Source organism: Butyrivibrio sp. VCB2001 (assembly GCF_000423965.1).
Taxonomy (GTDB): domain Bacteria; phylum Bacillota; class Clostridia; order Lachnospirales; family Lachnospiraceae; genus Butyrivibrio.
Map to the genome: position 1 here is coordinate 346,028 of NZ_AUIZ01000002.1, position 57,671 is coordinate 403,698.

Here is a 57,671-nt window from a genome sequence, read left to right on the forward strand (position 1 = left end):
TCGATCTGTCCATTCTCCTGCTCGAAAGAAATCTCTGCAGGGAATACTCTTGTAAGGGTTCCCTTAGGTCCCTTTACAGTCACCTTATTATTTTCTGCAACTTCTACTGTTACACCAGCAGGAACTGCGATTGGCATTTTTCCAATTCGTGACATGCCCGTACCTCCAATTTACCAAATGAATGCAAGAACTTCGCCGCCAACCTGGAGCTCTCTTGCCTTTTTATCAGTTACAACGCCCTGGTTTGTAGAAATGATTGCAATACCAAGACCACCTAATACTCTGGGAAGCTCATCCTTGCCTGCGTATACACGAAGACCAGGCTTTGAGATTCTCTTAAGACCTGTGATAACCTTATCGTTTCTGTCAGCACCGTACTTAAGAGTGATGTGAAGATTCTTGAAAGCGCCATCTTCAACAACATCAAGCTTCTTAATATAACCCTCCTCAAGAAGAATGTTTGCAATTGCAAGCTTCATCTTTGAAGAAGGAACATCAACTGTGTCATGCTTTGCAGTATTTGCGTTACGAATTCTTGTAAGCATATCTGCAATAGGATCGTTCATTGCCATTTTAAATTTGCCTCCTTAATTATTTTTGCTTCGCCTTACTACTCCCCGAATTGAGCAGAGACACGAAGCCGCAATGCGCGCTTATGTGTTTCTCATTTCTTAGAGTAATACTTTTATAAAATGTGATCCCCATCCAAGATCACAAGGAAGTTCTGCTCTCGGGCTGCGCCCTCGCCAGAACAAACTAGTACACTAGGCTCGAAAAGACCTCGCCAAGTGATTAGTTTTACCAAGATGCTTTTCTTACACCAGGAATCTCGCCCTTATATGCAAGCTCACGGAAGCAAATTCTGCAGATTCCGTACTTTCTAAGATAAGCATGAGGACGACCGCAGATCTTACAACGGTTATAAGCACGTGTAGAGAACTTTGGTTTCATCTGCTGTTTCAACTTCATGGATAATTTAGCCATTGTGTCTTATTTCCTCCTTAATTACTTTGCAAAAGGCATATTGAACAGTGTAAGAAGCTCTCTAGCCTCTTCGTCTGTCTTAGCAGTTGTTGTGAAAATGATATCCATACCTCTTGTCTTATCAATCTTGTCATACTCGATCTCAGGGAAGATGAGCTGCTCCTTGATACCAAGAGCATAGTTACCTCTTCCGTCGAAAGAGTTAGGATTGATTCCTCTGAAGTCACGTACACGAGGAAGTGCAAGGTTTACGAGACGATCAAGGAAATCGTACATCTTATCACCACGAAGAGTTACCTTGCATCCGATAGGCATACCCTCTCTTAACTTGAAGTTAGCGATTGACTTCTTAGCCTTTGTGATAACAGGCTTCTGACCGGAAATAATGGTCATATCATTTGCAGCGTTCTCAAGAAGCTTAGCATTCTCCTTTGCTTCTCCAACACCCATATTGATAACGATCTTGTCGAGCTTTGGAACTTCCATTACATTCTTGTAACCGAACTTCTTTGTCATAGCATCAACGATCTCATTCTTGTATAAATCCTTATATCTACTCAACGTAATTTACCTCCTTTCCTTATCAGTCGATGATGTCGCCGGTCTTCTTAGCAACACGATTCTTCTTTACAACCTTACCATTCTCGTCCTTCTCAACCTTGAATCCGATCTTGGTAGGCTGTCCCTTATGAAGATAAACAACGTTTGAGATATCAAGAGCAGCTTCTCTTTCTACCACTCCGCCATTAGGATTCTTTGCTGAAGGCTTCTCGTGTATTGTAGCCTTGTTAAGGCCCTCAACGACTACCCTTCCGTTCTTAGCATCAACAGAAAGAACCTTGCCTTCCTTGCCGAGCTCTTTTCCAGCGATTACTCTTACAGTATCGCCCTTCTTGATCTTACTTGTTGACATCTAGGCGCCTCCTTATAATACTTCAGGAGCAAGAGAAAGAATCTTCATGAACTTCTTCTCACGAAGCTCTCTAGCTACTGGTCCAAAAATACGTGTTCCCTTAGGCGTACCATCTTCATTGATAACAACAGCAGCGTTCTCATCAAATCTGATGTAGGAACCGTCCTTACGACGTGTCTCTTTAACAGTACGAACGACAACAGCCTTTACAACATCACCCTTCTTTACAACTCCGCCGGGTGTTGCTTCTTTAACAGAAGCTACGATTGTGTCGCCGATTCTCGCATATCTTCTTGTAGATCCACCCATAACACGGATTGTAAGAAGCTCTTTAGCACCTGTGTTATCAGCGACTCTAAGTCTACTTTCCTGCTGAATCATGATATTTCTCCTTTTTTCGAATTACTTTGCACGTTCAATAATGGATACAAGTCTCCATCTCTTATCCTTGGAGATTGGCTTTGTCTCCATGACCTTAACTGTGTCACCGATACGGCACTCGTTGTTCTCGTCATGAGCCTTAAGCTTATAGGTTCTCTTTACGATCTTCTTGTAAAGAGGGTGCTTAACATGGTCCTCAATGGAAACTGTGATGGTCTTGTCCATCTTATCGCTTGTTACTTTACCAACACGCGTTTTTCTTAAATTTCTTTCCACGATCAATTTCTCCTTTTAGATTTAGGCTAACACCGGCTTAGTTAGCAGCCTTAGCATTCTGTGTGATTACAGTCTGGATTCTTGCAATATTTCTTCTTACTTCTTTAATTCTTGCTGTATTATCCAGCTGGTTTGTAGCGTTCTGGAATTTCAGATTGAAAAGTTCCTTCTTAGCTGTTACAAGCTCTGTCTGGAGCTCTTCTGATGACTTAGCCAGAAGCTCTTCTACATACTTATTTGTCTTCATTTAGATACACCGCCTTCCAAATCAGCCTTTGAAACGATCTTGCATTTGCAAGGAAGCTTGTGTGTCGCAAGACGAAGAGCTTCTCTCGCATCGGCCTCGGCAACTCCACCGATTTCGAACATTACACGACCAGGCTTAACAACAGCTACCCATCTATCAGTTGCACCCTTACCGGAACCCATACGTGTTCCAAGAGGCTTTAAAGTGATTGGCTTGTCAGGGAAAATCTTGATCCATACCTGACCACCACGCTTGATGAAACGTGTCATAGCTACACGGGCTGCCTCGATCTGGTTTGAATTGATCCAGCAAGGCTCAAGCGCAACAATTCCGTACTCACCATAAGTGATTGTGTTACCACGAGTGATTTTATGAGCCATTGAACCGCGGAACTGCTTGCGGTGCTTAACTCTCTTTGGCATTAACATTATTTATCGCTCCCTTCCTTATCTGAATTCTCAACTGCCTTTGACTTAAGTACTTCACCCTTGTAGATCCATACCTTAACACCAACTTTTCCGTAAGTTGTGTCAGCCTCAGCAAAACCATAGTCGATATCTGCTCTGAGTGTCTGAAGAGGAATTGTTCCCTCGCTGTAGAACTCTGAACGAGCGATATCTGCGCCACCAAGACGTCCTGAGCAGCAAGCCTTGATACCAAGGGCATCTGTCTTCATTGTTCTGCTCATGCAAGACTTCATAGCTCTTCTGAAAGATACACGGTTCTCAAGCTGCTGTGCAATGTTCTCTGCAACAAGCTGTGCATCCTTATCAGGCTTCTTGATCTCTTTGATGTCAACAAGAACTTTCTTGTCTGTGAGCTTTGAAAGCTCCTTCTTTGTTACTTCGATCTCAGCACCGCCCTTACCGATTACAACACCGGGCTTAGCTGTGTATACGATAACCTTTACTCTGTCTGATGCTCTCTCGATCTCAATCTTAGAAACACCGGCAGCATATAACTTCTTCTTCAGAAATTTTCTGATATTGTAATCTTCAACCAGATTGTTAGCGAAATCTGATGACTCAGCATACCACTTTGAATCCCAGTCAGCGATAACACCAACTCTGAGGCCATGAGGATTAACTTTCTGTCCCATTACTTGGTTCTCCTTTCAATTATCTCTCGTCCAATACAACAGTCAGATGACTCATTCTCTTGTTGATTCTGTAAGCTCTGCCCTGTGCTCTAGGCTGAATTCTCTTCATGATAGGGCCGTTGCTTGCTGTACACTCAGCAACATAGAGATTAGCTCTGTTCATACCCTTGTTGTTCTCAGCGTTTGCTACAGCGCTGTTAAGGAGCTTGTAGATAACGCTTGATGCATATCTTGGATTGTATGCAAGGATTGCAAGTGCAGTCTCAACATCCTTTCCTCTGATAGCGTCCATTACGAAGCATGCCTTCTGAACTGGTATTCTTGCGTAAGATAACTTAGCAAAAGGTCTTGTCTCTCTATTGTCACGATTTCTTGCTCTTTTAATTTGTGATCTATGCTTAATTTCCTTTTCCACGTTAGTAGACCTCCTTTCATTGAATAACTAATTAGTTTATGCTGCTCTTTCTCTCAACGGGAGAATTTCCAGCATGTCCTTTGAAGGTTCTGGTAGGAACGAACTCACCGAGCTTGTGTCCAACCATATCTTCAGTAACATATACAGGAATATGCTTTCTTCCGTCATGAACAGCGATAGTGTGTCCAACAAAAGACGGGAAAATTGTAGAACGACGTGACCAAGTCTTGATAATCTGCTTCTGGCCCTCTGCGTTCATAGCATCTATCTTCTTAAGCAGGCTTGCGTCTGCAAAAGGTCCCTTTTTAAGTGATCTAGACATTTTATTCCTCCTTATTTGATGGCTTTACCGTTTCTTCTTCTTACGATGAGCTTGTTGGAAGCCTTCTTAGCCTTACGTGTCTTATAACCAAGAGCTGGCTTACCCCAAGGTGTGCTAGGACCAGAACGTCCGATAGGAGCTCTTCCTTCTCCACCACCGTGTGGATGGTCGTTAGGGTTCATAACAGAACCACGAACTGTAGGACGGATGCCCATGTGACGAATACGTCCGGCTTTACCATAGTTGATAAGGTTGTGATCACCATTTCCTACAACACCGATTGTTGCTCTGCACTCGATAGGAACCATTCTCATCTCGCCTGAAGGAAGACGAAGTGTTGCGTACTTACCTTCTTTAGCCATGAGCTGTGCAGCGTTTCCTGCTGAACGAACCATCTGGCCGCCCTTTCCAGGATAAAGCTCGATGTTGTGTACGTTTTCACCGACAGGAATCTGTGAAAGTGGGAGGCAGTTACCAACACGGATCTCTGCGTTAGCACCGTTCATAACTGTCATGCCATCTGTTAATCCGTTAGGTGCAAGGATATAAGCCTTTGTGCCATCCTCGTACTGGATAAGTGCGATATTTGCTGATCTGTTAGGATCATACTCAATTCCGATAACCTTTGCAGGCATATCGTCCTTGTTTCTCTTGAAATCAACGATTCTGTACTTAACTCTGCCGCCGCATCCACGATGTCTTACTGTGATCTTACCCTGATTGTTACGACCAGCTTTGCTGTTCTTTGAAACAATGAGTGACTTCTCAGGAGTGCTCTTTGTGATCTCTGAAAAATCAGATCCAGTCATGTTTCTTCTGGATGGGGTATATGGGCCGTATTTCTTAATTCCCATGATTATTTCTCCTTTTGTTTTTATCACGTGCCCGGCGCTTAGCGCTGAATCCCGGACTCAAATTGGATTCGCACGTATATTCATTAGTTCTTAAATTAGAGTCCCTGGAAGATCTCGATGTCCTTGCTGTCCTCTGTGAGCTGAACGATTGCTTTCTTAGTCTTAGCTGTGAAACCAATTGTCATGCCACGTCTCTTCATCTTGCCGTCAGCGTTGAGGGTGTTAACCTTCTTAACCTTTGTTCCCTCGAACATCTTCTCTACAGCTTCCTTGATCTGTGTCTTGTTAGCTTCAGGATTAACAAGGAAAGTGTACTTCTTATCTGCCATTGCGTTCATACTCTTCTCTGTAAGAACAGGCTTAAGGATTACGTCATAATACTGTAATGCTGCCATTAGCAATACACCTCCTCTATCTTTGCTACTGCATCCTTTGTAAGGACGAGTGTTCTAGCGTTTACGATATCATAAACATTAAGTGTGTTTGTAAGTGTTGTGTTTGCCTCTGCAAGGTTTCTTGCTGAAAGTACTACGTTCTGATCGTTGTCAGCAAGTACTACAAGTGCCTTACGTGTAGCCTTGAGGTTGTTCATAACCTCTGCAAACTTCTTAGTCTTGATCTCATCGAACTTAAGCTCGTCAACTACGATAAGGTTGTTGTTCTGAGCCTTGTCTGTAAGTGCAGACTTAAGTGCAGCTCTCTTCTCCTTCTTGTTCATCTTGAAAGAGTAATCTCTTGGTACAGGAGCGAATACAACTCCGCCGCCCTTCCACTGAGGAGCTCTGATAGATCCCTGTCTTGCGTGACCTGTTCCCTTCTGTCTCCAAGGCTTTCTTCCGCCTCCGGAAACTTCAGAACGTGTCTTTGCTTTCTGTGTACCCTGGCGCTTGTCAGCGAGCTGCTGAAGAACTGCCATGTGTACGAGATGTTCATTTACTTCAACTCCGAAGATAGCATCGTTTAAATCGATCTTGCCAACTTCTTTGCCTTCCATATTGTAAACAGATACATTAGCCATCTGTATGGTCCTCCTTTCGCGCTTAATTAATTTTCAGCCTTTACGGTTTCCTTGATAGCAACAAGTCCCTTCTTAGGTCCAGGAATAGCGCCCTTTACAAGAATAAGATTCTTGTCTGCATCTACTCTTACAACCTCAAGATTCTGAACTGTTACCTTTACGCTGCCCATGTGACCAGGCATTCCCTTGCCCTTAAATACGCGGCTGGGATCTGAACTGGAACCATTAGAACCCTGATGACGGTGGAACTTGGAACCGTGTGCCATAGGTCCTCTGTGCTGACCGTTCTTCTTAATAGCACCCTGGAATCCTTTTCCCTTTGAAACAGCTGTTGCATCAATCTTGTCGCCTTCTGCGAAGATATCAGCCTTGATCTCAGCACCAAGTGCATAATCAGCAGCATTCTCGAACTTGAACTCTCTTACATATCTCTTGCAAGAAACTCCAGCCTTCTTGAAATGTCCCTGCTCAGCCTTTGTTGCTCCGTGACGGTGGTAGATTGTCTTGCTTCCGTTCTTGTCCTTGTTAACAACCTTTTCTTTCTTGTCAACAAATCCAACCTGAACAGCGCTGTAACCATCGTTCTCAACTGTCTTGATCTGTGTTACTACGCATGGTCCTGCCTGAAGAACAGTTACAGGAACCAGTGAACCATCTTCTTTGAAGATCTGGGTCATTCCGACCTTAGTAGCTAAAATAGCCTTCTTCATGTTTTTTACCTCCTTATTACGTCTACAGCGGATGCTTACTTCATTCGCAATGTCGCTTTAATTGTCTGCAACGATTGACAATTCTCCAGTTTTTCACGGCATCATGCGTCTCGCATCATACTAGTAGAGGTGAATTGATTGTTTCTATTATCAAAGATGAATTATTTCATCTTGATGTTGATGTTTACACCTGCAGGCATCTCGAGTCTCTGAAGAGCCTCAACTGTCTTTGATGTAGGTGTGATGATATCGATAAGTCTCTTGTGAGTTCTCTGCTCGAACTGCTCTCTGGAATCCTTATACTTGTGAACCGCTCTGAGGATTGTAACAACTTCCTTCTTAGTAGGAAGAGGCACTGGTCCACTAACCTGAGATCCGTTCTTCTTGACTGTCTCGATGATCTTCTTGGCTGATGCATCAACAAGCTGATGATCATAAGCCTTAAGAGTAATTCTCATTACCTGATTTGCCATAAAAAAAGTCGCCTCCTTTTCGCACTTTTTGATCTAAGTACGACAAGCGGTGACTGTACACTCTCCCGTGTGTGTCCTGACCCTTATCACAAAGTAAGGCCTTGGAACTATCTACACGTCGTTTCTGCCTTTGGGTTAGTAGGCAGACTTACAATTGTCTGTACAGTGACTTGTCGTCAGTTTGTTTGGCCATTATTCCGGCCTCTAGACATTCGCTCCACGGAAAACCTGCTCAACTGGATAAGCAGCAACCTCACGCTTCATAGCTATCATGTCACAGCGTTTGTTAGTATAAAACATTTTTTGTGCATATGCAACAAGTTTTTGAAAATTAATCACTTTTAATATAAAATCAGCCTTTTATAGCGGTTTTTCTTGATGTATTTTAACCTATTACCCTATCCGTATAGCCTCTGACCATATATAGATGTATTATGTTTCGTGCATTTGTCACAAAAATCGATTTAGTATATCATATTTAATAAAGAAAAGAACTATTCTATGGAGAAAAAATATGTGGATAGCAGACAATTGGAAAGACTATGAAGTCATAGATACCTCAACAGGTGAGAAGCTTGAGCGCTGGGGTGATTATTTTCTGGTTCGTCCCGACCCCCAGGTAATCTGGAACACGGACAAAAGACATATCGGCTGGAAGAAACCCAACGGCCATTATCACCGCAGCAACAAGGGCGGCGGTGAATGGGAGTTTCATAATCTCCCCGAGGAGTGGTCAATAACCTACAGAGATCTTACCTTTAATTTAAAGCCCTTCAGCTTCAAGCACACAGGTCTTTTCCCTGAACAGGCTGCCAACTGGGATTGGTTCTCTTCATTAATAAAGAAGGCAGATCGTCCAATCAAGGTTCTCAACCTCTTTGCTTACACTGGAGGAGCCACAGTATCAGCTGCCAAGGCCGGCGCCAGTGTTACACACGTCGATGCCTCCAAGGGTATGGTTGCCTGGGCAAAAGAGAACGCGGCTTCATCAGGTTTAGCAGAAGCACCCATCAGATATCTGGTGGACGATTGTACTAAGTTTGTTGAAAGAGAAATAAGAAGAGGCAACAAGTACGATGCCATCATCATGGATCCTCCTTCCTATGGAAGAGGACCAAAGGGTGAGATATGGAAGATTGAGAGCAGCGTATTCCCGTTTATTAAACTCTCATCACAGCTGCTTTCCGACAATCCGCTCTTCTTCCTTATTAATTCATATACAACAGGACTTCAGCCGGCAGTTCTTTCCTATATGCTTCACACTGTCCTTGATCCAATCCATAAGGGCGAAGTTGAGGCAGAGGAAATCGGCCTTCCTGTAAAGAGCAATGGTCTTATCCTCCCCTGCGGAGCCAGCGGAAGATGGACAGCAAGATAAACTGATCCAATACAAAAAGGATGCGTGAACTTCTCACGCATCCTTCTTTATTATATAGAATAAACTCTATACTACTTCGACTCATCGATCTTATCTCTGATCTGCTGCATTCGCATATCGATCTGATTGATCAGGTCTGCACTGAACTTAAGATCCTCGGTTATAACCTCGGCGTTCTCAATGTCTTTTTTATACTTCATCTCATGCTCAAGGCTTGCCCAGAAGTCCATTGCTATTGTTCTGAACTGAACCTCTACCTTCATGTATTCCTTCTCTTCCGTAAGATAGATAGGAACTTCAATGATAAGGTGAAGGCTTCTGTATCCTGTATCCTTGGGAGTCTCAATATAATCCTTGCGCTGCAGGATCCTGATATCATCCTGTCTCTCAAGGCAGTCGGCAAGCATATAGATGTCATCTACAAAGGAACAGATAACTCTGATTCCCGCTATATCCGACAGGTACTTATTGATATTCTCAATGTTGAAATCAGCGCCCTTGTTCTCCAGCTTGTAAAAGATACTGACCGGAGTCTTGAGTCTCATCTTGATGGACTCAAAGGGGTTTCTTTTGTTTCTCAGGGAGAGCTCTTTGTTGAGTATTCCAAGTCTTGTCCTTACTTCTGTAAGAGCACAATCGTACTTCATCATAAGGATCTTGAAATCATCTGTCAGATCTCTTTTCCTGAGGAGTTTCTCTATATCGATCTGTGTGACTTCGTCGTCTAAAGGATCTGCGCTTCCGGGTATCGGCTTATAATTTAAGTCTCCGCTATTCTGGTGATCTACCGTCACTTCTTCCACTTCCTTTCTGGCATTTCACTAATATGAATTATACAATAATCCGCCCTGTTATATGTGAACGAACTATTAAGAATTCAAGAAAAAACCGCATGACTAAAAGCCACGCGGAATTTTCTCCTCATAAAAAACCACAATATTTCTATTGTTTACTTGGCCTCTGCCAGTCTGTCCGGCAGATCAGCCAAGGATACAACGCTGTATTCAAGCTCTGTCCTTGGACCGGCTATGAGCTTAAACTTGTTAAGCAACCTTCTGTATACAGTCTTACAACTCTCCTTGTTGGTTCCAACCAGAAGAAGTAAGTACTGTGATGCCGAGTACTTGCAGAAGGTATCGCCCTGTCTAAGGGTAAGTGCTATAGCTTCCTGTAAAAGCTTAGCCCTTGTCTCAAGCTTGGCTGCGTTGGTAATCCTCTTGCCTTCGTAGTCTACTATATTAAGAAGCATCATATAAACTGACTGTCCGCTTCTCTCCATGTTGCGACTAAGAATATGATAAGCATCGATAAAGCTCGGGAACGAGCAATCGTAAGCTCCGTCATCATCACCGGCAACAGCACCGCGGTGCTCCAAAATTCCATCCCTGATCTGAAGGATCTTGCCGGGTGTATTGGTAATCTGACGGCTCATCTTGTCATAACACTCAAGAAGGTCATTACTTGGAGTAACTCCCAGCTCGTCAGTATAATACCTTACAGTCTCATCATATACAGCGTAGGCTTCCTTGAAAGCATCCATTCCGATAAGTGCATTGATCTCACCGATCTGCCACTCATCATCGGGATAAAGCTCAGCAGCTTTCTTGTAAATGCGATGCATGGTTTCAAAATCTTTTTTCTTCTCATAGTATGAACCCAGAGCAACAACTGCCTCTGCATACATCTTCTGATACTGAACACTCTTGATTATGAGCCATTCCTGCGTCGCAAGCTCCGGAAGCACTTCTGACTTGTATTCATCAAAAGCTGCTCTGTATAAAGAGATCATCTCAGCTTCATCTTCTGCTGCTCTTGCTGCTTCGATGTTATGTACAAATCTAAGAACATCGGAATCAATCTCAATTGCATCATCAGCAAAGAAGATGCCGTCTTTGTTAACCACATAATCGTGATCCGGAAGACCAGACTTCTTGATCTGCTTGTGAAGCTGATAAATGAGGTTATTGAAGCTGTTGCTAAGGTTCGATTGCTCTTCCCTGTCATAAAGGATGCTGGTCAGCTGTTCCTTCTGAATGCCGGCATCTCCGCTAAGCCACACGATCTCCAATAACTGAACATACTTCGCTGTCTTGTTCTTGCCGATTGATATGTTCTTACCCTCATAATTAATCGCAAGCCCACCAAACATATTTACTTGTAATATACTCTTATCCCCTCGTTCCATAAAGGATTCCCCTATTTACTAACTGCTACGTTGGTATTACCCACATAATTGCAGACACTTAAGGTTTCACTAGTACCGTTTCTATTCTCTGTTCTAAAGTTTGACCACTTACAACACCAACACTCTTTCATAGGAACCAGCGCCCCGTCATCCGGTTCAAAGTGTTCACAGCAATAGTTTTCCTTTACGACCAAAAGACCGTTCTCATCATATATTTTCTTTTCCATGAAAATGCCCCCTTGGCTTCATAAATGAAATTCCTTTTTTTCATTCTAAGCATATCATGAAAATAAATTTCAAATCATAAACTTGTCGAGAATTGTACTTTTTTTGTCGTCAAATGATATTTTAACATAAAAGAGATCACCCGATGGGTGATCCTTTTCTAAAAATTGTATTAATTGAGAGATCTTTTTTGTTTAAAAGAACTATATCCGCCAGCTTACCGGGCTCCAAACTTCCGTATTTATCATATATTCCGATGCGCTTTGCAGGATTAACTGTAGCTGCTGCCACGGCCACTTCAAGCGGAAGTCCCATATCAAGCACCACAGTCCTTAAGCAGTCCATAAGATCTGTTCCCGAGCCGGCAATGGCTCCTCCGTCCTTAAGCCTTACTTCTCTCCCCTTCTTGATAGCAGGAAGTCCGCCGAGATCGTACTCTCCGTCAGGCATTCCGGTGGATCTCATGCTGTCACTTATAAGGATCATTCTCTCAGGTCCCATCATTTCAAAGGTTGCCCTCACAGCTGCCGGATGAATATGAATGCCGTCGCAGATAAGCTCTGCCGTAACATGCTTTGAATCAAACACCGCACCTACAACTCCGGGCTCTCTGTGGCTCATTCCCGTCATGGCGTTGTAGAGATGAACCGCATGGCTCGCACCGGCTCCGAAGGCCTTCATGGCTGTCTCATAATCTGAAGCTGTGTGCGCAAGAGACACGATCACCTTGTCCCCTACTGCTTCAATGTATTTCTCAAAGTCAGGATTTTCTTCCGGCGCAAGTCCTATTATTTTCAAAAGACCTTTCGACGCCTCGTAAAACTCATCCACGATGGCAGGATCGCACTTCTTTATAAACTCTGCGTTCTGCGCACCCTTTTTAACAGGACTTATAAAAGGTCCTTCCATGTTAAAGCCCACGAGATCTGATAACTTATCGTTTCCCTTTGAAGCAAACTCTGCTCCCAAAGAGAGCACGTGCTTTAAGTCTTCGACAGGGAGTGTCAACGTGGCCGGACATATAGCTGTAACGCCGCGTGATACCTCATACTCAGCAATCTTCTCGAAAGCCTCTGCGTTACCGTCGCATACATCCTCTCCCATTGCTCCGTGGAAATGGATGTCTATAAGCCCGGGAATGGCTACGCACCCAGTGGCATCAATTACTTCCTCGCCATCAGTAGGGCCATTCGCAATAAGTCCGTCTTTTACATAGAGGTCTTTTTCATGAAATTTCTTATCTTCCCCGAATACGCTTGCACCTGTAATCTTCATTCTTTGCTTCTCACCTCAAAAATCTGTTTCTGTATTCATTGGCGCTCATTCCGGTGTATTTCTTGAACACCCTTGAGAAATGAGCTGTATCGGCAAAGCCCACTCTGTCGGAAATATCGGCTATATGAAGCGATGAATCCTCCATGAGCTCTTTTGCATTCTCGATCCTGATCTCGTTGAGAACATCGGAAAAGCTCTTGCCGGTACTGTTAAGGAGTTTGCTTAAGTGCCAGTGGCTGACGTAAACCTTCTCGGCAACATCTGTCAGGGTGAGCTTTTCTTTGTAGTGCTGCTCAATGTAGCTGATGGCCTGCTTGACGATAAAGTTGTTGGCTGTTGTATTGTCATCTTCGATAGGCTCCTGCTCCGAGGCAGAAGCACTGGCAAGTCTCTCCGAGAGGCTCTCCATTGCTTCATCAAGCTCTTTCATCTTGGAGGGTTTAACCAGATATCTGAATACGCCAAGGTTAAGGGCTTCTCTTGCGTAATCAAAGTCCCGATAACCCGTAAGGATTATTACCTGGAGATTCTTGTGCTCAGAGCGCAGGGCTGCCAGCATGGTAAGTCCGTCCATGCCGGGCATTCTTATATCAGTAAAAAGAATATCCGGCTGGCACTTTTCAACCATGGCAAGCCCCTCTTTTCCTGAAGAGGCAGTACCTGCTACGACACAGTTGTATTTCTCCCAGTCAACTATTTTCTTAAGGCCCTCTGCGATAACGGGCTCATCATCTACAATAAGTACTTTATACATACTCAACCCTTTACGGCACCTGCTGTCATCCCTTTAATTATATACTTTTGCAGGAAGATATACACTACAATAACGGGAATGATAACCAGCGTAACAGCTGACGCCATCAGTCCGTAGTTGGTTCCCTCTTTGGAGGTCAGCTCATTAAGAAGTCTTGTGATGGCCTGCATCTCAGGTCTTCTGAGGAAGAACATCTGAGTAAACAGATCATTGTAACTCCAGAGGAATGAGAAAATTGCTACGGTCACAAATGACGGCTTGCCAAGAGGAACCACGATCCTGAAGAATATCTGAGGAATAGAGCAGCCTTCAAGGTGCGCTGCTTCCTCAAGTTCCAGCGGCAGAGACTGTACATATCCCATGAGTACTATTATAGCAAAGCTCATGTTACCTGCAATCTGTGGCAGTATAACGGATACCATGTTAAGTATCCAGCTTGAAGTATTGGTTATGTGCCAGCTTGATTCCATGGTGTAAACAGGAATGATGGTGGAGAATACCGGGAACATCATCGCTGCAATTACCAGGGTATGCATAAGCTTTTTTAACTTGAAATCAAATCTTACAAGAGCAAAAGATGCAAGACCTGCAAGGATCATAACTCCTACGGTAACACAGCCCGAGATGAATATACTGTTCATATAGGCGTGTCCGATATCAAGTCTGTCAAAAGCTCTTTTGTAGTTAGCAAGTGTAAACAGGTCTCCTACCGGCAGAGCAAAGCTCTTTGCAAGGATCTTGTCCTTGGCCTTGAAGGAGTTTTCCAGAACCCAGAACAGTGGATATATGGTTGTTAGAGCCCACGCGCTAAGAAGGATATAAAGACATGCGAGCCCGACTTTATTTCTTTTCATATCAGAAGTCCTCGCTTTCTTTAAATACCAGCCTTGTCAGTCTCGAGAGCACTACTCCCAGCACAACGATAAGAACCGCAAGGGTTGCACCATAGTCAACGTTCTTGGCTTCCATGGTCTGATAGTACATGTAGGTACCGGTAAGGAAGGTCTCCTTAAGTGGCATTCCCTTGGGGAACATTGTCCATGGAAGATCGAATACCTTAAGGGCTCCTGTAACTCCCAGGGTAAGACATGTACACAGAACATTTCTAAGAAGCGGAAGCGATATATACCACACTCTCTGAAATCTTGTAGCGCCGTCAATGGCTGCCGACTCATAGAGTTCCTGAGAGATGTTGTTAAGTCCGGTCTGAAGTATTACAAAATAAAAGCCCACATACTGCCAGACAACAGGGATCATCATGGTCATGATGGCCAGCTTCTCGCCCTTCCAGTCTATAAGCTCAGTCCGTCCAAAGAGCTCGAGGAACTGGTTGAGCATACCTTTGTCATAGAGAAAGATAAGGTTAAAGAGAAGTCCCAGTGCGGTAGCGGAAATAACGATGGGGAAGAAGTAAACAGTTCTGAAGAACTGAGTTCCTCTCTCGATATTATCAACAAGAATAGCCAGTAAAAGAGCTATTCCCACCTGTCCCACAATTGTGGCGATGATCATGATAAATGTATTTTTCAGCGAAGTTCTGACAACAGGATCTGTCACCAGCTTCACATAATTTTCATACCACGGTGTATTCCATTTTGTTCCGAAAGTTCCGAGATTCTTGATGCCGCGAAAGCTGCCGTATATGTTTACAAAAAACGGATAGTAAAGATAGATGATCATGAACAGAAACGCAGGCGCAAGAAATAGAAAGACATACTTTTTGCTCTTGTATATGTTAGACATAAGTAACCCCTCTTATAGTTTCGACCGGCGAATACTTATTGTATTGCCGGCCGAAACAGGATTCAAAGGAAATAAAGTTCTAAATTACTCTAATGTGTCTTTGTAGACATCAATACCTTCCTGAACTGCATCTGCTGCAGAAACGTTGCCTACTACGATGTCAGGCATTCCATCGAATGTTGATACTCTGCAGTCGCCGTTGAACAGATCCTGTACAGCGCCTGTAAGAGATGTAACACCACTCATCATAGCCATAGCCTTAACCTGAAGTGCATTGAACTGTGTCTCGTCAACAGCGGGAGCATTCTTAAGAGCTGAAGCTGTGTGCTGTGCGAACTGAGGAACTACCTCATCACTTGTCATGTGCTCAACAAAGCTGACTGCTGCTGCCTTCTTGTCGGGATCTTCCCAAGCCTTGGTTGTGATGTAGTAACCCATTGAAAGTCCGCCGATCATATCTGTGGTCTTTCTGTTGCCCTTTCCGGGGAAGTAAGTTACATCAAAGTGGCTGAGCTTGTCAGCGTCGATTGTGCTTGGATCCTCAGGATCTGACTGACATGAACCAACAATACCGCCAACCTTCCATGAACCGTCGAGAAGGAATGCTGCCTTGCCGTCTGTGAACATAGCGAAAGTCTCATCATCTGTTGCTGAAAGAGTGTTATCAGGGAAGAATCCTTTCTCATAAAGGTCCTTGATATCCTCAAGTCCTGCTACCCACTGAGCGCCTGTTGCATCATCTGCTGCGCCGGGGATATCAAGATGGTTGTCAGGTGTCTGCTGATTGAAGATTGCAAACTCCCACCAGTAATGAGGAATGTTTCCAAGAGCTGCTGCGATAGGAGCATATCCTGCATCCTTGATCTTCTGGCAGTCCTCAAGGAACTGATCCCATGTATAGTCTGCGCCGGGCATTGCTACGCCTGCAGCGTCAAGAACTTCTGTGTTTACGAACATTGCTTCCCAGTATCCGTTTACAGGAACTGCGTACTTTTTGCCATCTGCAGGAGATGCTGCGATGAGGTCGTCGTTCATGTTTGATGCATACTCAGGGAACTCTGCTCTGATATCATCGATTGAAACAACCTTGCCTGCATTGACGAAATCATTTGCATCTGCTCCGTTGAAGAAGAACAGAACGTCAGGCTCTGAACCTGTCTCAAAGTCTGTGATGATCCTTGTCTTGAAGGTCTCATCTGAAGTTGCTGAAGTATCACTTACTGTGTTTCCTGTAGCTGCTTCCCAGTCTGCAACAGCATTCTTGTAATTCTGTGCATTGGAATCCTCACCTGCGAAGGTAGTAGTTACAGTGATCTCAACCGGGCCTGAAGCCTCAGTAGTCTCAGCCGGAGCCTCTGCTGCGGGTGCTTCTGCTGCAGGTGCCTCTGTCTGTGCAGGAGCCTCTGCTGCCGGTGCCTCGGGTGCTGTGCTTCCGCAGCCGACCATACCAATAGTCATAACTGCTGTCATGAGCACTGCTGTCAGATTTTTAAGTTTCATACTTTCTCTCCCTTCTGCGCATACCCTTATGCGCATGTGTTACGTTTTTTCTGATTATAGGATAGCAGTGCTATAGCTTTATTCGGATTGCTGAAATTGTCAATTTTTGACAAAAATAGTGCTGATAGTGTTTCCGTTTCCGTCTGTTTCAATAGATAGCCTACTTTCAGAGCCGTATAGCATCTTAAGTCTCCTGTGTACGTTGCGGATACCGATCCTGGTGGAGCGCTCCTCAAGGGGCTTGATATCCATATCGTCAGTCAAAAGCTCTTTTATCTTGGCAACGTCATCATCGCTTGGAACACCCGGGTTTATTATGCGGATCTTCATATCCACCTTCTCACCCTCACAGGTGCCTTCTATCTCCATCCTGACTCTCCTTACACCGTCCTCCGAGTAGCTGTACTCAACTGCATTTTCAATGACAGGCTGAATGATGAGCCTTGGAACCTTCACCTGTAAAAGAGCTTTATCAATGTGCTCTTCGTAGATGAACCTATCCTGGTACCTGCACTTAATTATGTATATATAGGCGTTGACATACTCAAGCTCCTCGGACAGCGCGATCAGTGACTGCCTGTTTCTGTCCATGGTTGCACTCATCATTACAGAGAGCGCTTCGATCATGCTGGATACCTTCTCCTGTCCGTTCATCCTTGCTTCCCAGTTGATGATCTCCAGCGTGTTATTAAGGAAGTGCGGATTTATCTGTGACTGAAGGGCGTGGATGTTGGCATCTCTAAGAGCGATCTCCTCAACGAAGATCTTGTTGAACTGCTCTCCCAGCTTGATGCTCATCTTGTTGAAGTTCTTTGTAAGGTCTGCAATCTCGCCGCTCTGGCCCTTTGGCTGAGCCACCACTTCTCCGTACTCGCCCTCGGCGATCTTCTTGGAAGCCTCGGTGAGGGTGATGATCGGTCTGTTGATCCTTCTGTTAAAGAAGTAGAACAGCAAGAGGATCAGAGGAACCAGGAATACTATCAGTATCATGAAGGTTATGTTGATAGGTCTTTTCTCCAGTCCCACAGCAGTTCCGTCGTAGGATACAGAAAAGGTAAACTCGCCGTCTACGCTCTTTCTGGTACAGGTTACGACGTCAGAGGATGCGCTGTAGTTACCTTCGCTGTAGAGCTTATCGTCTTTAAAAGAGATCTCCATTCCACGATACTCCCAGACGCTCTTTAAGCTCTCGAATACCTCCTGGGGATTGATCTCCATAACAAGGACAGCATATCTCTTAAACCCTCTTCCGATAAGGTTTCTGATCATATATACGTGTCCGTTCATTGCAAAAAACTCTGTCCTGGTATCAAGCTCTTCTGATATGGAAAGAGCTTTTTCCTGCACCTCATCCTTAAAGAACCTGAACCTGGATACGCTTCCTCTTCCCGTAGTATTACCCGTGTAGTAAAGAGTTCCGGGCTCATCGGTAAACATCAGGACCGTTATGTCAAAGCTGGGATCATACTTATAATGCGCAGACAAAAAAGTGGTGACCTGGTTATAGAGTTTTCCCGAATCTCCGCTCTCCTGATACTCTGCCCAGTAGTCACCTATATAGGAAAGATATGATGCATCCTTGGATGAATCAATGCAGTCCAAAAGGCGGAGGATACTGATATCCGCCGCCTTTTCCATAGATGTTGTTATAAGTCTCTGGCTCTGCCTGTCGATTCTTCCGGAAACCACAACAAGAAAAGCCACAACAATGGCAGTAAGAGGCACAAACCATCCCAGTGCCAGCATTCTAAGCATCTGCCATTTAAGAGAATTCTTTCTTTTCATCAGTCACTAAGCCCCAACAGATTTTTGTAAGCGTCACTTGTCTTTTGCGCAAGTGCCTTATCCGGCATCTCGCAGAAAATTCTAAGGAGCGGTTCTGTGCCTGAGAATCTTACACAGACCCATCCCCCATTCTTAAAGTATACCTTACAGCCATCAAGATAGGAAGTCCTCTCCACCTCGCACTCGAAGGTAGGAACCACCTTGTCCTCCATGAGGAGCTTTTGGTACTCAGGCTTTTTCTCGGCCCTGAAGGAGAAGTTCTCCTCAAGCATATAGAAGCGCCCGAACTCTTCCTGGATATCATCGTACATCTCAGATATCTTCTTGCCTGTAACTGCCAGCATCTCAACAAGAAGCGCAGCTGCATATACGCCGTCTTTTCCGTTGATATGTCCTCTTACGGTAAGTCCGCCTGAGGACTCGCCTCCTATGAGGGCATCGGTCTCGGTGATCTTGGCCGAGATGTGCTTAAAACCTACAGGAACTTCATAGCTCTTTTCCCCGAACTTCTCTGCTATCCTGTCGAGCATGTGAGTCGTGCAGAGGTTCCTGACAACCGGTCCGCTCTCGTGTCTGTACTTCACCAGATAGTAATACAGAAGAACCAGGATATCATTGGGAGAAAGATATCTTCCCTTGTCGTCAACAACACCGATCCTGTCGGCATCTCCGTCTGTTGCAATTCCTATGTCACACCTGTTGTCGATAACGCAGGTCTTAAGAGGGCTCATGGCTGCCTCGTTTGGCGCTGGGAGCTTGCCTCCAAAGAGTGTATCGTGACGGCCGTGAATGGTCTCCATCTCGCATCTTGCTGTAAGGAGTATGGTCTTGATCGCTGTCTCACTTACGCCGTACATAGGGTCAAGGGCAACTCTGAGGGATGCCTTCTTGACTGCTTCCACATCAATCCTGTCAAGGATGTTGTCAATGTATTCGTTGATAGGGTAGAACTCTTCAATAAGGCCTGCTGCCTTGGCATCCTCATATTCCATGGAAGGAACAGGGAGAGTCACCTTATCAATATACTCCTCAACCTGCCTTGTCTGCTCCTCATCTGCATCTCTTCCGCCTGCGGTAAAGAGCTTGATGCCGTTGTAAATAGCCGGATTGTGGCTGGCTGTTATCATCATTCCATAGGGAAGATCGTGCTTCATAACATAGAACATAACAAGAGGTGTCGGGCTTGACTTATTGATAAGGCTGGCTTTGATGCCTGCTGCTGCGAACACAACTCCTGCCCACTGCATAGCCTCTTTGGATAAAAACCTTCTGTCGTACCCAAGTACGATTCCTTTATCCGCCACGTTCTCGTCTTTCATCTTGGCTGCCATGGCACTTGCCAGGATCTGAACATTCTCCTTGGTAAAGCCGTCACCTATTACAGCTCTCCATCCGCCTGTTCCGAATTTGATCATCTCTCTTCCCCCTTTAGTCCCATTACTATATCCACTGCGTGCTCTTCACCGCTGCCAAATACAGGGATCTTTGAAGCCTCTCTGCCATCGATGTAGATCTTCTTAACACCTTTTTCTACGTGATCTGAATTGATGACACTGATGTTGTATGTTGCGCCTCTGAAGACTCTGGAAACCTCAAAGCCGTCCCAGCTCTTCGGTATGCACGGGTCAACGACAAGCTCATCAAATCCCGGTCTTATACCAAGCATATAGTGTGTCATTGCAAAGTATGCCCATCCGCCGCTGCCTGTCATAAACGGGTGATGCGCCCTTCCGTAGGTTGTGTGGTCCTTGCCTGAGATGAACTGGCAGTAGGAATATGGCTCTGCCCATCTCTTCTCTATGCTGTCGTTCTGATAATACGGACACAGGCTCTTGTAGTATTCAAAAGCTCTCTCGCCGTTACCCATTCTGCACTCAGCTGACCATACCCATGGATTTGGATGGGAAAAGATACTTCCGTTCTCCTTAAGTCCCGGATAAACCCTGGTGACAAATCCCACCTCATCGTCAGGCTCTGTGTAAACCGGTGCATTGAGCATGATTCCGTAAGGTGTTGCCAGTTTATAGTGGATTGAGTCGAGAGCTCTTTTTGCCTTATCATCATCTGCTGCACCGGAGAGTACTGCCCAGGCATTGGACTCAAGATGGATCTGTCCCTCCTTGTTATCCTTGGTTCCGATCTTTCTTCCGGACTTCGTAAAGCCGCGCAGGTACCAGTCGCCATCCCAGAGGGTGTCGTTGAGGCTCTTTTTAAGATCTGCGATCTTCTCTGAAAGCTCTTTTGCAAAAGCCAGGTCTCCTGTATATGTAGCCGTCTCCTCAAGGCAGATTAGTGCCCTAAAGAGAAGGAATGAAACCAGCGCACTCTCTCCGCCGCCGAGGTTAAGACAGTCGTTCCAGTCAGCGCGAAGTCCCTTACAGATTCCATTATCGCCAACTTCCTTAAGGGAGAAAAGAACTATCTTCTTCATGTGCTCGTATACGCTGCCCGTTCCGCCGTCGGCGTATCCGTACTCTTTACTGAGGAACTCAAAATCTCCCGTCTCCTTGACGTACTCAACTATTGAAGGAACCAGCCAGAGTGCGTCGTCAGAGCATGCATCCGCAAGTCCGTGGACCTTGGATGCACCCTCTGGCTCGGGTATAACGGTGGGAGACTTGAAGGGTTTTTTCTTCTTTTCTTTTTCTTCTTCAGGCAGGAACCAGCGGGGCTCAAAGAGATGGATTCCGTATCCGCTGCTTGTAAGAGCGCGAAGAAGCTCAATTATTCTCTTCTTGCAACCCTCGGGGTTTGAAGCGATGACTGTCATGGCATCCTGAGCCGTATCACGATAGCCAAGACCTGTTCTTCCGCCCACCTCGATGAAGGAAGCAAACCTTGAGAACATTACATTTATCTCTGCCTGATAAAGGGTCCAGGTGTTGATCATTACGTCCACACCCTTCTCAGGACTCTTAACCGCAAAGCGTCTCTGCTTGTTCTGCCAGAAATTCTTAAGGCCTTCATAAGCTGCGTCGAGTTTCTCCGGGGTATTGTACTTTTCCTTTATGGCGCCGGCCTCTTCATATCCGCCCTCTCCGAGGAAATAGATCAGCCTTACCGATTCACCTGGCTTTATCCTCAAGTTCTTTTGAAGAGAAGCACAATGGTTGCCTCCCTTCTCAAATGAACCGGTAAGACTCCCCCTCTCGACCGCTTTTGGGTTGGTCTCTGTGTTATAGATTCCGATGAACTCATCCCTTAGGCACTCAAAGCCGTCGGGCTCAAAGTTTGAAGTAAAGTACTGATATCCCTCCTCCTCATAAAAGAGGTCATAGAGGATGGTTCCTTCCTTGTACTCGCTGCCTGCGCAGTAAAGGCTCATCTGGAAATTCTGATTATCTATGGGAACATGATGATACGAAAATTCTGCATAAGAAAAGACAGAGAGATCTCTTTCCTTATCGCTCTGATTAGTGATCACAACGTCCCAGATAAGGGTATTGTCTCCTATGGGAATGCTGAGCTTCTCGCTTGCCTTAAGCCCCTTGTACTCGCACTCGTAGGTAGTTACGCTCATGCCGTGACGGGTAGTGTACCTTGCCTGATCAAGTGGTTTGCCGACCGGCTGCCAGGAGATGCTGAAGTAATCGCCGTCCTCATTATCTCTTATGTAGATGTAGTCGCCGGGCCTGTCCATGGGAATCGCATTACCACGAAACCTTGTGATCCTGTGGTACTCAGGCGACTTGTAAAAGAGATATCCGCCGGCCGTGTGATTTACAACAGCGCACATATCCTCCACTCCCAGGTAGTTAGTCCAGGATGTGGGAAGGTCAACTCTTTCAATGACGTACTCATTGTTTGCTTCATCAAAGTGTCCGTATCTCATAATTTCCTCCCTTTCTACTTCTGACTATAGTTTAGAAAATCCAGACAAAAATTAAATGCCCCATTTTGGCTTGTTTTTTGTTCAATGCCAAAATTGGACATGGGGGAGTCAGTGGGGACGGTTCTCTTTGACTCGTTTTGCAAAGCAAAATGAGTCAAAGAGAACCGTCCCCACTGACTCCCCATGTCTTGCCAATCTATGTTATACTGAAAAGACAACCTAAGGTTTGTTTTTACATTTACAAGGCAGGTAATTTATGAATAAAGAAGAACTCAAATTGGAACAAGAGCACTTAACCAATACATATAACAAGCTCCTGGATATGAGAAAAGACTTAGAAGACAAAATCGTGTCTTTGGATGAGAAGGCTATGGAGGAAAAGAACGATATCCGCGACAACCTCCGTTTCGACTACGCAGATGACGAGACAGCCTTTGAGACTCTGGGCGAGATTGAGGTCTGGAACAGATATATCGACTCCTACAATGTAGAGGTCAATTCTCTGGGAAAACGTCTTCGTACCATAACCAAGCTTCTGGAGTCACCATATTTTGCAAAGGTCACTCTTCAGTTTGACCCTTCTGAAGAGCCCGAGAGCTACTATATCGGCCGAGCTTCCATCTCAGAGAATCGCTATCAGCAGATGATAATAGACTGGAGATCTCCGATTGCGGAAGTTTACTACAATCAAGAAAACGGTCACACCCACTACACCGTGGATGACAGGGAGATTCCTGTAGATCTTAAGCTCCGCAGACAGTTTGACCTTACCAAGAATAAGCTGAATGCATATTTTGATACTCAGGTTGCAATTGAAGACCCGATGCTTCTTGCATCTCTTTCAGAGACTAGATCTGATAAGATGCAGGCTATAACAGCTACTATTCAGAAGGAGCAGAACACCATCATCAGATATCCGGATGTTCCTGTTCTCCTGGTTGACGGCATCGCAGGAAGTGGCAAGACTTCCGTACTTCTCCAGCGTATTGCATATCTCTTTTACCAAAAGAGAAATACCCTGCGCCCGGATCAGGTATGCCTCATGACACTCAATCCCGTGTTCAGGGATTATATCGACAACGTACTTCCGGACCTTGGCGAGAGCAATCCCGTAACCGTAACCTGGCAGGAATTCCTGACAAGGCTCCATGTGCCTTGTGGAGACACCTCGCAGGATTACACCGATACAGACAGCCTTCAGAAGATAAAGGATGGGCTGCTTAGCCTTGTGCCTGAGGAAGATGATTTCTTTGACGTTAAGCAGAAGGAAAAGCTCGTTCTGTCAAAGAGCGATATTCTCTCAGTTGTAAAGCGCTTTAACCAGTTCCCCATGGGAGTCCGTCTTATTCAGATTGCATCTGATGAGCTTGAGCAGAGAGCCAAGAACTCTCTTCGCAACATGGATAATGATAGCGGTGAAGAGTCAGAGAGCGCTCCGGGATCCGAGAAGGCCGAGGACAATCTTATTGAGAACGACTTCGGCGGAGCACTTAGCAACATCAGGCATTGCAGCTGGGTAAATGTCAAGCACGTAGCCCAGAGGATTCTTAAGAGAGATGGCATAACTGCTGCCGAGTGGCTTTACACCAAGATTCTCCTGACCGGCATCTGCGATAAGAATATGCGCTATGTCATGGTTGATGAGATTCAGGACTACACCATGGCTCAGCTTCAGGTTCTTTTCAAATATTATCCGAATGCACGCTTCATGCTGCTGGGAGATGAGTTCCAGTCAATCCGCAGAGGGACACTGACCTTTGACGCTATTGAAGGATTTGCGAAGAACGAGAATAAGTCTTTTGCCCTGCTGCCTCTTATGACCAGCTACAGATGCTCGCCCGAGATCACGGACAAGTTTGCAGCAATTCTCCCTGATGCCAAGAAGATGCTGGTTTCCTCAGTAAAGCGTCCCGGGGAAAAGACCTTTAGCAAGGCCTTTGACACTGACAAAGAGTACTACGCGGAGCTTAAAAAGCTTATAAAAGATTATTCAGAGATGAAGGGACTTACCGCTGTTATCTGCAGAAATCCTCTCAACATAGAAAAGATCATTTCTGCTCTCGGAAAAGATGCTCCTTCTGAGATAACTCTTCAGGATGCTCTTCCGGAGAGCGGAGCTTTCCTTATTGAACTTGCTCTTGCCAAGGGACTCGAGTTTGACCACGTGATCCTGGCCGACGCTGATGAAGAAAACTATCCAAGCGATGAGATAGGCGACCACTGCCTGTACACTGCAATGTCAAGAGCCACTCAGCACCTGGCAATACTGGCCAAGGGCAAACTGGCTGAGAAAGCATAAAAAAGCCAAACAAAAGGGAGTCAATGAGAACCGTCCCCATTGACTCCCTTACTCATTTTCAGTTTTCAACTACGATATCAATATCTCCGGATCCTGTCCTGATCACACAATTTCCGCCGTTTCCATCACCCGGTACATTCACATCACCGCTGCCGGCCTTAGCATCAAAGGATTTTGCTGTCTTAACAGATCCTGTAATATCTCCGCTTCCTGTCTTGAAGTTCATTCCAAGACTATCACATCTCTTTAAGAAAATATCGCCGCTTCCTGTAGAAGCTTCCATGGATGCTGAAGCGATCACATCTGTCAGGAACAGTTTGCCGCTGCTGGATTTTGCAAAAAAGTCTCTGGAGCATTCAAGATTTTCTACTGAAATATCTCCACTTCCTACAGTGATATTAGCTGATTTACATCTTGATTCCGCAAACCAAAGCTGTCCGCTGCCAAGCTTTGCATTTATCTCATCTGCCTTAACCTTGAAGATATATCCATCTCCGCTTCCCATGGATACGTTAACATCTCTGAAAGTAAATGCATCCTCCATCTTGATGTCTCCGCTTCCGATGTGGGCCTTAAGGTTCTGATATTCATCCTCAGGAAGATAAAGCTGTGAGGTGAAATCGTTGATTGAAAAGAGCCCCTCGAGATTCATAACACGACTATCAAATTTTTCTTCAATCTTCAAAGTCTTGCCACTTACAGAAACATTGAACTTGACATTGTCGTTCTCGCCACAGATAAGATAAGACTTGTTGTTATCGGACTTTTTGATCTCAAGATTCTGATCACCTAAATCTATCTCAATATTTTCAAAATTCTCTGTAATGTCTTTTGTTACTGCTTCGTACTGATCATGTATAACAGATTCCTTAATATCTCCCGCAGCTGCTCTGAATGATGCAGCAGCCATTACAAGTCCTGTAATAAGCAGCATTGATGCTACAATTATCGCCATCTTCTTCTCAACTCTCATCAGATTTACCTCCTACAAACATCTTCTTTATACCAACCGCCATCTTCTTGCTCAAGAACAGCATTCCTCTTGTCACCTGATTAAATCCAAAGAACAGTAATATTCCCAAACCAATCAGCGCCACTCCGCATCCGATAAAGAATGTCATTACCGGAACGCCTCCTGTCTGAATAATTGCTCCGATAACTCCTGCAATTCCGCTTACGAATAACGAAAGGTCTATCACATAAAGCGAAAGAATTATTATCCAGAAGCACAGATACAGCACCAGACAAACAACAATAAATGATAGAAGCAGTGGAAGCCAAACCGGCGCTCCCAGGATCAGCAGAATGATCTCCCATGCTTTGAATGATCTCTTCGGTGTGATCTTCTCTTTTACAATCCTTGTTATCGGAATCTCCTCCAGGATCTTGCCTCTTATCTCTTCTATACTTCCAAGTGCCGCAACCGCTTCCTCTTCAGGCATTCCGTCTTCTATGCGGTCATCGATCATCTCTGTATAAAAGTCCACAGATCTCTTGATATCTTCCTGTGAAAGTCCCATCAGCCCTGCAGAGAGCTGATCTACAAACTCTGTCTTATTCATGCGCATCCTCCCTCGTCACAAATTCATAGATCTTCATCAGTTCCTTCCACTCTTCCTCAAATGCCTTAAGTCTGGAAAGTCCTGCATCCGTTATGTGGTAATACTTCCGTAGCCTTCCGTTATGCTCAGCCGATCTGACCGTTAAGAGCTGCTGATTCTCCAGGCGTCGAAGTATAGGGTAAAGAGTCGACTCCGATATCTCTACGTATGAGCTCATATCCTTGACTATCTGATATCCGTAGGAGTCTTCACTCTTGATGGCAGCCAGAACACATACATCCAAAAGTCCTCGCTTCATTTGATTTTCCATCGCATTACCTCCTGTTACACAATACTATATGTCATATAGTATTATGTGTCAAGCACTATTTTCAAAAAAATAAAAAAGAGTCAGTGAGAACCGTCCCCACTGACTCACTGACTCTATATCTAACTTACTTAAAACATCTGACTGAATGTAAAATGCTGAAACATCAGATCCGCTCCGGCCATGCACATTGCAAAGAAAGCCAGGAAAAACATAAGAACTATGGCCGCCTTATCATAGACAACACTTTCGGGTTTAAGATTTGATGCCAGTACTTCAACGCCAAGCCCTATAAGAATCAAAGGCCACAGTTTAAATATCACATCATAACTTATCACGCTTAAGAACAAGTGAAGTATAAACATAACTCCGAATGCAATGAACGCAAATCCGGTAGTTATGGATCCCACTCTATGGGTTCTTACAGTCTCCATATCACGCCTCCTTTGAATTAAGGCTCTTATCCTCTATCTGAGCAATATCTGCAATAGGCTTTACATCTGCATCAGATGTGGTATCCAGCTCTTTTTTCTTACCTACTACCATCCTGATACCTACAATAACCATAAGGATAGAGATTACCACCTGAGGAATATTGCTCAGTGCTGGATAGATATCATCCCAGTATCCTTCAGGGATCAGGCGATACAGTATGCCTGAGAAATAATCCCAGATAAGGGCTGCACCGATCACGATGAGAGCTGCAGCGATCCATTTCTTGGCAGTCTTACCTGAAACCTTACTGAAGTTAAGGTCTGAGAACTCTTCCCAGATATATTTGTCTGTCATTGCATCAAAGGTCATATCATCCATACCCGCATAATTTCTTGCATGGAAGAATCCATAGAACCACATTACTGCGCAGATCGGCATCAGGAAATCAAGACCTCCGTAAATAACGACCAGTGCGAAGGGCAACAGGAAAAACAGCATCAGGCTAAAGCCGTTTTTCATGAATCCCATGTACATCTCTGCTGCTCCGGGCAGGAATGAAAATATAAATGTAAAAAATCTGTTCTTCTTTTTCTGTTTCATTGTATATACCTCCAACTTTACTCAAACCAGTTTTTAATATGTGACTGTATAAAAGCTTCTGTTTCTTCCAAATGACCTGTATTAGAACTTTTCTTTAAAACTTCTTCCTTGGTAGGGGCAGGTCTGCTCGATAGTACTTCTTCTCTGGATGCTACATTTCTCGTTAAGGCAGCCTCTTCTCTGGACGGAATGCCCACCTTTGTTTCAGGAATGAAAGGAACTATGCAGACAATGGCAATTGCTGCAGCTACCGCAAATGCGACACGCAAGCAGTATGTACTGAACTCTACTGTTTTCCTGCGCTTCTTGTGCTCTACGAAAGACAAAACTTTTCTCTCGATACCTGCCGGTGCCTGAACAAGCTCTTTTCCCTCTACGTCCATGATCAGTTTGCTCAGCTCATCATCGCTTAGATACGGTATTATCTTATCTTTATCGCTCATGCAAGTAGGTCCTCCTTCCTTATAGTTTTCTTTAGCATTTCTCGCGCTCTGTAGATATGCGACTGTACAGTCTTTAGTGGTACCCCGATTCGAATCGAGATCTCTTTTGCCGTAAGGCCCTCTTCAAAATGGAGCTTAGCCGGCGTCCTGTATGGTTCCGAAAGTCCGTCGCAGCTGTTTCTGAAAGCCTCCATGATGTCTGCTGCAACGAACTGTTCCAATGGTCCGTCCCGTCCTGACCCTTCAGCTTGAGGCAGCTCATCATTGGGTGTCGCCACAGCCCGTCTCTCGGCTGCCCGAAGGTAATCGATGCACTTGTTGCTTGCAATCCTGCACAGCCAGGCCTTTTCCGAAGAACCATCGAACTCATTTATATGTTCATAGGCCGAAATAAAGGTTTCCTGCGTGATATCCTCCGCGGCAAAATAATCACCGGTCAGCTTAAGACATACAGAGAAAACAAGATTCTTGTACGTGCTCATCAGCTCTATTAACTTTTCCTTGGAATCTGTTTTCCCCATCTTTTTTTCCTTGATTTCGCTCTCCTCATATAATATAACGAATTACGCACATAAAAGTCTGCAAAAAAATACGACTTACAGAAATTTTTCTGTAAGTCGCATGATCATGATCCTTTCTTTTTCTCATCATACATAGCAGCGTCGGCCTTCTCTATCAGGTCTTTTAACGAATCATCATCATCCAGATCTGCAATACCTATGCTGATTGTCAGGTCAAACGGAAGCTTTTCCTCCTCCACAAGTTCCGAAAGCCTTGCATTTATGTTGTTCTTTAGCTCCTCGTTTGTCGCATCGCCTTCTGAGGAGGCCAAAACAACAAATTCATCACCGCCATACCTTGCAATGATAGCCCTGCGTCCGGAGTGCTTACAGCCTTCGCGTAGAGCCTTGGCGATCAGTTTAAGAGCATTGTCTCCCTGAAGATGTCCATAGGTGTCGTTGATGTGTTTGAAATGATTAGCATCTACCAGTAGGAGATATATCTTTTCCTGCTCGCCCTTACCCCTCTTAAGCTGTTCAAAGGACAGATTGAGCTGTTTCCTGTTATTGAGACCGGTAAGCGGATCAAGAGAAATCAGTTCATCCACCCATATAAGATACAGCATAAGCGTCGCCAAAGACATTGCCACACAGGCTACAGGTAATCTGGGATAGATAAACTGTATGATTCCCGCCACACCCGGCGCAACCGGGAAAAGAAGTAACCGGATCAGTACTTTTTTATCCTGCTTAGTGTCTTTTCTGATGATGTTTAGAATGATCCTGATCCATGCCAGGGCAATGTATGAATATGACAATACATAAGTAAGAATGAACAGTGGTCCTCTGTGATATGTTCCGTCATCACCAAAATAAAACAGATATTTGCCAAAAAGATTTCCCAGGAGCAAAATACCCATGAGCCACATGAGTATTGCTGACTGCCTGACCCTTCTCATATCCTTTGCAAAACTTGTATCACGGATAAGTTCAAAATACAGAAACCAAAAGAAGCACATGCTTGATGTGGCGAAAAAATAGACAGTCTTACAGGCAACAAGAATCCTTCCATCGCCCGGAATAACATGATTAAGCACCATTTGAGACCAGGTGTCCGAAATGAAGAAAACCATCTCCGATATGATGGACATGACAAAATTTCTCTGAGCCACCATCTTGGATAGTCCCCGCGTTTTGTGGAGGATGATCCATATCAGTATCAGAGAAAACAGATTCAGTTCAAGATATAGAATCGCATATTCCATGTTTGCATCCATAGAATAATTATACTCTATTTTCCGTAGATTAGTGTTCTCTGATTTTACTGCTCACCAATATATTCAAAACTAATCCCATCATCATGAGATACATAAAGTCCCGACGGGTGTTTTTCAAGCTCCTCGTTATAATAATCCCCGGAATATTGGCTCTGTCCGACCAGCATATAGAGATCCTCGCCATCTTTCCAGACCTTTTCAGGAATTGTGAATGGGTTATAGATGCTTCCATCTGCCAGTTTGACCTTAGCTGAAGGGTAATTTACCTGGGTAAAAGACCTTCCTCCGTCCGCCGTTCTGTATATAAGAGCGTCATCTCCTCCGTTATAGGTAAGGCACGAAAATCCAAGATTGGTATCATCAATAAACTCAATCCAGCTAGCTGCTCCGCCGCTTCCACAGTAGGGATCGTCATTAACCAGTACAACCTTTCCGTCGCTGTCTCTCTTGGCTGTAAGCACGTAGTAACTGCTTCCTGCTGCCCTGTCGACAGGTATCATTCCATATGTGATTCCATCCGCGGTTGTATAGGAGCACTCCGCTTCATAGTCCTCGTACCCCTCTCCGCTGCCGTCATCCTCAAATACAAGCTTCTCATAGTCTGCAGGTATCATAACCTGATAATCTGTAGCGTTCAGTTTCTCATCCAGAAAACTATACAGCCCTTCATACAGAGCCTCTCTGTCATACCCTCCGCTAATGTACGGAGACGGGTCAAAAGACTCTTTTGAAGGATACATGCTAATGATGATCTCCTTATACAGCCACGGAGCCTCATCATACGGAATCTCCGACAGACATATCTCCATCCACTCGCATATATCATCGCAAAACCAGTTCATATCCTGCATTCCGTTCTCATCCAGAATCGGAACCATCACAGTTCCCATCAGCGTCTCGCTACACTCTCTGTCCTGCCAGTAAAGCGCCCTCTGGATCTTCTCCGGAAATGTATCCTCAGCCAGACCAATAAACTTATAAAGCAGCTGATTCTCATGCATCTTCTGCTGAGTTTCTTCATCAGTCTCTTCGCTTGTAGCTACCGCCGCCTGATCCTCTATATTCTGTTCCGATATTGCCTCATTTTGAGAAGAGCATGCAGATAGTGTAAGCATGCCCAAAAGAACTATTCCAACAATCCTTGTTTTCATAACACTCCACTCCTTAACCATTTATCCCCCTATACAAGATTAATGATCCCTGGGGACGGAGTCAAGGGCTCATTTTTGAACCCCGGGGACGGAGTCAGTGGCTCATTTACTGCCTTATTATCATATCTTCCAACGGGTTCATCGATTCATATAAAAGGTTACAATCTCTACGTTCCCATCCATCCTTTTTTCTCCTAAACTGAACCCACATTTCTCAGTGTAGAACTTAACATTTTGGCGCTTGTCAGCAGGTGTAACTAAGGTTATCTCTTTCCAATCAGGGCAGACAGATAACATGTACTTAAATGTCTTTGTACCTATTCCCATTCCTTGATATTCCGGTATAACACACAGGCAGCCAAGGTAGTATCGTCCATCTCCCTCGTTTTTGAAAGAAAGCGCCCCGATTGGAGTATTATCACCTAAAATGAGGTATTTCGTAAAATTCTCAAAAGATTGTTCCATATGTTCTTTTGTCTGTCCATAAGCAGGGCACTCCCCATAAAAGACATAATCATCATAAAATGAAGCATTATATATATTAACCAACAGCTCTGCGTCTTCTTTGACCGCTTGTCTATATTTTATCGTCATGATTTGCCCCCAAAATCTTCTACTATTCTCGTGTTAGTATAATCTTCTCTCCGCATTCTACAATTTCAAAGCCGCAATTATTTCTTCTCCGTCCATATCTCCGGTCTCTATAAATCCAAAAGACTCATAAAGAGCTTTTGCCACTTTATTGTCCGGTTCATATGATAACCAGCAATATTCTGCTTTGCCACAAGGAAATGTCCGAATAAACTCAAGAGAAAGCTCTATCGCTTTTCTGCCATAACCCTTTTGCTGATATCTCTTATCTATCATCAGGCGCCATAAGTTATAGTTATTATCTGCTACTGCAGGAGCATCATCCCAATACTCATCTTTATCATATCCAATCATAACGAAACCCACTGGAGTATCGTCATCATAAATGCCAAAAGGATAAGCGTAACCATTATTGGTGATAGTCGTATAAGCCTCAATAATACTGACATCATTAGCAGCAACAAATTCTCTCTGCTCATCATTAACAGATAGTTTTAATATATCCCAAACATTTTTACCATTTATCTTTTCAATTCTTAGCATACGGTTATCCCCCAACAAATTTCACTCCTGTCTTCCTCAAACACATGCTTAAATCATATCATAATTAGAACAAGATTATAGCTCGGAAATTAAGATACGGTTTTACAAAATCTCATCTATCATTATATCCATGCAGAAAGTGGTTTGCATTATCACCCTTATCCCTGCATTTTTCTTGAAAATGACTCAAATAGGTATTTGGATGTGATTTAGTCAACATTTTTGTCCTTTTCTTACAATTCTCAATGGAAAAAGTGACTAAGAAAATGATATAAACACATCATAGTCACTTGTAACTCTAAGGACTAGGATAAATGAGGGGTAAATAGTGTCTAAGAACATGAAAAAGAGATTCCTTAGTCACTTTTTCACTTTTAGATCAAAATATAGCTTTCATGGCAACGGTACTAAATATTTCGATACCTTTACGCAAAAAAAGAGCTCCAAGCACAAGGCTTGAAGCTCTTTATAAATTCAGTGATCATGCGATCTGATAAGAATTACTCAACGATTGTAGCAACCTTACCTGATCCAACTGTACGTCCACCCTCACGGCTTAACGGTCTTTATATCTATTTGGAAAGCCTTGATTTTACGTGGTTTCTATTCGCATATATCTCATGTTTCGCTTCATTTTTAGTGGTTTTTGAAATTTTTAGAGCCATTTTAGAGCCAGCGGCACGTTATTCAAAAATCATTATGGTCTTTGACCTTATTAACAGAAGCAGGAAAGTACTTTTCTATAGCTTCCTGAAGGTGTTTAAACTCCATATATTGCTTGTAACGTCCAGTTTCAAAACTCTCTTTTATGAAGTTATCAAGTGCCTTGAGAACATCGTACTTGGCAAAGCTATCCACCTTGCCATCCCAATACCCCTCTTGTTGTTCCTCTTCAGCCAGCTCGTATGGCAACAGTATGTCACCTATATACTGTATCTGTCCCTTTTCTTTCAGATATATGCCACAAGCAAAAGTATCGTAGTAATCCGCATTTGACAAATCTACTTCTTTCACATGGATTTCCCTAACAATGGGATCACTCCCATCCCATGGATACATCCTGGCAATTATGACAGGATCCTCATCGTTATAATCAGCTCTCTTGTAAAAATTGCATGGCAGCTGATTATCATCCCCCTGAAGTCCCGCAATAGCATAACCAAAGTCTATCTCGTCAGCTGCACAATCCTTCATGGAATGAAATTCTGAAACTCCGCAGAACCTGTACGAATCTACTGCCCCCTTTACAGCCTGGGTAATATCACTGCCTTTGGATTTCGGCCTCTGCACCTGCGCCTGTTGGATCTGCATTCTGTTATATACTGCATTCACCGCCATACTCATAGACATCATCCTTCCGATAATAAAAACGTGCCCCTTCAAGGATGGTCAATCCATTGAAAAGACACGCATCTCCATTGCTATCTTTTATATCGGCAGAATTCTTTAATTGTTTATAGTTTCTTTCTCTTTAAACTGTATCCTCTGGAATCTGTCAGAATACACGAGTTCTATCGGTTCATGAAGTCCATCATCCATATATTCTTCAGGAGTTCTTAACGTATCTTCATAAAGTTTGAAATCCCAGATCTTGCTTCCTTCGCCATCAACATATTTGCCACAGGCAAATACTGAGCCGTCTTTTTTCTCTGCAAAGGTAACATATGTATAGTCATACTCATCATCTTCTACGGTATATGGCTTATTGTTTTCAAATCTGACTTCATCCATCCAGACCATTTTCACGTCATCCAAAACTTTAACCGGCTCTTCTATGAAATCTTGATTCTTGCTGTCATATCCACAACTTCCAAAGGTGTTGTTGCCCCAGGTCCACAATGTACCATCATCTTTGATGGCAGCCATGCTGAATGAACCACAGGTAACATAGATTGCATTATCAAGCATCTTTGTAGGCTCTGAATAACTGCATCCAATTGTATCATCAGGATGTTTCGCTGATGTAGTCCTGATTTCGCCCCACCACCAGACTGAACCATCATTTTTGAGGGCAATAATACCACCATGACTCGCTCTGGCATATTTTACATCAGTCATTAAACATACTGGGGATGTAGCAACTATATCATCATAATAAATCCATTCTTTCCCATATGGATTTTCCAATCCCATCAATCCGTTTTGATTTGCCCCGGCTCCGTATAATTCACCGTTTTCTGTGAGATAAATCATGAAGAATGCTGCGTAATCAACATGAACCACATTCTCAGCTATCTTCTGTGGTGCGCTTTCATAAGATGAGCGATTCCCGTTGCCTAGCTGTCCTTCACCGTTATCACCCACACCCCAAAGGACATTATCATCATCTATATAATAGTGATTATCATATTCATACTCATTTCTGAAATAATAGTTTGCTATGTCAAAATCGGTATCATCAAGATGAAGTTCATCCATGTTTTCTACATAGTAAACAGGAAGTTCAACAATATCCTCATCAGGATCCACAGTAACAGCATCATCAGATGGGGTAATGGCAGGAATGAACTTAATAAGCACAGCAGCACCAATAGCAATGCACAGAATAGTAAATACCCAGACCAGCCAATTCTTCTTATCAGGCTCATCAAAATTGCTATCAATAATTTCACTCATATCTTTATCTTCAATATCCATAAGTCACCTTTCACCAGTTAACTTTTAAAAATCAAGTATATACAATGGAGCCACAACAATAATAATGCCCATCAGCAATGTCAAAGCCTTAAGAGCTTTACTTTTTTTCCCACAATAATTGATATGTAAGAAATTGTAATTAAGATGTTCTTATTTTTTCCTCAACTTCATTAAACTCATCATAGCTAATTAGTCCAGAAAAGGTTTCATACGATTTCATTAGCATCTGCGCCATAATATCATCTGGTAGTTCCTGAAATACATTTTCGTATTCATTATATATTACTCCAAAAGAAACCTCTTGTTGGTCATAGCTTTCATATAATTCATCTTCAGCAGTTTCAAATTGCTCTTCGGTAATTGCGTTTCCGAAATTATCGGTATAAGAAAAAACAAGTTCATCACTGTCATCGTCTTTAGGCTGGTATTCTTCAACCGCAATCTCGTCATAATGTATTACTCCATTTTCAAGATAAAGGGCACATTTTATATTACCTCCCCATGAAGCTCCTGATTTCCCATGGTTTGTACCGATATACATGTATGTTTGATCAGCCTCGTTATAGAACACTTTTATTTTTTTATATTCAAATTCAGGAGCATCGCCATTGTAATCAATTAACTCAATTCCATTAAAATCAGAATTCACTTCATATATTTCTGCATGAGTAAATATTCCTGTTCCCTGAGTTTCAGATGCAGTAATTTCCAGTCTGCCATTATGATCATAATCCGTGATATAGTAGAGAGAGTGAGCAGATGTTGTTAAACCATCTTCATATGTGATTTTCCAGACATCTCTGTTTTTTACTATGATTGAAATCTGAGAATCAATTAAGTCATTGGATAAATAAGCACTATCCTTAGTCGTAGAATTGTACATCTTTATCTTGTCATAAACATCATGGATTGTACCATCTTCAGGCATGGAATCATTGATATATTTACTAATATCCTTTGAGTATTCAAATGAATCGCCTTTATCCTCGAAGATTCTGACCTCTGTACGAGGAATCACTCCCTGCGGACCTGCACCGGTTATGTATAACAGACCAATGATCACTTCATCTTTTTCATCTTCATTGATATCTTTAAAAGCCACAAAAGATATCCCCTCGAAGAGGTTATCTCTGATGTCGTTTTCATAAACAGAAGGCATTTTATAAATCACCTGATTCTGGTCCATAAGATAAAATGTTGCATCAGCATGTGGATTTGTATCTTTATCAGGTTGGCAAGATACAAATCTCACATCTCCCCATTCATTTAATTGAATGTCAAAAGACTGATCTTCTATTATTTTTGTTGTATCTATTTCTACAATTTCATCCTCATTCTGAGTTATTTCAGCTGTGCTTTCATCATTTCTTTCTTCGCTAGTGCTTTCAGTAGATACTTCATTGTCTGAAACCACTTCCGTATCATATTCATTTGTATTGGAAAAAGAACATGCAGACAAAACGAGCATGCTTGCAAGAATTCCCGCCAAAACTTTTCTTCTTTTCATACCTATCCTCCAAGATAAAGTATCCCCGGTTTCTAATTATATCAGCATGTTAAAAATCATCAATATTACCTTACAAGCTATTCATTTTTTGCATAGTGCAAATTTGTTATTTCACCAAAATAGAAAAGAGTGCAGCATTTGTCAGCCACACTCAAATCTTATTCTGCTATGCTTTTCATTTTTTATCGGATTGATAATTATCTTCATCGTAGATGCAACAGTCAGATTGAAAATCTGATTCAAGGGGCTTGGGGAATCCCCCAACAAGTCGCATATGTATTACATATGCCCCACTTGCCTTTAACAAATATAAGTTAGCGTGTGCGCTCAGGGGTGCGACGCTGCGCCGGCATTTCTCTGATTCCAAGGATGCAATCAATATCATACTTGGCAATGCGGAACTGCTCCATATCTTTCTTAGCCAGCTTGTACTCGGAGTAGGCTTCATTCTTTTTTGAACGTAACTGTTCAAATTCTTCATTAAGTTCTTTAACAGATGGAATCTTTCCTTGGATCTTATTAAATGAATCCTTCGCACTTTTGTGAATCATGATTTCAGCTCTGTGCTCTTCAAAAAACTTTCTGTCAAAACCGGTTGCTTTGTACTTCTGATAAATATCTCTGGTCTTGGAGTAGTCGATTATATTTTTACGGAGCTTTGAGATTTCATCCATCCGTGATTCGCAAATCTTGATTTCATCTCTAAGTTCGCCAAATCTTTTCGCTGACTCTTCAGTTCTTTTCTCCAATTCATCATAAGAACCGATACCATTTTCTTGTATGAACAAAAGAGCTTTCGATACCTGCTTTATATTAAATTTCTTCGCCCAGTTTTCATAACCTTTTCCTTTCGAAGCTATATCCTGAACGTTAATAAGCAGATCAAAGTCTTTCTGGCGATAAAACGGAGTAGATTCTTTCTTGGGTGCAATGATTTTTGAATCACTCTCAATCTTTTTCTTGATATCGATCTCAGTATAGCCATCACCAAGCGATTTAAATCTGACAAAGCGTTTTTGATTATTTCCTTTGACCGAAGTATGCTTACCATGTTTGATTTCATAGCCTTGAGCTTTCATCTCCAAGAGAAAATCGTCAAACGTCTTTGGACTATTAGAGAGAGCTTTGTCAATCGCTTGCCTGATCCCATCACGGATTGTTCTATCGCTATGGAAATTGTTGTACACCTTATCACTGTGATATGGCTCATCTGCAATCACTGAATATCCATTTTCAAGACAGATAAGATTGGACAGGCGCCCCAGCGCAATCCCTGATTTATGAAAGTCTCTAAACTTCCTGTCACAATCAAGATTAACCGCATTGAATATAACATGATTATGAATATGTGCTCTGTTCGTATGTGTTGCGACAACAAATGCATGCTCACCTTTTGTAAACCTCATAGCTGTTTCATAACCAATACGGTTTGCTTCTTCAGGTGTTATCTCTCCAGGCTTAAAGGACTGTCGTATCTGATAAGCTATAACATTGTCAGATGCCTTATCCCCAACCTTCTGAATATATTCCCTCATGGATAAGTCGAATTCCTCTGCTGCAGTTATTGGATCACATTCATAGGCTGTTATCCACTTGCCTTCTTCAGTCTTCTCATCATCCTCAACATAATCAATGCTGCCTTTTGCTCCGCCTCCTTTTCCTCCACCCTTACTTCCATGAATTGCAATAAGTCTTGTAGCTGCCATAATTTCCCCCTATGCTATCTTTGCTAGACTTCTGAGTAGCTCTTTAATAGAACTCCATATTAGCTCCTGCTGGTCCTTTAACTCCTTTATGTCCTTAATGAAAATGCTGCCGGTCTCGTTTGCCTTTTTGGCATATTGATTGAGATTATTACTGCAGATCCTCATAAGTCTGACTATCTCTTTTGTATCTGACAGATCAAGACAGATAATATATCCCTGCATAATCAACTTCCTTAGAAACGCACTCCTGTTTCTAACACCGGCATCCTCCATTCTCTGTTGTATAAGTTCCTTTTCCTTTTGCGAAACACGGAACTGCAATATGCAGTCCCTCTCATCAATCATCTTCCCCATTTGCCCCTCCTAACTCATGATCTCTTGTAGCATATTCATGCATACCATGATTAACCTTCTGATTGTTGTAATTCTCTGCGGTCTGTATGGACCTATACAAAGCAGTGATAAGGTATGATCTGATATTGCCGATATCTGTGTAAGTTTTATCGAGGCACTCGGTTACATACTCGATATGCTCACTTGTAAGTTTCAAAAAGACAGACTTCACAACCTCAAGCGGTTTATCTTCCCCACCGACTCTGATAGTGTCCTTCTTGGAACAAACAACATCGCAGATGATCTCATAGATTTCATCAATGCGCTTTTGTTCAGCTTCACTACTTTGCCTGGCCATGAGATTCTCAAAATCAATGTTCTCCTTGATAACTTCTCTATAGGCAGCTATCTCATCTATCTCATCAATCTGCTTTACAGGCTTTCCTCTACATCCGGAAGGCCCATGAACATAGAAACTACCATCTGTCTTTAGATTGATTGGATTGTTGTACTCTTTAGTAGTAATCTCTGTAGTAATCTCTGTACTTGTAGTACCCTGAAGGTAATTACCCTCTGCCCTAACTGAAACCACCGTATTATCATCAAAGACACACGGTGGTTCCTTCAAAGACACACCCTCAGAAGATCTATGGATATAAGTGATCTCCTTTAATTTTTCCGGCACAAGCTCAAGATACATATTGTTGTGTAATTTCATTCCATCTTTGGTTGTTTCATCAACCAAATGCTTCTTAATTACACCCTTTCTACATAGAAAGTCCAGCGCCAACCTTGCCTGCTTCTTTGATACACCAAACTGGTCCTCAATCTGCCTGTAACTCCTTTGAAGGAAGTCCTTCTTAAACTTCTTTTTATACCCCACTAAGGCTCCGGTCCTCTCGTCCCTGATCTCAGTAGGACGGTACCAATACAGAATGTCACTGAGGATATCTATCGCCAGAAGCATTGGCTTTCCGTTAGGACCTCTAAGTGTCTTAAACCATTCTGCCGGAATAATATTTCCGGTAAAATTCATTTCTGAAATCTGATCTACTATCGTATTACCAGTAGATAATGCAAGTTCCAAGTATCATTCCCCCTTCAACAAAAACTCTGTTAAAAAGCAGGGAGCTTTGCTATACTAAATTTGCGAGATTGAGTATAGATAAGCTCCGGCTTTTCTACTCGATTGTGCCCTGGTCCCTGGCCGGGGCATTTCTATTTAGGTCATTCAAAAGATTTGCTACCCTCTTCTGCTCACTTGGATAAAGGTGTCCATAAGTATTGAGCGTAACCTTTATATCCTTATGTCCAAGTCTCTCCTTGATGATAAGCGGCTGTACTCCCTGATTGATAAGATAGGCACAATGTGAATGCCTAAGATCGTGTACTCTGATTTTCTTTACCTCAGCCTTTTTGATATGCCTTGCCATTATATGCTGCAAAGCTTCCGCAACTACCGGAAACAACCTTGCATCTGTTGGATGCTTATACAGTTTGCTCCAATAATCTTGAACCTCATCAACCAGGAACTTCGGAAGATCAATGGTCCTGATGGATGAATCCGTTTTGGGAGTAGTAATAACGTCCTCACCATGCAATCTGAAATAGGTCTTGTTGATTCGAAGAGTCATCTGCCCTACATCGATATCATTTTTCGTAAGTGCAAGCAGCTCACCTTCACGCATCCCAGTCCAGAAAAGAAGCTCAAACATCAGATAGTGCATACTTCCCTTATCAAACGTATCGATAAACTTCCTGTACTCTTCTAAGGTCCAAAAGTTAAGGCTTCTGTTATCCGAGCGTCCCATCTTCTTAACTCGCTTACAAGGATTATCCTTGAGGTAATATATCCTCTGTGCATGGATGAAAAGAGCCGTGACCTGATTCTGAAGCATCCTCAGATATGCGTCTGAATAGTCTTTACTGTCCTTAACTGCTTTCTGCCACGCTAAAATATCTGAGGCAGTGATCTCATTCATCTTCTTGTTACCCAGGTAAGGAATTACGTGAGTTTCAAACATGTATCTCTTATTCCTGAGAGTCCTCTGCTTAAGCTCTACTTCCTTGTCTTTGAGATATACTTCTACAAAAGATGAAAGCATCATATCCATATCAGCTCTGGCTTGTTTTACGAACTCAGCCTCATACTGCTGTGCTTCTCTTTTCGTTTTGAAGCCTCTCTTGTTCTTCTTGTGTTTCTTCCCGGTCCAATCAGTATAGTAGAACTGACTTCGCCAGGTATTAGAATCGTTCTCCTTATATACCGGCATGTTGTCCCCCTTAAGCTGTGAATCCGTAATATCTTTCTTCGAAGTACCTGACAGGAATCTTTCCTGCAATCACAAGATACCCTTTTGATGCAAGCTCCTTATTCATCTTCTGAACAAGTTTGTATGAATGTCCTACAGACACTCCAAGTATCTCTGCTACCTCCTTTGCTGTTAGATAAATCTTGCCTTCTCTCATAGTGTTTGTCCTCCTTTATGATTTATTTTTGGTTTGTAGCTCACTCGCTACATTCTTTATATTGTCATTATATGTAGCGCACTCGCTACAGTCAATAGGTATTTTAAATTTTTGTAGTTTGTCAGCTACATTAGTGTTATAATTTGCTTATCAAATTGATTTCAAGTTCAGTATTCATGGGAGGATACAGACTTTATGACAATAGCTGACAGAATTAAAAAAATAAGGGAAATCTTTGGAATAACATCCAACGAATTTGCCAAGATCACCGGAATCCATCCGGTTTCTATAAGGAAATATGAGACAAATAAAATGGTTCCCGGAAATGATGTGATTGAGAAGATGAGTGAAGCACTAAGGCTTCCAAAGTATATCTTCGAGGGTTTACCAAAACAGTATACCGATTACTCCTTTGAGGGCGATTTTTATCAGCAGTTACTGCTTTTATTAGATAACGGCACATTAAATTTAGAAGGACCCTCTAAAGATAGTGACGGCAAGGATAAGTCCCCATATGGTACATGGTTCTCAGTCAATCCTTTACTTTCTAAGTACATAAAGGTAAGACGAAATGGAGAGGAGATACCTATTGAAGATATACAGATAACTCTGGATCCACTATACTCGAACCCAAACAACAGAGCTGCATTTCTTCTCATGTCTTTTCAACATCTCGAAAAGGCAAGAGAAGCACTTAGTAAAAAATATTGGAAATCAAAAAGTGAGACTAGGGAAGACTATGCAAATCGTCTGACAGAATTAGCTCTCAATACTCAACTTGAATTGATGCTATTAGGGCATTCTTGGAAGCAGTACATGAATGCACCAAAAACACGTGAAGAATTAGATGCAGCCTATCAAAAAGTGTTCGAAGCTGGTGGTGACTATTATGACCTAATTGATCAATTGGATATTCCAGAGGCAGAGAAAAATAATTATATCCATCACTATGAGGACGCATGGATTGAATTACATGCCATCGATGTGGGCGAATATCCCCATGATGGTTCCGAAGATGAAAAATGGGCCTATGCACAGAAAATAATAGATGCTATAGAAAAGTATAAAGAGGACCATCCTGATTACCCAAAAGAGATAAGAGAGGCTTGTGCTGTAGAAACACGGCAGCGCTATGAAGAATATCTAAAAGAACAGAGAAAAAGCAAAAAGAAAAAAGTTGAACCAAAAAAGTCTGCTCCTCAAAATTGAGGAGTCAAAAACGAAAAATCGAGTGCTCAAAACTGAGCACTCGGTCTAGCTAATGGCGCTCCTTTCGGAGTGTCTTTTTTATAGAAATCAGTTACAATCGCTACATTTCTTTCTGACTAATAGGCTTGAGATAATTCTTTTTTAATGTCCTGACATCTTCAAAAAAGTATTTCTCAGATTTAGAAAGAATATGTTTTTCAAGCTTCAGCTCCGCCAGTTTTATAGTACAAATAAGATCAGCAACCTGGAACAGCCTATACTCAGAAGGAAGAACTCTTCTAAATTCAACATTGTCCAAAAGAACATTAAATACAGATGACAGAATTCTACTCACTTCTACCTGACCATTATCGTAGTATATTTTCACACAATCATACCCGATGAAAAAATCCATATTGGACCTTATAAACGCAGCAAGAAGCTTACTCAGTTTTCCAACAGCCTCAACCGAATCATCCATATTTTTCTTTTCTATATAGATAGATTTTACCTTCACATCAACTTTTCTAGTGAAAGTCATCATATTCCTTAGAATTTTCCTTTTATTCTCTACAGTATATTCCTTATACTCATGCTCAGATCTAATTATTGGTCCTGCATGCACACAATGATGCGGCAATCCCAAATACTGCATCTGCGTTTCAAGTTTAGCCAGATCCTCAGTGATATCAACTGCTTGATCATGCATTACCATTGATATTATATAAAACGGAGAATGGGGATCATATTCACCAAAATCTCCAGATTCGTCTACAAATATACTTAATTCCTTCATACCCCTCCATTTATTGCATGAAAAAAGCGGGTGTCTTACCCGCCAATAGGTGGACCCGGGTCTTTCGACCAGCCCAGAAAGCTTTCGCTCTCTTCTTAAGAGAATATTACCATTATCCGTATTGAAAAACAAGTACAAGAATAATAAATTTATACTATTTTCATGGCTGAATTTTGGCACCGGAAACACCCTTTACAAAGGCGCATAAATACTGCCTTTTAGAAAAAACTCAAAATTTTTAGAGCCAAATTAGAGCCAAAGGTCATTTTCGGCTAGATTGTATACAAAAAAACAGCTTCCAGAGAAACTCTGGAAGCTGCATAAAATCTAGGTTTGTTAAGATTACTCTACGATTGTAGCAACCTTACCTGATCCAACTGTACGTCCACCCTCACGGATAGCGAACTTAAGACCCTGCTCCATAGCGATAGGGTGAATAAGCTCGATAGACATTGTTACGTGGTCACCAGGCATGCACATCTCAACACCATCAGGGAGGTTGCAGACACCTGTAACGTCAGTTGTTCTGAAGTAGAACTGAGGTCTGTAGTTTGTGAAGAAAGGTGTATGACGGCCACCCTCGTCCTTAGTAAGAACGTAAACCTCAGCAGTGAACTTTGTGTGGCATGTTACTGTGCCAGGCTTTGTTACAACCTGACCTCTCTGGATACCATCACGGTCAACACCACGGAGAAGAAGTCCTACGTTGTCACCAGCCTCGCAGTAGTCCATAGTCTTTCTGAACATCTCGATACCAGTACATACAGACTTAGATGTCTCTTCCTTAATACCAACGATTTCGATTTCGTCGTTGAGGTTAAGGTGACCTCTCTCTACTCTACCTGTAGCAACTGTTCCACGTCCTGTGATTGTGAATACGTCCTCAACAGGCATAAGGAAAGGCTTATCTGTCTCACGAGTAGGTTCAGGAATGTATGAATCAACTGTATCCATAAGCTCCATAACCTTGTCGCCCCACTCAGACTTAGGATCCTCAAGAGCCTTAAGAGCTGAACCACGGATGATAGGTGTGTCATCTCCAGGGAACTCATACTCTGTAAGAAGGTCTCTGATCTCCATCTCTACGAGATCAAGAAGCTCAGGATCGTCAACCATATCGCACTTGTTCATGAATACGATGATGTAAGGAACACCAACCTGACGAGCAAGAAGAACGTGCTCCTTAGTCTGTGCCATAACACCGTCAGTAGCAGCAACAACGAGGATAGAACCATCCATCTGAGCTGCACCTGTGATCATGTTCTTAACGTAGTCAGCGTGGCCAGGGCAGTCAACGTGAGCGTAGTGTCTGTTAGCTGTCTCGTACTCGATGTGAGCAGAGTTAATTGTGATTCCACGCTCTTTCTCTTCTGGAGCCTTATCGATCTGATCAAATGCAACAGCAGGTGAAAATCCTCTGTCTGCAAGAACAGTTGTGATAGCTGCTGTAAGAGTTGTCTTACCATGGTCAACGTGTCCGATTGTACCGATGTTTACGTGTGGCTTACTTCTGTCAAACTTAGCTTTTGCCATTTTTAAATATCCTCCTTAAGGTGAAATGTTGTTAATAAACATTTTCATACATAATTTAACCGACTATATCGATTATATTAAAAGTTTGCCGTGAAATCAAGCGTTAACTGTGATTTCACGGGACTTTTCTATTAATTTAATGATCAGTTGCCCTTATTTGAAAGAACTTTATCCTGAACATTCTTAGGAACCGGAGCATACTTCTCGAAGAACATTGAGTAGTTACCACGTCCCTGAGTTCTTGAACGAAGGTCTGTAGCATAGCCGAACATCTCAGCAAGAGGCACATGTGCTCTTACAATCTTTCCGCCGCCAAGATCATCCATACCTTCAACCTGTCCACGACGAGAGTTAACGTCACCGATAACATCTCCCATGTACTCCTCAGGCATAGTAACCTCAACCTTCATGATAGGCTCAAGAAGAACAGGTGCTCCCTTCTGCATAGCATCCTTGAATGCCATAGATCCGGCAATGTGGAATGCCATCTCAGATGAGTCTACCTCGTGGTATGATCCGTCGTAAACTGTAGCGTGTACACCAACAACAGGATATCCACCAAGTGTTCCGGCCTTCATAGCCTCTTCGATACCTTCGCTGATTGGCTGGATGAATTCCTTAGGAATAGCACCACCAACAACTTCGCTATCAAACTGGTAAAGGTTATCGCCGTTAGCATCCATAGGCTCGAAACGAACCTTACAATGTCCGTACTGACCACGTCCACCGGACTGCTTAGCATACTTAGACTCAACGTCTACAGCCTTTGTAAGGGCCTCTCTGTAAGCAACCTGAGGTGCACCAACGTTAGCCTCAACCTTATACTCTCTAAGAAGTCTGTCAACGATGATATCAAGGTGAAGCTCACCCATACCAGCGATGATTGTCTGACCTGTCTCAGGATTTGTATGAGCTCTGAATGTAGGATCTTCTTCAGCAAGCTTCATAAGAGCCTCATCAAGCTTCTGCTGACCGGCCTTAGTCTTAGGCTCGATAGCAAGCTCGATAACGGGATCAGGGAACTCCATTGACTCAAGGATAACAGGGTTCTTCTCATCACAGAGAGTATCACCTGTTACTGTGTTCTTAAGACCAACAGCAGCAGCGATATCACCTGAATATACCTTATCAAGGTCTGATCTCTTGTTAGCATGCATCTGAAGGATACGTCCAAGACGCTCCTTGCTGTCCTTAGTACTGTTAAGTACGTAAGAACCTGAATTAGCTGTTCCACGGTATACACGGAAGAATGCAAGCTTTCCTACGAAAGGATCGCTGACAATCTTGAATGCAAGAGCTGCGAATGGGCCATCATCTGTTGACTCAACCTCGATCTCATTACCTTCCATATCTGTACCCTTACAAGCAGGGATATCAAGAGGTGAAGGCATGAACTCGATAACTGCATCAATAAGCTTCTGGATACCTCTGTTTCTGTGAGCTGAACCACAGCAAACAGGGAAAGCCTTACACTCGCAAGTTGCCTTACGAAGTGCTGCCTTAAGATCAGCAACTGAAGGCTCCTCACCCTCAAGGTACTGCATCATAAGGTCTTCATCAAGATCGCAGATCTTCTCAACGAGTTCGCCATGATAAAGCTCAGCGTCATCCTTGAGTTCAGCAGGGATCTCACCAATAGTAACATCCTCGCCCTTATCATCGTTGTAGATGTAAGCCTGCATCTCGAAAAGATCGATAATTCCCTGGAACTGATCCTCAGCTCCGATAGGGATCTCAATCATAATAGCATTTTTCTTAAGTCTGTTACGGATCTGCTCAACAGCTCCGTAATAGTTAGCGCCGATGATATCCATCTTGTTGATGAATGCCATACGAGGAACGTTAAATCCATCAGCCTGTCTCCATACGTTCTCAGACTGAGGCTCAACGCCTTCCTTAGCACTAAATACTCCAACTGCACCATCAAGTACACGAAGTGAACGCTCAACCTCAACAGTGAAGTCTACGTGACCAGGAGTATCAATAATGTTGATACGATGCTCTAAAGCACCTGGCTTAGCCTTACCGTTCTCCTGAAGTGTCCAGTGGCAAGTTGTAGCTGCAGATGTGATTGTGATACCACGCTCCTGCTCCTGTTCCATCCAGTCCATGGTAGCAGTACCTTCGTAGGTCTCACCAATCTTGTAGTTAACACCGGTATAGTAAAGAATACGCTCTGTAAGAGTAGTCTTACCAGCATCAATATGAGCCATGATACCGATGTTCCTAGTTCTCTCCAATGGGTATTGTCTATCAGCCAAAGGTATTTCCTCCTATAATAATTAAACCATAGTCAACTCACATTCAGATAAAGATTAGAATCTGTAGTGTGAGAATGCCTTGTTTGCTTCTGCCATCTTGTGCATGTCTTCTTTTCTCTTTACAGCTGCACCAGTATTGTTGTATGCATCCATAATCTCTGAAGCGAGTCTGTCAACCATTGTCTTCTCGCCTCTAGCACGTGAGAAATTAACAAGCCAACGAAGAGCAAGAGCCTGACGTCTATCTGGTCTAACCTCGATAGGAACCTGGTATGTAGCACCACCAATACGTCTAGCTTTTACCTCGAGAGCAGGCATGATGTTGTTCATGGCTCCCTCGAATACTTCAAGAGCAGGCTTTCCAGCCTTCTCCTCTACCTGTGCGAATGCTCCGTATACGATTTTCTGGGCAACGCCCTTCTTGCCATCAAGCATAACTGTGTTGACAAGCTTGGTTACAACCTTGTTATCGTATAAAGGATCCGCTAATACGTCACGTTTTACAATATGTCCTTTACGCGGCACGGTTCTTCCCTCCTTTAGAATTGCAATGATAGTAATAAATCACTGCTTACTACAATCATCGGTACTCACTAATTTAGTGTACGTGCGGTATCTTACTTCTTTATATAGAATAGAACACCAACACTTTAAAAAATTAGATCTGTTGTTAAATTACTTCTTGGCTGCTTTAGGTCTCTTAGCGCCATACTTAGAACGAGCCTGTTTTCTGTCGGCTACGCCTGCTGTATCAAGAGTACCTCTGATGATGTGATACCTTGTACCAGGCAGATCCTTTACTCTTCCGCCACGGATGAGAACAACGCTGTGCTCCTGAAGGTTGTGTCCCTCACCAGGAATGTAGCTTGTAACCTCGATACCGTTAGAAAGACGTACTCTGGCGATTTTTCTCAGAGCAGAGTTAGGCTTCTTAGGTGTAGCTGTCTTAACAGCTGTGCAGACACCACGCTTCTGAGGAGAAGCTGTTGCTGTTGCCTTCTTGTGAAGAGAGTTGAAGCCCTTCTGAAGAGCAGGAGCAGTAGACTTCTTAACAGATGTCTGACGACCCTTTCTAACTAACTGGTTAAATGTTGGCATTCTTTTTACCTCCTATTTTGATATATGCATAAGACAAAGGGGCATAATTACCCCTTTGTCAATACACGCAATTATGAATTATATATTTCTTTATTTTTGTTGTCAACTAAAATTTTTATGACAACCTCGGATTACTCCTCGATATCGGAATCATCCATATCATCATCAGCATCAACAACCTTTGCACCTTCAAGTCTGTCATCGTCGAAATCTCTTCTTCTCTTCTTGAGAATGAGCTTCTCGGGATCCTTGAAGTTTGCATCAGTATTAAGTGCTGTGCTTCTGTATCTCTTCATTCCGGTTCCGGCAGGAATCAGCTTACCGATGATAACGTTCTCTTTAAGTCCGATAAGCGGATCAACCTTACCCTTGATAGCTGCATCTGTAAGAACCTTGGTTGTCTCCTGGAAGGAAGCAGCTGAGAGGAATGAATTGGTAGCAAGAGCTGCCTTGGTAATTCCGAGGATTACCTGTTTTCCTTCAGCAGGCTTTTTGCCTTCTGAGATAAGAGCCTCGTTGCTGTCCTCGAAATCAAGAACATCTACAAGAGTTCCGGGAAGGAAATCTGTATCTCCGCTCTCATCGATTCTTACCTTCTTGAGCATCTGACGAACAATAACCTCGATGTGCTTGTCGCAGATATCAACACCCTGAAGACGATATACTCTCTGAACTTCTCTGAGGAGATAATCCTGTACTGCACGGATTCCCTTGATCTTGAGAAGATCATGAGGATTTACTGAACCTTCTGTGAGTTCATCACCGGCCTCGATGTTTGTATCATCAAGAACCTTGATACGTGATCCGTAAGGGATGAGGTAAGCCTTTGACTCACCTGTCTCGTCGTTAGTTACAACAACCTCACGCTTCTTCTTTGTATCTCTGATCTCAACATGTCCGTCAAGCTCTGAGATAATGGCAAGTCCCTTAGGCTTTCTTGCCTCGAAAAGCTCCTCTACACGAGGAAGACCCTGTGTGATATCACCACCGGCAACACCACCGGTGTGGAAGGTTCTCATTGTAAGCTGTGTACCGGGCTCACCGATTGACTGAGCAGCGATGATACCTACTGCCTCACCGACCTGAACAGCCTCACCTGTTGCCATGTTAGCGCCGTAGCACTTAGCACAGATACCGTTATGTGAACGGCATGTAAGGATTGTTCTGATCTTAACTGCCTCTACCGGGCCACCCTTACTATTAACACCAACTGAAAGGATCTTAGCTGCACGAGAAGGTGTGATCATGTGATTCTTCTTAACAATTACGTTTCCGTCCTTGTCCTTGATGGTCTCACATGCATATCTTCCTGTGATTCTGTCCTCAAGTGGCTCGATTGTTTCTTTTCCATCAACGAAGGCCTTAACTGTCATGCCGGGAATTACTTCCTTGCCTGCGCAGCAATCAACCTCACGAATGATAAGTTCCTGTGATACGTCAACCATTCGACGTGTAAGGTATCCTGAATCGGCTGTACGAAGAGCTGTATCAGAAAGTCCCTTACGAGCACCGTGAGCTGACATGAAGTACTCCAGAACGTCAAGTCCTTCACGGAAGTTTGACTTGATAGGAAGTTCGATTGTACGTCCTGTTGTATCAGCCATAAGTCCACGCATACCTGCCAGCTGCTTGATCTGCTGGTTACTACCACGGGCACCGGAGTCAGCCATCATGTAGATGTTGTTGTACTTATCAAGACCTGCAAGCAGCTCCTCTGTGAGCTTCTTATCTGTGTCCATCCATGTATTAACAACTTCGCTGTAACGCTCCTCGTCTGTAATAAGACCTCTGCGGTAGTTAGCTGCGATAGCATCAACTGTAGCCTGTGCTTCATCAAGAAGCTGCTGCTTCTGCTCAGGCACTGTCATATCAGCGATAGAAACTGTCATGGCAGCACGTGTTGAGTAGTGGTAACCTGTAGCCTTGATGTTATCAAGAACCTCAGCAGTAGCAAATGTTCCGTGAGTATTGATCATCTTGGTAACGATCTGCTTAAGCTGTTTCTTACCAACCATGAAGTCAACTTCAAGCTTAAGGTAATTCTCAGGTACACTTCTGTCTACATATCCAAGATCCTGAGGAATGATCTCATTGAACAGGAATCTTCCAAGTGTAGACTCTACAAGACCGGATACAGTCTCGCCTTCGGCGTTAACCTTCTCCATTCTGATCTTGATCTTAGTCTGAAGTGTGATATATCCGTTTTCGTAAGCAAGGATAGCTTCGTCAACACTCTTGAAGCACTTACCCTCACCAAGGGCTCCGGGTCTCTCCTGTGTAAGGTAGTAAATACCAAGTACCATATCCTGTGTAGGTACGTTTACAGGGCCGCCGTCTGAAGGCTTAAGTAAGTTGTTAGGTGAGAGCATAAGGAATCTGCACTCAGCCTGAGCCTCTACTGACAATGGAAGGTGAACAGCCATCTGGTCACCGTCGAAGTCGGCGTTGAAAGGTGTACATGCAAGAGGATGAAGCTTAATAGCCTTACCTTCTACAAGAATTGGCTCAAATGCCTGAATACCAAGTCTGTGAAGTGTGGGAGCACGGTTAAGCATTACAGGGTGCTCTTTGATAACATCCTCAAGAACGTCCCAAACCTGCTCATCAAGACGCTCTACAAGCTTCTTGGCATTCTTGATATTCTGTGAAATTCCTCTGGATACAAGCTCCTTCATAACGAAAGGCTTGAACAGCTCGATAGCCATTTCCTTAGGAAGACCACACTGATAAATCTTAAGTTCAGGTCCTACAACGATAACGGAACGTCCTGAATAGTCAACACGCTTACCAAGAAGGTTCTGACGGAAACGTCCGCTCTTACCTTTGAGCATGTCTGAAAGAGACTTAAGAGCTCTGTTTCCGGGTCCGGTAACAGGTCTTCCTCTTCTACCGTTATCGATAAGTGCATCAACAGCTTCCTGAAGCATTCTCTTCTCGTTGCGAACGATGATGTCAGGAGCACCGAGATCAAGAAGTCTCTTAAGTCGGTTATTTCTGTTGATGATTCTTCTGTAAAGATCGTTAAGATCTGATGTAGCAAAACGTCCACCGTCAAGCTGTACCATAGGACGAAGATCCGGTGGGATTACAGGGATGCAATCCATGATCATCCATGCAGGGTCATTACCTGACTCTCTGAAAGCTTCTACAACTTCCAGTCTCTTGATGATTCTTGCTCTCTTCTGTCCGCTTGATGTATCAAGGCCTTCCTTGAGCTCTTTGTACTCAGCCTCAAGGTCGATAGCCTGAAGAAGTTCTTTAATGGACTCAGCACCCATTCCTGCACGGAACTTGCTGCCGAACTCTTCTCTTGCATCCTGGAACTCTTTCTCTGAGAGAACCTGCTTGTACTCCAGTGTTGTGTCACCGGGATCAAGTACTATATAAGAAGCGAAGTAAAGAACCTTCTCAAGTACACGGGGTGAAAGGTCAAGGATAAGTCCCATTCTGCTGGGAATTCCCTTGAAGTACCAAATGTGTGATACAGGAGCTGCGAGCTCGATGTATCCCATTCTCTCACGACGTACGCTGCTCTTTGTGATCTCAACACCACATCTGTCGCAGACAACGCCCTTATATCTAATCTTTTTATACTTACCGCAGTGGCACTCCCAATCCTTGGTTGGTCCAAAGATTCTTTCGCAGAACAGACCGTCCTTCTCAGGCTTAAGTGTTCTGTAGTTGATGGTCTCAGGCTTTGTTACCTCACCTCTGTTCTCCTCATCAACCTTGTGGGCCCAGCTCCTGATCTTCTCAGGAGATGCAAGGCCAATCTTGATTGAATCAAAGGTCATAGGCTGATAAGTCTGCTGCTGTGATGGTCTACCACTTGAAGCTTCATTTATTGCTTTATTCATAGTTGAATCAGACATTCGTTAACCTCTTTTCTGTAAGTAGTCGTTAATTACCGGTTAATCAATTACTCGTCAAAAGACTCTTCAGCGTCCTCAAATGACTCATCAGAATCAAAATCATCTACCTGCTCATCTTCGAGTTCGCCTTCATCGTTGAAACTCTGTTTTGTAAAGCCGTTAGCTTCAAATGACTCCTGCTTGTAATCGCGTCCTGATGTATCGCCTTCGATCTCGTAGCGGTAATCAGAATCTGTGTAATCAACGCTCTCCATGATCTCTACCTCAGTATTGTCCTCGCGAAGAACCTTGATATCCAGACCAAGTGACTGGAGCTCTTTCAAAAGAACCTTGAATGACTCAGGCACGCCTGGCTCAGGGATGTTGTCTCCCTTGATGATTGCTTCGTAAGTCTTAACACGACCGATAACATCGTCAGACTTAACTGTAAGGATTTCCTGAAGTGTATAAGCTGCACCGTAAGCTTCAAGTGCCCAAACTTCCATCTCTCCGAAACGCTGTCCACCGAACTGAGCTTTTCCACCCAGAGGCTGCTGTGTTACCAGTGAGTAAGGACCTGTTGAACGAGCGTGGATCTTATCGTCAACGAGGTGGTGGAGCTTAAGGTAATGCATGTGTCCGATTGTTGTAGGGCTGTCAAACTTCTGTCCGGTTCTACCGTCACGAAGCTGTACCTTTCCGTCTGATCTGATCGGAACGCCCTTCCAAAGCTCTCTGTGATCTCTGTTATCTGACAGATACTGCATGATCTCAGGATCTACAAGATCTTTGTATTTAGCTTCGAACTCTTCCCATGTGCTGTTAACGTAATCGTTAGCAAGCTCAAGAGTATCCTGAATATCTATCTCGTTTGCACCGTCGAAAATAGGTGTTGCGATGTTAAATCCAAGTGCCTTGGCAGCAAGTGAAAGGTGAATCTCCAGGACCTGTCCGATATTCATACGGGAAGGAACGCCCAGAGGATTAAGCACGATATCAAGTGGTCTGCCGTTAGGAAGATATGGCATATCCTCTATAGGAAGAACTCTTGAAACGACACCCTTGTTACCGTGACGGCCGGCCATCTTATCACCTACAGAGATCTTTCTCTTCTGTGCGATATAGATTCTGACTGCCTGGTTTACACCGGGTGAAAGCTCATCACCGTTCTCTCTTGTGAATACCTTGGCATCAACTACGATACCGTACTCACCGTGAGGAACCTTAAGGGATGTATCCCTAACTTCTCTTGCCTTCTCACCGAAGATAGCACGAAGGAGTCTCTCCTCAGCTGTAAGCTCTGTCTCTCCCTTAGGAGTAACCTTACCAACAAGGATATCACCGGCACGAACCTCAGCACCGATACGAATGATACCACGATCATCAAGATCCTTAAGGGCATCATCACCTACACCGGGAACGTCACGTGTGATCTCTTCAGGTCCGAGCTTAGTCTCACGGGCCTCTGCCTCGTACTCTTCAATATGTACAGATGTAAATACATCGTCTCTTACAAGTCTCTCTGAAAGAAGAACAGCATCCTCGTAGTTATAACCTTCCCAAGTCATGAATCCGATGAGAGGGTTCTTACCAAGACCAAGTTCTCCCTGTGATGTTGAAGGACCATCAGCGATAACCTGACCAGCCTCAACATGGTCGCCCTTGAAGACGATAGGTCTCTGGTTGTAGCAGTTACTCTGGTTTGATCTCTGGAACTTAATGAGGTGGAACTCTTCCTTCTCACCGTCATCGTAAGTCATCTGGATGAGCTTACTGTCTACGAAATCAACAGTTCCGGCCTTTCTTGCAACAACGCAAACGCCTGAGTCAACTGCTGCCTTTCTCTCCATACCTGTTCCAACCGCAGGAGCCTCTGTTGTTAAAAGAGGTACTGCCTGACGCTGCATGTTTGATCCCATCAGCGCACGGTTAGCATCGTCGTTCTCAAGGAACGGGATAAGTGCTGTAGCAACTGAGAATACCATACGAGGTGATACGTCCATGTACTCGAACATTGTCTTAGGATACTCAGAAGTCTCATCCTTATATCTTCCTGATACAGTCTTCTTCTTGAAGTGTCCTTCCTCATCAAGAGGTGTGTTCGCCTGAGCTACATGGTAGTTATCCTCTTCGTCAGCAGTAAGGTACTCAACCTCATCTGTTACTCTTGGATTCTCAGGATCTGACATATCTACCTTACGATAAGGTGCCTCAACAAATCCGTAGTCGTTAACTCTTGCATAGCTTGCAAGTGAGTTGATAAGACCGATGTTAGGACCTTCAGGTGTCTCGATAGGGCACATACGTCCATAGTGTGTATAGTGAACGTCTCGAACCTCGAATCCGGCTCTGTCTCTTGAAAGACCACCGGGTCCCAAAGCTGAAAGACGTCTCTTGTGAGTAAGCTCACCAAGAGGGTTGTTCTGATCCATGAACTGAGACAGCTGTGATGAACCAAAGAACTCTTTTACAGCAGCCTGTACAGGCTTGATGTTGATAAGAGTCTGAGGTGAGATCTCCTCAGTGTCATGTGTTGTCATTCTCTCACGAACAACTCTCTCAAGTCTTGAAAGACCGATACGATACTGATTCTGTAAAAGCTCACCTACGCAGCGGATACGTCTGTTGCCCAGATGGTCGATGTCATCATCGTTACCGATTCCGTACTCAAGATGAATATTATAGTTAATGGAAGCAATGATATCTTCCTTAGTGATGTGCTTAGGAATAAGCTCGTGTACGCGCTTCTTGATGGTCTCAGCAAGACCCTCAGGATCATTCTTAACTGTGTACTCCTCAAGGATTTCCTTAAGAACAGGATAGTAAACGTTCTCAGTAATTCCGAGCTGCTCAGGATCACACTCGATGAAGTGTGTGATGTCTACCATCATATTAGAAAGAACCTTAACGTTTCTCTCCTCTTCCTGAAGAATTACATAAGGAATAGCCGCATCCTGGATCTCAGTTGCAAGGGCACGGTCAACCTTTGTGCCTGCAGCAGCGATCATCTCGCCTGTTGTCTCATCAACAACATCCTCAGCGAGAACATGTCCGTTGATACGGTTCTTGAAGTGAAGCTTCTTATTGAATTTATATCTTCCTACCTTAGCAAGGTCATATCTTCTTGGATCGAAGAACATTGCTGTGATAAGGCTCTCAGCGCTCTCTACTGAAAGAGGCTCGCCGGGACGGATTTTTCTGTACAGCTCAAGAAGACCACTCTGGTAATCGGTTGAAGAATCCTTGGAGAAACTTCCCTGAATCTTGGGCTCATCGCCAAAGAGTTCAAGAATCTCCTCGTTTGTTCCGATTCCAAGTGCTCTGATAAGAACGGTTACAGGAACCTTTCTTGTTCTGTCTACTCTTGCGTAGAAGACATCGTTAGGATCGGTCTCATACTCAAGCCATGCACCTCTGTTAGGAATAACTGTGCAAGCCATGAGCTCTTTTCCGATCTTATCGTATGTAATATCGTAATAGATACCGGGTGAACGTACGAGCTGGCTGACAATAACACGCTCAGCACCGTTGATAACGAAAGTTCCGGTAGCTGTCATGAGAGGAAGGTCACCCATAAAAATCTCATGCTCTGTGATCTCGTCCTTCTCCTTGTTGTGAAGACGAACTTTAACCTTCAATGGAGCTGCGAATGTAGCGTCTCGCTCTTTACACTTCTCGATAGTGTTCTTGTTCTTATCGATTTCATCCTCGCAAAGCTTAAAATCGACAAATTCCAGACTGAGCTTCCCACTGTAGTCCTCAATTGGAGAAATATCGTCGAAGACTTCCTTTAAGCCTTCGTCGAGGAACCACTGATAAGAGTTCTTCTGAACTTCGATCAGGTTAGGCATCTCCAGGACTTCCTTCTGGCGCTGGAAACTCATTCGTAAGTTTTTACCAGAGCCGGTAGGATGTAATCTGTTTTTTTCCATTGACATTCACCCCGTTCTTTAATATTTTAAGTGATTAAATGAGTCACCTTAATAAGCGCACTAAAAAAATGCGCAAAAAGACCCACTTCACCACAATAGTGCATTGTCCATTATACGTCTAGCAGAATATGATGTCAAGAACTTTTTTGCAATAAAAAAGGGACGGATTAAAAATCCGTCCCTGATACATCTTAGAATATAGCCCGAATTACTTAAGAGTAACCTTTGCACCCTCAGCCTCAAGCTTAGCCTTGATGTCATCAGCCTCTGCCTTAGAAGCGTTCTCCTTAACCATCTTAGGAGCTCCATCAACGAGATCCTTTGCTTCCTTAAGTCCAAGACCTGTAAGCTCACGAACAACCTTGATAACCTTAACCTTGTTAGGACCAACCTCTGTAAGCTCTACGTTGAACTCTGTCTTCTCCTCACCAGCTGCTGCTGCGCCAGCTCCTGCTGCTGCAACTACAACGCCTGCTGCTGCAGATACGCCAAACTCTTCCTCGCAAGCCTTTACAAGATCGTTAAGCTCGAGAACTGTAAGCTCTTTGATAGCATCGATAAATTCTGCTGTTGTTAACTTTGCCATTATATTTTCCTCCATATAATTTGTAATTTTCAATAAATAATTTCAGTTTACTGCAACGAGTAAATTACTCTGCTGCAGGTGCTTCTGCTGCTTCAGCTGCTGGAGCCTCTGCTGCAGGTGCCTCTGCTGTCTCAGCAGGAGCTGCCTCTTCTGCAGGAGCAGGTGCTGCTTCCTCTGCAGGAGCTGCCTCGCCACCTTTCTCTGCGATCTGATTGATAACGCGAGCGAAGTTTGCGATAGGTGACTGCATAGAACCAAGCAATCTTGAAAGAAGAACTTCCTTTGAAGGAATAGATGCGATCTCAGACATAGCTGCTGCATCATAGAACTTTCCTTCGATTACACCACCCTTAATCTCAAGAGCCTTTGCCTTCTTAGCAAACTCATAGAGTACACGAGCAGGTGCTGCCGGATCTGACTCTGATACAGCCATTGCTGAAGGTCCGTTAAGAAGATCCTTGAGCTGCTCGAAATCAGTTCCCTGGAAAGCGAAGTTCATCATTGTGTTCTTGTACACCTTGTATGTTACGCCTTCTTCACGAAGCTTCTTACGAAGCTCTGTGTCCTGCGCAACAGTAAGTCCGCGGTGATCTACAAGTACGACTGCCTGAGCGTCTTTGATCTTCTCAGAGATCTCATTTACTACAGGCTGCTTCAATTCAACCTTTGCCATTTTTTTACCTCCTTATAGAATTTACCGCCGAAAAAAAACCTCTCGAAGACATCGAGAGGCAAAAAGTCTGAATTAAACTTTTCCTCGGCAGGCGCTTACACTTTACGTTCCACATAGTATTCATGCGGAACACCTGCTGTCTTCGGCATGGCGTCTTTTTGACGACCTTGAATAAAATATCATAAAAGAACAATAATGTCAAGCATTTTATCGTATTTATTTGGGACTGATATAACCGTTGTAATCCAGATGTATCCCCGGTGACATGGCAGCCATCTCATTTATGATCCTGTCATGCTCTGAGCCCGTAGCTTCAGTAACTGTACATCCGCTCTGCAAAGCAGGAACAAACTGGAGGTTAACTGCTCCGTCTTTATGCAGTGTTGTGATTATCATACAGGAATCAAGCGTCTTGGAGTTAAAGATGTAATTGCCCATACTGTAAACGACAGGAACACCGTCGACATAGTCAATCTTCTGAAGCACATGCGGATGCGAGCCGATGATCAGGTTAGCTCCGGCATCAGCAATCTCTTTTGCCTGATCTCTCTGGAGATAATCAATCTCACTTGTACTCTCGGTTCCCCAGTGGATGAACACTATAACGTAGGCACTCTTTTCCCTCGCCTCACGTATCCTCTCCAGTAAAAGAGCATCGTTCATGCATCTGAAAACTCCGGCAGAATCCTCTGTTGCCGGCTTGGTGTCCGGATAGTCGTTTCTCTCTATCTGAGTGGCACTTATGATTGCAATCTTCATTCCGTTACTTGTTATATAGTAGACCGGGTGAGATGCCTCATCTATATTGTTGCCCGCTCCCGAATATACAATTCCCGCATTTGACAAAGTAGTCATTGTATCAAGAAAAGCCTGCTCGCCGTAGTCATATGCATGGTTATTGGCCAGGCCTACGATATCAACACCCATTGTTCCAAGTATTGCAGATGTCTCCGGAGCAGCTCTGAAAGTATAAGTCTTGCCCTCGGTAGGTGATCCACCGTTAGAATACGGAAACTCGTTGTTG

General features: G+C 43.5%; 60 protein-coding genes and 1 other annotated feature (2 of these 61 running past the window's edge). Of the genes, 3 read left to right on the forward strand and 57 right to left on the reverse strand.

The genetic code is table 11. The features are described 5' to 3' along the window. From rplF to rpsJ, 17 genes are all read right to left on the reverse strand, one after another. Positions 1-155, reverse strand: partial view of a 50S ribosomal protein L6 gene (gene rplF, locus G589_RS0104265; protein ID WP_022764365.1) — the start only. 385 nt of this gene lie to the left of the window's left edge; only the first 155 of its 540 coding nucleotides appear in the window; the start codon lies at positions 153-155; the stop codon falls past the left edge of the window. A 15-nt stretch (positions 156-170) separates the two neighbouring features. Further along, positions 171-572 carry a 30S ribosomal protein S8 gene (gene rpsH, locus G589_RS0104270; protein ID WP_013280010.1) on the reverse strand — a complete coding sequence of 134 codons (402 nt, stop codon included), beginning with the start codon at positions 570-572 and terminating at the stop codon, positions 171-173. A 226-nt stretch (positions 573-798) separates the two neighbouring features. Next, positions 799-984, reverse strand: coding sequence for a type Z 30S ribosomal protein S14 (locus G589_RS0104275; protein WP_022764364.1), 186 nt, complete (start codon positions 982-984; stop codon positions 799-801). A gap of 21 nt (positions 985-1,005) precedes the next feature. Then, the gene (gene rplE, locus G589_RS0104280) at positions 1,006-1,545 is read right to left on the reverse strand and encodes a 50S ribosomal protein L5 (RefSeq protein ID WP_022764363.1); all 540 of its coding nucleotides are present in this window, start codon (positions 1,543-1,545) and stop codon (positions 1,006-1,008) included. Between the two features lie 22 nt (positions 1,546-1,567). Then, a complete protein-coding gene (gene rplX / locus G589_RS0104285) occupies positions 1,568-1,897 on the reverse strand; it encodes a 50S ribosomal protein L24 (protein WP_022764362.1) in 330 nt (109 codons plus the stop codon). Positions 1,898-1,909: 12 nt separating this feature from the next. Continuing rightward, entirely contained in the window at positions 1,910-2,278 is a 369-nt protein-coding gene (rplN, locus tag G589_RS0104290; protein ID WP_022764361.1) for a 50S ribosomal protein L14, read from the reverse strand. Between the two features lie 21 nt (positions 2,279-2,299). Then, positions 2,300-2,554: a 30S ribosomal protein S17 gene (gene rpsQ / locus G589_RS0104295; protein ID WP_013280005.1), complete on the reverse strand. Its 255-nt coding sequence runs from the start codon at positions 2,552-2,554 to the stop codon at positions 2,300-2,302. A 37-nt stretch (positions 2,555-2,591) separates the two neighbouring features. Beyond that, the gene (gene rpmC, locus G589_RS0104300; protein ID WP_022764360.1) at positions 2,592-2,801 is read right to left on the reverse strand and encodes a 50S ribosomal protein L29; all 210 of its coding nucleotides are present in this window, start codon (positions 2,799-2,801) and stop codon (positions 2,592-2,594) included. After that, entirely contained in the window at positions 2,798-3,229 is a 432-nt protein-coding gene (rplP, locus tag G589_RS0104305; protein WP_022769978.1) for a 50S ribosomal protein L16, read from the reverse strand. Before rplP ends, rpmC begins: the two co-directional genes overlap by 4 nt. Continuing rightward, positions 3,229-3,900: a 30S ribosomal protein S3 gene (gene rpsC / locus G589_RS0104310; RefSeq protein ID WP_022764358.1), complete on the reverse strand. Its 672-nt coding sequence runs from the start codon at positions 3,898-3,900 to the stop codon at positions 3,229-3,231. Before rpsC ends, rplP begins: the two co-directional genes overlap by 1 nt. Before the next feature lie 19 nt (positions 3,901-3,919). Further along, entirely contained in the window at positions 3,920-4,315 is a 396-nt protein-coding gene (rplV, locus tag G589_RS18880) for a 50S ribosomal protein L22 (RefSeq protein WP_022764357.1), read from the reverse strand. 31 nt (positions 4,316-4,346) lie between these two features. After that, positions 4,347-4,637: a 30S ribosomal protein S19 gene (gene rpsS, locus G589_RS0104320; protein ID WP_022764356.1), complete on the reverse strand. Its 291-nt coding sequence runs from the start codon at positions 4,635-4,637 to the stop codon at positions 4,347-4,349. 11 nt (positions 4,638-4,648) lie between these two features. Further along, complete coding sequence (rplB, locus tag G589_RS0104325; RefSeq protein WP_022764355.1) at positions 4,649-5,491, reverse strand: 50S ribosomal protein L2; 843 nt, start codon at positions 5,489-5,491, stop codon at positions 4,649-4,651. A gap of 95 nt (positions 5,492-5,586) precedes the next feature. Continuing rightward, positions 5,587-5,886: a 50S ribosomal protein L23 gene (gene rplW, locus G589_RS0104330; protein WP_022764354.1), complete on the reverse strand. Its 300-nt coding sequence runs from the start codon at positions 5,884-5,886 to the stop codon at positions 5,587-5,589. Further along, on the reverse strand, positions 5,886-6,509 hold the full coding sequence (rplD, locus tag G589_RS0104335) for a 50S ribosomal protein L4 (RefSeq protein ID WP_022764353.1): 624 nt from the start codon (positions 6,507-6,509) through the stop codon (positions 5,886-5,888). The genes rplW and rplD overlap by 1 nt, the downstream gene beginning before the upstream one ends. 26 nt (positions 6,510-6,535) lie before the next feature. Continuing rightward, positions 6,536-7,219, reverse strand: a complete 684-nt coding sequence (rplC, locus tag G589_RS0104340; protein ID WP_022769980.1) for a 50S ribosomal protein L3 — start codon at positions 7,217-7,219, stop codon at positions 6,536-6,538. Between the two features lie 161 nt (positions 7,220-7,380). Further along, positions 7,381-7,692, reverse strand: coding sequence for a 30S ribosomal protein S10 (gene rpsJ, locus G589_RS0104345; protein ID WP_013279995.1), 312 nt, complete (start codon positions 7,690-7,692; stop codon positions 7,381-7,383). A gap of 514 nt (positions 7,693-8,206) precedes the next feature. Here rpsJ and G589_RS0104350 point away from each other — a divergent pair. Then, on the forward strand, positions 8,207-9,070 hold the full coding sequence (locus G589_RS0104350; RefSeq protein ID WP_026521230.1) for a class I SAM-dependent methyltransferase: 864 nt from the start codon (positions 8,207-8,209) through the stop codon (positions 9,068-9,070). A 71-nt stretch (positions 9,071-9,141) separates the two neighbouring features. On the opposite strand, the gene G589_RS18885 is transcribed toward G589_RS0104350, so the two are convergent. The 11 genes from G589_RS18885 to G589_RS0104405 all read right to left on the reverse strand — a co-directional run bounded on the left by G589_RS18885 (position 9,142) and on the right by G589_RS0104405 (position 22,369). Further along, complete coding sequence (locus G589_RS18885) at positions 9,142-9,864, reverse strand: GTP pyrophosphokinase (RefSeq protein WP_242826413.1); 723 nt, start codon at positions 9,862-9,864, stop codon at positions 9,142-9,144. Between the two features lie 155 nt (positions 9,865-10,019). Then, positions 10,020-11,255: a bacterial transcriptional activator domain-containing protein gene (locus tag G589_RS0104360; RefSeq protein ID WP_051192176.1), complete on the reverse strand. Its 1,236-nt coding sequence runs from the start codon at positions 11,253-11,255 to the stop codon at positions 10,020-10,022. Between the two features lie 11 nt (positions 11,256-11,266). Next, positions 11,267-11,482, reverse strand: a complete 216-nt coding sequence (locus tag G589_RS0104365) for a hypothetical protein (RefSeq protein ID WP_026521232.1) — start codon at positions 11,480-11,482, stop codon at positions 11,267-11,269. A 136-nt stretch (positions 11,483-11,618) separates the two neighbouring features. Further along, positions 11,619-12,755, reverse strand: a complete 1,137-nt coding sequence (gene nagA, locus G589_RS0104370; protein ID WP_026521233.1) for an N-acetylglucosamine-6-phosphate deacetylase — start codon at positions 12,753-12,755, stop codon at positions 11,619-11,621. Between the two features lie 10 nt (positions 12,756-12,765). Beyond that, on the reverse strand, positions 12,766-13,509 hold the full coding sequence (locus tag G589_RS0104375; protein WP_026521234.1) for a response regulator transcription factor: 744 nt from the start codon (positions 13,507-13,509) through the stop codon (positions 12,766-12,768). A 2-nt stretch (positions 13,510-13,511) separates the two neighbouring features. After that, positions 13,512-14,363, reverse strand: a complete 852-nt coding sequence (locus tag G589_RS0104380; RefSeq protein ID WP_022769990.1) for a carbohydrate ABC transporter permease — start codon at positions 14,361-14,363, stop codon at positions 13,512-13,514. 1 nt (position 14,364) lies between these two features. Next, complete coding sequence (locus tag G589_RS0104385) at positions 14,365-15,252, reverse strand: carbohydrate ABC transporter permease (protein WP_022769991.1); 888 nt, start codon at positions 15,250-15,252, stop codon at positions 14,365-14,367. Between the two features lie 84 nt (positions 15,253-15,336). Beyond that, positions 15,337-16,752 (reverse strand): ABC transporter substrate-binding protein, encoded by a 1,416-nt coding sequence (locus tag G589_RS0104390; RefSeq protein ID WP_026521235.1) that lies wholly within the window; start codon positions 16,750-16,752, stop codon positions 15,337-15,339. Positions 16,753-16,851: 99 nt separating this feature from the next. Continuing rightward, positions 16,852-18,537 (reverse strand): sensor histidine kinase, encoded by a 1,686-nt coding sequence (locus G589_RS0104395; RefSeq protein ID WP_026521236.1) that lies wholly within the window; start codon positions 18,535-18,537, stop codon positions 16,852-16,854. After that, positions 18,537-19,952 carry a phosphoglucomutase/phosphomannomutase family protein gene (locus tag G589_RS0104400; protein ID WP_026521237.1) on the reverse strand — a complete coding sequence of 472 codons (1,416 nt, stop codon included), beginning with the start codon at positions 19,950-19,952 and terminating at the stop codon, positions 18,537-18,539. Before G589_RS0104400 ends, G589_RS0104395 begins: the two co-directional genes overlap by 1 nt. Beyond that, on the reverse strand, positions 19,949-22,369 hold the full coding sequence (locus G589_RS0104405) for a GH36-type glycosyl hydrolase domain-containing protein (RefSeq protein WP_026521238.1): 2,421 nt from the start codon (positions 22,367-22,369) through the stop codon (positions 19,949-19,951). The genes G589_RS0104400 and G589_RS0104405 overlap by 4 nt, the downstream gene beginning before the upstream one ends. 256 nt (positions 22,370-22,625) lie before the next feature. Here G589_RS0104405 and G589_RS0104410 point away from each other — a divergent pair, with 256 nt between their 5' ends. After that, positions 22,626-24,668 (forward strand): HelD family protein, encoded by a 2,043-nt coding sequence (locus G589_RS0104410; protein ID WP_026521239.1) that lies wholly within the window; start codon positions 22,626-22,628, stop codon positions 24,666-24,668. A gap of 58 nt (positions 24,669-24,726) precedes the next feature. Here the strand turns inward: G589_RS0104410 and G589_RS0104415 are convergent, their stop codons facing one another. The 19 genes from G589_RS0104415 to G589_RS0104505 all read right to left on the reverse strand — a co-directional run bounded on the left by G589_RS0104415 (position 24,727) and on the right by G589_RS0104505 (position 40,729). Beyond that, the gene (locus tag G589_RS0104415; protein ID WP_026521240.1) at positions 24,727-25,641 is read right to left on the reverse strand and encodes a DUF4097 family beta strand repeat-containing protein; all 915 of its coding nucleotides are present in this window, start codon (positions 25,639-25,641) and stop codon (positions 24,727-24,729) included. After that, positions 25,631-26,230 (reverse strand): DUF1700 domain-containing protein, encoded by a 600-nt coding sequence (locus tag G589_RS0104420; protein ID WP_026521241.1) that lies wholly within the window; start codon positions 26,228-26,230, stop codon positions 25,631-25,633. Before G589_RS0104420 ends, G589_RS0104415 begins: the two co-directional genes overlap by 11 nt. After that, positions 26,223-26,540 (reverse strand): PadR family transcriptional regulator, encoded by a 318-nt coding sequence (locus tag G589_RS0104425; RefSeq protein WP_022765129.1) that lies wholly within the window; start codon positions 26,538-26,540, stop codon positions 26,223-26,225. The genes G589_RS0104420 and G589_RS0104425 overlap by 8 nt, the downstream gene beginning before the upstream one ends. Before the next feature lie 128 nt (positions 26,541-26,668). Then, on the reverse strand, positions 26,669-26,971 hold the full coding sequence (locus G589_RS0104430; protein ID WP_035775305.1) for a LiaI-LiaF-like domain-containing protein: 303 nt from the start codon (positions 26,969-26,971) through the stop codon (positions 26,669-26,671). Position 26,972: 1 nt separating this feature from the next. Then, entirely contained in the window at positions 26,973-27,572 is a 600-nt protein-coding gene (locus G589_RS0104435) for a hypothetical protein (RefSeq protein WP_026521243.1), read from the reverse strand. Between the two features lie 17 nt (positions 27,573-27,589). Continuing rightward, complete coding sequence (locus G589_RS0104440; RefSeq protein WP_026521244.1) at positions 27,590-28,015, reverse strand: hypothetical protein; 426 nt, start codon at positions 28,013-28,015, stop codon at positions 27,590-27,592. Further along, entirely contained in the window at positions 28,012-28,536 is a 525-nt protein-coding gene (locus tag G589_RS0104445) for an RNA polymerase sigma factor (protein ID WP_035775307.1), read from the reverse strand. The genes G589_RS0104440 and G589_RS0104445 overlap by 4 nt, the downstream gene beginning before the upstream one ends. 104 nt (positions 28,537-28,640) lie before the next feature. Next, positions 28,641-29,780 carry a GGDEF domain-containing protein gene (locus G589_RS0104450; protein ID WP_196811844.1) on the reverse strand — a complete coding sequence of 380 codons (1,140 nt, stop codon included), beginning with the start codon at positions 29,778-29,780 and terminating at the stop codon, positions 28,641-28,643. 56 nt (positions 29,781-29,836) lie between these two features. Continuing rightward, a complete protein-coding gene (locus tag G589_RS0104455; protein WP_155832494.1) occupies positions 29,837-30,943 on the reverse strand; it encodes a hypothetical protein in 1,107 nt (368 codons plus the stop codon). A 138-nt stretch (positions 30,944-31,081) separates the two neighbouring features. Further along, complete coding sequence (locus tag G589_RS0104460; RefSeq protein WP_026521248.1) at positions 31,082-31,537, reverse strand: GNAT family N-acetyltransferase; 456 nt, start codon at positions 31,535-31,537, stop codon at positions 31,082-31,084. A gap of 57 nt (positions 31,538-31,594) precedes the next feature. Continuing rightward, a complete protein-coding gene (locus tag G589_RS0104465) occupies positions 31,595-32,077 on the reverse strand; it encodes a GNAT family N-acetyltransferase (RefSeq protein ID WP_026521249.1) in 483 nt (160 codons plus the stop codon). A 687-nt stretch (positions 32,078-32,764) separates the two neighbouring features. Beyond that, positions 32,765-33,421: a hypothetical protein gene (locus G589_RS0104470; protein ID WP_026516608.1), complete on the reverse strand. Its 657-nt coding sequence runs from the start codon at positions 33,419-33,421 to the stop codon at positions 32,765-32,767. A 102-nt stretch (positions 33,422-33,523) separates the two neighbouring features. After that, on the reverse strand, positions 33,524-34,693 hold the full coding sequence (locus tag G589_RS20935) for an RCC1 domain-containing protein (RefSeq protein WP_196811845.1): 1,170 nt from the start codon (positions 34,691-34,693) through the stop codon (positions 33,524-33,526). A 160-nt stretch (positions 34,694-34,853) separates the two neighbouring features. After that, on the reverse strand, positions 34,854-36,221 hold the full coding sequence (locus G589_RS0104480; RefSeq protein ID WP_026521250.1) for a hypothetical protein: 1,368 nt from the start codon (positions 36,219-36,221) through the stop codon (positions 34,854-34,856). Between the two features lie 314 nt (positions 36,222-36,535). Next, entirely contained in the window at positions 36,536-37,927 is a 1,392-nt protein-coding gene (locus G589_RS0104485; protein WP_026516611.1) for a relaxase/mobilization nuclease domain-containing protein, read from the reverse strand. A gap of 9 nt (positions 37,928-37,936) precedes the next feature. Next, on the reverse strand, positions 37,937-38,281 hold the full coding sequence (locus G589_RS0104490) for a plasmid mobilization protein (RefSeq protein WP_026516612.1): 345 nt from the start codon (positions 38,279-38,281) through the stop codon (positions 37,937-37,939). After that, entirely contained in the window at positions 38,265-39,347 is a 1,083-nt protein-coding gene (locus tag G589_RS20940) for a DUF6017 domain-containing protein (protein ID WP_051192177.1), read from the reverse strand. Before G589_RS20940 ends, G589_RS0104490 begins: the two co-directional genes overlap by 17 nt. A 94-nt stretch (positions 39,348-39,441) precedes the next feature. Beyond that, on the reverse strand, positions 39,442-40,533 hold the full coding sequence (locus G589_RS0104500; RefSeq protein ID WP_026516613.1) for a site-specific integrase: 1,092 nt from the start codon (positions 40,531-40,533) through the stop codon (positions 39,442-39,444). Between the two features lie 10 nt (positions 40,534-40,543). Beyond that, positions 40,544-40,729: a DNA-binding protein gene (locus tag G589_RS0104505; RefSeq protein WP_026516614.1), complete on the reverse strand. Its 186-nt coding sequence runs from the start codon at positions 40,727-40,729 to the stop codon at positions 40,544-40,546. Between the two features lie 195 nt (positions 40,730-40,924). Here G589_RS0104505 and G589_RS0104510 point away from each other — a divergent pair, with 195 nt between their 5' ends. Then, positions 40,925-41,938, forward strand: coding sequence for a helix-turn-helix domain-containing protein (locus tag G589_RS0104510; RefSeq protein ID WP_026516615.1), 1,014 nt, complete (start codon positions 40,925-40,927; stop codon positions 41,936-41,938). A gap of 100 nt (positions 41,939-42,038) precedes the next feature. On the opposite strand, the gene G589_RS0104515 is transcribed toward G589_RS0104510, so the two are convergent. The 10 genes from G589_RS0104515 to G589_RS0104560 form a co-directional block, all read right to left on the reverse strand. After that, entirely contained in the window at positions 42,039-42,713 is a 675-nt protein-coding gene (locus G589_RS0104515; protein WP_026516616.1) for a DUF3800 domain-containing protein, read from the reverse strand. 342 nt (positions 42,714-43,055) lie between these two features. Next, positions 43,056-44,246, reverse strand: a complete 1,191-nt coding sequence (gene tuf, locus G589_RS0104520; protein WP_022765122.1) for an elongation factor Tu — start codon at positions 44,244-44,246, stop codon at positions 43,056-43,058. 143 nt (positions 44,247-44,389) lie between these two features. After that, the gene (gene fusA / locus G589_RS0104525; protein ID WP_022770013.1) at positions 44,390-46,507 is read right to left on the reverse strand and encodes an elongation factor G; all 2,118 of its coding nucleotides are present in this window, start codon (positions 46,505-46,507) and stop codon (positions 44,390-44,392) included. A 54-nt stretch (positions 46,508-46,561) separates the two neighbouring features. Further along, positions 46,562-47,032, reverse strand: coding sequence for a 30S ribosomal protein S7 (rpsG, locus tag G589_RS0104530; protein ID WP_013281752.1), 471 nt, complete (start codon positions 47,030-47,032; stop codon positions 46,562-46,564). A gap of 150 nt (positions 47,033-47,182) precedes the next feature. Beyond that, positions 47,183-47,605 carry a 30S ribosomal protein S12 gene (rpsL, locus tag G589_RS0104535; protein ID WP_022770014.1) on the reverse strand — a complete coding sequence of 141 codons (423 nt, stop codon included), beginning with the start codon at positions 47,603-47,605 and terminating at the stop codon, positions 47,183-47,185. Positions 47,606-47,736: 131 nt separating this feature from the next. After that, the gene (rpoC, locus tag G589_RS18900; protein ID WP_051192185.1) at positions 47,737-51,462 is read right to left on the reverse strand and encodes a DNA-directed RNA polymerase subunit beta'; all 3,726 of its coding nucleotides are present in this window, start codon (positions 51,460-51,462) and stop codon (positions 47,737-47,739) included. A gap of 62 nt (positions 51,463-51,524) precedes the next feature. Then, complete coding sequence (gene rpoB / locus G589_RS0104545; protein WP_026512601.1) at positions 51,525-55,388, reverse strand: DNA-directed RNA polymerase subunit beta; 3,864 nt, start codon at positions 55,386-55,388, stop codon at positions 51,525-51,527. Positions 55,389-55,596: 208 nt separating this feature from the next. Beyond that, a complete protein-coding gene (gene rplL / locus G589_RS0104550) occupies positions 55,597-55,974 on the reverse strand; it encodes a 50S ribosomal protein L7/L12 (RefSeq protein ID WP_013281756.1) in 378 nt (125 codons plus the stop codon). Between the two features lie 64 nt (positions 55,975-56,038). Continuing rightward, a complete protein-coding gene (rplJ, locus tag G589_RS0104555; RefSeq protein ID WP_026521251.1) occupies positions 56,039-56,647 on the reverse strand; it encodes a 50S ribosomal protein L10 in 609 nt (202 codons plus the stop codon). Between the two features lie 23 nt (positions 56,648-56,670). Then, positions 56,671-56,811, reverse strand: a sequence feature (ribosomal protein L10 leader region). A 52-nt stretch (positions 56,812-56,863) separates the two neighbouring features. Further along, on the reverse strand, positions 56,864-57,671 hold the 3' portion of the coding sequence (locus tag G589_RS0104560; protein WP_242826415.1) for a CapA family protein. It continues 494 nt past the right edge of the window; 808 of the gene's 1,302 nt are visible here — the last part of the coding sequence; its start codon lies off the right edge, out of view; the stop codon is at positions 56,864-56,866.

Bases quoted from the DNA above. Each gene is read 5' to 3' on its own strand.
- rpsH (WP_013280010.1), bottom strand. From the start codon at position 572: ATGGCAATGAACGATCCTATTGCAGATATGCTTACAAGAATTCGTAAC.
- G589_RS0104275 (WP_022764364.1), bottom strand. From the start codon at position 984: ATGGCTAAATTATCCATGAAGTTGAAACAGCAGATGAAACCAAAGTTC.
- rplX (WP_022764362.1), bottom strand. From the start codon at position 1,897: ATGTCAACAAGTAAGATCAAGAAGGGCGATACTGTAAGAGTAATCGCT.
- rplN (WP_022764361.1), bottom strand. From the start codon at position 2,278: ATGATTCAGCAGGAAAGTAGACTTAGAGTCGCTGATAACACAGGTGCT.
- rpmC (WP_022764360.1), bottom strand. From the start codon at position 2,801: ATGAAGACAAATAAGTATGTAGAAGAGCTTCTGGCTAAGTCATCAGAA.
- rplP (WP_022769978.1), bottom strand. From the start codon at position 3,229: ATGTTAATGCCAAAGAGAGTTAAGCACCGCAAGCAGTTCCGCGGTTCA.
- rpsC (WP_022764358.1), bottom strand. From the start codon at position 3,900: ATGGGACAGAAAGTTAATCCTCATGGCCTCAGAGTTGGTGTTATCGCT.
- rpsS (WP_022764356.1), bottom strand. From the start codon at position 4,637: ATGTCTAGATCACTTAAAAAGGGACCTTTTGCAGACGCAAGCCTGCTT.
- rplB (WP_022764355.1), bottom strand. From the start codon at position 5,491: ATGGGAATTAAGAAATACGGCCCATATACCCCATCCAGAAGAAACATG.
- rplW (WP_022764354.1), bottom strand. From the start codon at position 5,886: ATGGCAGCATTACAGTATTATGACGTAATCCTTAAGCCTGTTCTTACA.
- rplD (WP_022764353.1), bottom strand. From the start codon at position 6,509: ATGGCTAATGTATCTGTTTACAATATGGAAGGCAAAGAAGTTGGCAAG.
- rplC (WP_022769980.1), bottom strand. From the start codon at position 7,219: ATGAAGAAGGCTATTTTAGCTACTAAGGTCGGAATGACCCAGATCTTC.
- rpsJ (WP_013279995.1), bottom strand. From the start codon at position 7,692: ATGGCAAATCAGGTAATGAGAATTACTCTTAAGGCTTATGATCATCAG.
- G589_RS0104350 (WP_026521230.1), top strand. From the start codon at position 8,207: ATGTGGATAGCAGACAATTGGAAAGACTATGAAGTCATAGATACCTCA.
- G589_RS0104360 (WP_051192176.1), bottom strand. From the start codon at position 11,255: ATGGAACGAGGGGATAAGAGTATATTACAAGTAAATATGTTTGGTGGG.
- G589_RS0104365 (WP_026521232.1), bottom strand. From the start codon at position 11,482: ATGGAAAAGAAAATATATGATGAGAACGGTCTTTTGGTCGTAAAGGAA.
- nagA (WP_026521233.1), bottom strand. From the start codon at position 12,755: ATGAAGATTACAGGTGCAAGCGTATTCGGGGAAGATAAGAAATTTCAT.
- G589_RS0104375 (WP_026521234.1), bottom strand. From the start codon at position 13,509: ATGTATAAAGTACTTATTGTAGATGATGAGCCCGTTATCGCAGAGGGC.
- G589_RS0104380 (WP_022769990.1), bottom strand. From the start codon at position 14,363: ATGAAAAGAAATAAAGTCGGGCTCGCATGTCTTTATATCCTTCTTAGC.
- G589_RS0104385 (WP_022769991.1), bottom strand. From the start codon at position 15,252: ATGTCTAACATATACAAGAGCAAAAAGTATGTCTTTCTATTTCTTGCG.
- G589_RS0104390 (WP_026521235.1), bottom strand. From the start codon at position 16,752: ATGAAACTTAAAAATCTGACAGCAGTGCTCATGACAGCAGTTATGACT.
- G589_RS0104395 (WP_026521236.1), bottom strand. From the start codon at position 18,537: ATGAAAAGAAAGAATTCTCTTAAATGGCAGATGCTTAGAATGCTGGCA.
- G589_RS0104400 (WP_026521237.1), bottom strand. From the start codon at position 19,952: ATGATCAAATTCGGAACAGGCGGATGGAGAGCTGTAATAGGTGACGGC.
- G589_RS0104405 (WP_026521238.1), bottom strand. From the start codon at position 22,369: ATGAGATACGGACACTTTGATGAAGCAAACAATGAGTACGTCATTGAA.
- G589_RS0104410 (WP_026521239.1), top strand. From the start codon at position 22,626: ATGAATAAAGAAGAACTCAAATTGGAACAAGAGCACTTAACCAATACA.
- G589_RS0104415 (WP_026521240.1), bottom strand. From the start codon at position 25,641: ATGAGAGTTGAGAAGAAGATGGCGATAATTGTAGCATCAATGCTGCTT.
- G589_RS0104420 (WP_026521241.1), bottom strand. From the start codon at position 26,230: ATGAATAAGACAGAGTTTGTAGATCAGCTCTCTGCAGGGCTGATGGGA.
- G589_RS0104425 (WP_022765129.1), bottom strand. From the start codon at position 26,540: ATGGAAAATCAAATGAAGCGAGGACTTTTGGATGTATGTGTTCTGGCT.
- G589_RS0104430 (WP_035775305.1), bottom strand. From the start codon at position 26,971: ATGGAGACTGTAAGAACCCATAGAGTGGGATCCATAACTACCGGATTT.
- G589_RS0104435 (WP_026521243.1), bottom strand. From the start codon at position 27,572: ATGAAACAGAAAAAGAAGAACAGATTTTTTACATTTATATTTTCATTC.
- G589_RS0104440 (WP_026521244.1), bottom strand. From the start codon at position 28,015: ATGAGCGATAAAGATAAGATAATACCGTATCTAAGCGATGATGAGCTG.
- G589_RS0104445 (WP_035775307.1), bottom strand. From the start codon at position 28,536: ATGGGGAAAACAGATTCCAAGGAAAAGTTAATAGAGCTGATGAGCACG.
- G589_RS0104450 (WP_196811844.1), bottom strand. From the start codon at position 29,780: ATGGAATATGCGATTCTATATCTTGAACTGAATCTGTTTTCTCTGATA.
- G589_RS0104455 (WP_155832494.1), bottom strand. From the start codon at position 30,943: ATGAAAACAAGGATTGTTGGAATAGTTCTTTTGGGCATGCTTACACTA.
- G589_RS0104460 (WP_026521248.1), bottom strand. From the start codon at position 31,537: ATGACGATAAAATATAGACAAGCGGTCAAAGAAGACGCAGAGCTGTTG.
- G589_RS0104465 (WP_026521249.1), bottom strand. From the start codon at position 32,077: ATGCTAAGAATTGAAAAGATAAATGGTAAAAATGTTTGGGATATATTA.
- G589_RS0104470 (WP_026516608.1), bottom strand. From the start codon at position 33,421: ATGAGTATGGCGGTGAATGCAGTATATAACAGAATGCAGATCCAACAG.
- G589_RS20935 (WP_196811845.1), bottom strand. From the start codon at position 34,693: ATGAGTGAAATTATTGATAGCAATTTTGATGAGCCTGATAAGAAGAAT.
- G589_RS0104480 (WP_026521250.1), bottom strand. From the start codon at position 36,221: ATGAAAAGAAGAAAAGTTTTGGCGGGAATTCTTGCAAGCATGCTCGTT.
- G589_RS0104485 (WP_026516611.1), bottom strand. From the start codon at position 37,927: ATGGCAGCTACAAGACTTATTGCAATTCATGGAAGTAAGGGTGGAGGA.
- G589_RS0104490 (WP_026516612.1), bottom strand. From the start codon at position 38,281: ATGGGGAAGATGATTGATGAGAGGGACTGCATATTGCAGTTCCGTGTT.
- G589_RS0104500 (WP_026516613.1), bottom strand. From the start codon at position 40,533: ATGCCGGTATATAAGGAGAACGATTCTAATACCTGGCGAAGTCAGTTC.
- G589_RS0104505 (WP_026516614.1), bottom strand. From the start codon at position 40,729: ATGAGAGAAGGCAAGATTTATCTAACAGCAAAGGAGGTAGCAGAGATA.
- G589_RS0104510 (WP_026516615.1), top strand. From the start codon at position 40,925: ATGACAATAGCTGACAGAATTAAAAAAATAAGGGAAATCTTTGGAATA.
- G589_RS0104515 (WP_026516616.1), bottom strand. From the start codon at position 42,713: ATGAAGGAATTAAGTATATTTGTAGACGAATCTGGAGATTTTGGTGAA.
- tuf (WP_022765122.1), bottom strand. From the start codon at position 44,246: ATGGCAAAAGCTAAGTTTGACAGAAGTAAGCCACACGTAAACATCGGT.
- rpsL (WP_022770014.1), bottom strand. From the start codon at position 47,605: ATGCCAACATTTAACCAGTTAGTTAGAAAGGGTCGTCAGACATCTGTT.
- rpoC (WP_051192185.1), bottom strand. From the start codon at position 51,462: ATGAATAAAGCAATAAATGAAGCTTCAAGTGGTAGACCATCACAGCAG.
- rpoB (WP_026512601.1), bottom strand. From the start codon at position 55,388: ATGGAAAAAAACAGATTACATCCTACCGGCTCTGGTAAAAACTTACGA.
- rplL (WP_013281756.1), bottom strand. From the start codon at position 55,974: ATGGCAAAGTTAACAACAGCAGAATTTATCGATGCTATCAAAGAGCTT.
- rplJ (WP_026521251.1), bottom strand. From the start codon at position 56,647: ATGGCAAAGGTTGAATTGAAGCAGCCTGTAGTAAATGAGATCTCTGAG.